Origin of the sequence: Kyrpidia sp. (assembly GCF_023512215.1) — a bacterium.
Lineage (GTDB): Bacteria > Bacillota > Bacilli > Kyrpidiales > Kyrpidiaceae > Kyrpidia > Kyrpidia spormannii.
Map to the genome: position 1 here is coordinate 1 of NZ_JAILZZ010000012.1, position 56,539 is coordinate 56,539.

Consider the following 56,539-nt stretch of genomic DNA (forward strand, 5'->3'; position numbering starts at 1 on the left):
GGAGCGGTGGGCGGCGGATGAGCGGCGCAGTGTCAATGCTCATATTGAGTATCTTCTGCGGCAGTCGGCCCGCCGGGCGGGCCGACTGGCCAAAAAAACCAAAAAACGGGGAGGCACCGTTGGTGTTGGAGATTGGGGCGTTGGAGGCGAGAGTCCTGGGGATGGAGGGATGACGGGAGCGCCCAGAGACAGCGAAGGGGACTGGGCGTGTGGGACCCGAGAGGGGCTCCGTGACCCCATTCATTCCCATGGCGCCGTCATCTGCTCCAACCCGTTGGCGGTGGTGGGGCCGATGACGTGTTGTCGGATGATGCCTTGCCGATCGATAATAAAAGTTTCCGGTTGGCCGGTGACGCCAAAGGCTTGAGAGGCCCGGTTGTCCGGATCCATGACGACGTGGGCGTCGATGCCATATTTCTGGATGAAGCGGCGGACCGGGCCCTCGGCTTCTCCCCGATCCACCATGACCAGGACAGTGCCCGGGCCTGCCGATCGCGCGAACCGGGCGAGCTCCGGGGCTTCCTGCTGACATGGCGGGCACCAGGATGTGAAAAAATTCAATACGATCACCCGTCCCCGGTAGTTGGACAGGTGGAAGGTTTGCCCGTCCAAATCCGCCAGGGTTAACTCAGGTGCCGATTGTCCCACCGTCGCCTTGGGGCCATCGCCGCGGGCCAGATGCCACGCCGCGTAGGCCAGGGCGGCCCCGAGCAGGAGGACCGGGATGAGCAGTGCCCATTTAAATGCTTGCCGCGGGGGCGAGCCGGAGCCACCCGATGTCGATGATCTTTCCCCCGCTCTGTTCATCAGCTTTCATCCTCCAGACTCTTTTGCAGTTGCTCAATCATTCGCAGGGTGCGGTTTTGGCGCCGCATCAGCGAAAGGACATAAAGCAACGTTCCGATCCACACCACTGCCGTCCCCAGAAACAGAAATTGCATGTTGGACATGGACTGTTCCTCCTTTCCTCTGGCTCTTCACTCCGGGCTCACCGACGAAGTGTGGCGGTCAGGCAGAGCGGTTTGAATACCTTCGTCATCCCGAGGCACCACGTCGCGACCATGGCGCCAAGACGGGACGAGCTCAAGAGATGTCCGCACCAGAACCCCCATGCTCTTCCACAGTTCTGTCGCTCGCCCGTTCATACACCCGGTGCTGCAGCCGGGCCACTTCCTCCCGGGCGGCCTCGAGCCGGGCCCGGAGCCATGTGAGAAGAACGTAGAGCAGGACGAAAGCGATGCCGTTCACCATGAGAGCCTGAGTCATCGCCGGGGCCATGTTGATGGTGCCACCCGTGATGACATTGGGATGGATCGAACGCCACCAAGTCACCGAAAAGTGCACAATGGGGACGTCCAAAAAGCCGATGATGCCGAAAATGGACGCCACCACTCGACGCCTCGTGTCATCGGAGATACTGCTCCGGAGCAATAAATAAGCAATGTAGATAAACCATAGGATGAGGGTCGTGGTCAACCGCGGATCCCAGGTCCACCACGTGTTCCACACCGGCCTCGCCCAAATCGGTCCGGTGATGAGGACCAACGTGGTGAAAAACACTCCCACTTCCGCTGACGCCAAGGCCAATCGGTCAAAAGAAGGCCGCCGGGTGAAGAGATACCCGACACCGTAAACGAATACCATAAAAAAAGCGAGCATCGCTGCCCAGGCGCTGCCGATATGAAAATACATCAATCGTTGCAAATCCCCCATGAAGCGTTCCGGGGGCGCATAGATGAACGCGGCATAAATCGCCGCCAGTCCGGCGATGAAAACGACTCCCGTTAGAACAGTGAGCCCTTTATCCCGCACCCGTCACACCTCCACCAGGAGCTCGAATAACAACCAGGGTAAAAGCCCGAACAAAACCAAGTATCCCCCGGCGATCGCATACCACACGAACAAATCGCCGCCTCCGCCCCACGCCCCGGCGGTCAATCGAGTGACCGCTAAAAGGAGCGGGATGGTGAGCGGGATCATGGAAACCGGGAACAAGATCTCCCGTCCTTCGCTGGAGGATGTGAGGAAAAGCAAAAACGTCCCCACGGCCGCAAGACCCAGGGCACCCGCCACAAGCCCCGCCAGCAGCGGGACCCAGGAATTTGGGGCTGGCACGCCCAAAATGAGCCAAAAGGATGGCGTCACCGCCAGCTCGACCAAAAAGAGAAACAAGATGTTTGCCACCAGCTTACCATAAAAGATGGCACTCCGGTCCACCGGTGCCATGAGAAGGGCGTACCAAGCCTTGCGCTCTTCCTCGAAGGAGCTCGTCCGCAGCAGGATGGTGACGCAGGAGAACAGGAGGACCATCCAAAGTGCTCCCGCCGCGGCGTCTGTGGGCAAGGGCTTGCCGTTATAGGCAATGCCCAGGACCACCACGAACAAAAATCCGAACAGAACCGCCGAGGCGAGCAGCCATCTTCGTCGGTATTCCAAAGTGACATCTTTTCTCACTATGGCCCAAATTGCGGTCCACAACGGTGTCCCGCCCCCTTCGATCCATTTCCCTGAGGCCGATCGGACAGACCCAAAAAAGTTCCCGGGTCGGCACGGTCGTCTGATCGCGCCCGGTGCGCCCATCTCAAGCACCGGTTGAGGGCCCGGATCACCGGGCTCGATCCCGCGAGGCCCTTGTCCCGGAGGAAACGACGGTCACCCGCCCCCGGTTGACAAGAATCTGCATATCCGCGTTCGGCATCAATTCCGGGTCATGGGTGACCACCACCACCGTGGTGCCTTCCGCCACCCGGAGGGCCAATACGTCTTTGACCAGTCCCCGTACGCCCGGATCGAGGCCATCAAAAGGCTCGTCCAAAAGGAGCAGCCGGGGGTTGGGGAGAAGGGCCCGGGCCAGGGTCACCCGTTGGGTGTAGCCCTTTGACAAGACAGATACGGGATCGCCCAGTCGCCGTTCAAAATGGAGTTCCTTCGCCAATTGCCGGATGCGATCGTCAAGATCCCTCACCCGGTACAGCCCTCCGAAAAAACGGAGGTTCTCCTGGACGGTGAGCCTTCCGTAGAGCATCGATTCCTGTAAAACCAGGCCGATCTGTCCCCGGTGTCGGACCGAAGGACGCTGCCCGTCGAAAAGGATCTCCCCTTCACTGGGCCGCCACAGTCCCGCCATCAGCCGGAGGAGGGTCGTTTTGCCCGCGCCGTTTGGCCCTGTCACCGTCGCCAGGACGCCGCATTCAAGGGTCAGGTTGACGGGATATAAAAGGATGCGGCCATTTCGAATGATCGAAGCCCGGCGAAGTTCAATCACTGTGTCCCATACTCCGTTTCTGGCGCTCGACGGCCAACAGCCGACGCAAAAGATTGCCCCTCCTGCGCCGGTATTCCTCCTCGGGCACCGCCCCGCGTCTGCGGTCGATTTCCAGACTGGCCCATTGGTCCACCAATTGTTTATGCATTTCCGAAAGGCGGCCGGCCAGGCGCTCCTGCCTTCGCCGCAGTCCGATCACCCCGAGAATGACGACAAACGCCACCAACAAAAGATTGATCAGTGCTTTAAATTCGGTGTACTTGTATCCGGCTCCGATCACCGGCAGCCCGGGCGGGACCGCAATACTGCCCGGAGCCACTTCCCCGGCCTGGGGGATGGCCTGGATGCTGGCGGTCCAAGGCACACCGGCAGGAAGATCCGGTTTTGTGAAGCGGCGAAACTTCATCCCCTGCAAATCCACCACCTGGGTGACGGGGTAAAGTCCCTGGGCGATAAGCGCCGCCCGACCCTGAGGAATGAGAAGCGACAGGTTATCCACGTTATAAGGCTGAGAAAATTCAATGTCCCCTTTACCGTTGTCAAAAGGCAGAGCATACGTGATCGCCAAGGACTGAACCCCCGGGGGCAGGCCCCCGGGCCAAGAGACCCCTTCCGGGGTCTTGGTGTAAGACGTGGCCGTGTCCGTGGCGACCTGGACGTCGCTGTGCCCCCGGGGAAGGTGGAGGTTGACCGGGGTTCCGGCCGACGCATCAAGGGTAAAGGAATCGAACACTTTCAACTGGTTGCCCACAGGGACGGCCACCACTTCTTCGGCTCGGATGTGCACCGGGCTGTCGGCCGCTTGGACGGGGGGCTCGGCGATGATGATCTCTCCGAGGAACCCTGCTGCAGCGATCCACATTGTCGCCGCGCCGAGGAGCGGGCGTAATCGACGCCGTCGCCCGGACCGCTCGTCAGGGCGTCCTCGCGTGACGAGGCCTTGCAGTGGTGGAATCCATCGGTCGATCAACATCGTTTCCCTCCTGTCCCCCGGACGTCCGGCTTGGCGATCGCCCTTCCCGGGCATCCAGCGCCTGTATTCGCTCCTGCAGCTCCTGCTCCAGCCGGCGGAGAAACCCCGTGTTCCCGTGATCTTCACCGAGTTGCCGAATATCCGCTTCCCACAGATCTGTCAACCGGCGGTATTCCTCGTAGGTCAATTTGCCCATCTGGTAATCGTACTCCAAATCCAGACGTTCAGCGAGCAACATTTCCTCGCGTTCCAACGTTTCGTCGGCGCCAGGGCGACTGTCCCCTGACTCCGGGGCCCGCTTGCGGAAGGGTGATACGACAAGAGCCAGTGCAGCTGCAATCAGGATGACGGGAATGAGAATCGTCACATCATCACCCCCCGACGGGCGGTCGGCGCCCGCGTACAATCAGAATGAAAATGCCGAGGCCCAAGATGATCACAACGGCGGGCACTGCCCACACGAGGGCTCCCACTCCTTGGGCGGGCGGTGCGGCCAAAATGTCGTTTCCGTATTCGGATACGAGAATCTGCCGAATTTCGGCCGGGGTCTTTCCCTGCTCAAGAAGGCGGAAAATCTCGATCCGGAGGTCATAAGCCTGCTTTTCTTGGCACGTGGCCCCGGTGAGGCTCGGGGGACAGCCTGGCGGATGGTACTGGGAGGCGATATCGAGCACGTCTTGCCATGTCACCGTCTGCCCCGCGGCCAAAACGGGGGTGGCCAGCAACAGGGTCGAAAGCAAAGCTGCGATGGCGATCAGCCGCTGAAACATGGTCACGGCCGAACCTCCACTCCGGGCATCTCCACCCGCCCCACTTCCTGAAACGCAGACCTCGCCGGCCATAGACTGATCAGTGTTCCGGCGACCAGGAGATATCCCCCGTACCAGATCCAACTCAGCATGGGGTTGCGATGAATTTCAAAGAGCACCTTGCCCTGGGTGGCGTCCATCCCGGCCATGACCACGTACAGGTCATCGATGGGTGTACTGCGGATGGCCACCTGGGGCGCAGGCTGGGAGCCGTTTAGAAAATACCAGTCCTCGGGTTGCAGGATACCCAGGGATTGGTCGCTTTTTTGCACCAAGAGTTGACTGTAGACCACCGCCCGTCCCGGCTCGTCCCGGGTGGCCGATCCGAGGAGTGTGAGCTGGTACGGGCCGATGGTCACCATATCCCCGGGCTTCATGACCACCTGTTTCTGCTCACTGTAGGAGCCCGAAACCACGATGCCCAGCACGATCAGTAAAACCGCCAAGTGGACGAGATAGCCGCCATAACGCCGACGCTGCTGCCCCACCAGGCGCACCAACGCCCTCAGGGCGTTTTCGCCGGTCAGCCTCATCCGCGCCGCGGTCCCGGAGGTGAACTCCCTGAGGGTAATGGCGCCGACAAATACGATACTCCCCAGAGCAGCGAGCACCGCGCCTTCTCGAATCCCCAGGGCGATGAAGACGGCCAGGGCGGGCAAGGTCAGGAAAAAAGGCGTCATCAGGCTCGCCGCCACCCGGCGCACCGTCGAATGGCGCCACGCCACCACGGTGCCGATGCCCATCAACAGCACCAGAGCCACCGCCAACGGAGCGGCCACGGTGTTGAAGAAGGGCGGCCCGACCACCATCTGCCGGCCGATCAACCCTTGGCTGATCACCGGAAACACGGTGCCCCATAACACCGCGAAGGTCAGGGAGACAAACAGGACGTTATTCAACACAAAACTACTTTCCTTCGACACCGGAGCGATGGGCGCAGCTGTGGATTTTAGCAGTGGCCACCGCCAGGCCAACAGTCCGAAAGCCGCCACGAGCACAAAGGCGATGAAGGTGAGAAATACCGCGCCGAGCGGGCCGTTGGAGAAGGCGTGCACCGACCAGAAAATGCCGCTCCGGGTCAGGAACGTCCCGAAAATCGTCAACGTGAAGGTGAGGATCACCAGGGCGACGTTCCAGATTTTGAGCGTGCCTTTGCGCTCTTGAACGATGCTCGAGTGGATGAACGCCGTGGCCGTCAACCACGGGAGCAACGAGGCATTTTCCACCGGGTCCCAACTCCAATAGCCTCCCCAGCCGAGAACCTCGTAAGCCCACCGGGCCCCGTACAGAATTCCCATACTGAGGAACAACCACGCCACCAAACTCCAGCGCCGCGTGACCCGCAGCCAGGCCGCGTCAGCCCGGCCGGTGAACACCGCGGCCATCCCGTAGGCGAAGGGCACCGAAAAGCCGATGTAGCCCAAGTACAGGGTGAGCGGGTGGATCGTCATGCCCGGGTTTTGCAACAAAGGATTGAGCCCGGCACCGTCGACGCTGGTGAAAGGCAGGAGTTGAAAGGGCTTGGCGACGGTGTTGAGCACCACGCTGAAAAAGAGGGACACGACGCCGAGAGTTGCCGTTACATAAGGCTGAAAATGCTCATGCCCTTCGGAACGGGCAAAAGTGACCACGACGGTGTATAGGGTGAGCACCCAGAGCCACAACAAGAGCGACCCCTGATTCCCCCCCCAAAAGGCTGAAATCCGATACAGAATCCCCAGATCCCGGCTGGTGTAATCGGCCACGTACTCGTAACGGAAATCTCCGGTGACCAAAAGTCCGATGAGGGACAGGGAAGCGAGGCTGGCCAGTCCCGCTGCGGCCACGGCAGCCCGCCGGCCGCTCATGATCCAGCGTCGATTCCCCTTCCAGGCCCCATAGGCACTGGCTGCGATCATGTACAATAAGACGACGGCGGACAGAAGGAGTGACCAGCGACCGAGTTCACCCATTGAGGCAGCCGCCCTTCATTGCGCCGGGATGCCGGCCGGATGCTGCCCCGCTGATCCCGGAGGGGTGCTCCCCGGCTGTTCCGGCTGCTGCGCTTCATATTTGGACGGACATTTCACCAACAGTTGATCGGCGTGGAGGACTCCGTCAGAGCCCAGTTTGCCCTCGGCCACCACGGGCCAACCGTTGGAGAAATCCGAAGGCTTTACGCCGTGATACACAACGGGCATGGTATGGCTCGGATCTGTGCCTTGAATGCGGAACGCCAAGGTGAGGGTATCCGGATTCCACTGGACGCTGTCCGGTGCGATGTTGCCGCTCACTTTGAGAGAACGGCCGATCAGTGACTGACCTTTTGCCGCCGCTTCATCCACGGTCAGGTAGTAACTGGCCGCCCGGGTCACCCCGACCCAGATCAGGCCCCCGATGACCGCAAGAACCACGATCAATGCCGCCACGGCTTTGGTGCGGGTGGACATATCGCAAACCTCCTTGCCTTGGCCGGGAAGATGATTTTTAACGTAAGAATTACATTATACTCATCGTACCATGTCGGCGGGAGATCTTCATCCCTCTTCACCGAATTGTCGGTTGTTGTCCACAGGCGCCACCGGGCCGCTTGGATCTGCGGGGTATCCCGGGCCGGGTCGTGGTACAATGCTCCAAGAGACGCTAAACGGGAGGGTCCGCCGGTGAACGCAAAAGGAAATGAAGGAAGCGCAAGTGGAATCGAGCAATTGGCTGTCAACACCATTCGCACCCTGGCCATCGATGCCGTGGAGCGGGCGAACTCCGGTCACCCCGGCATGCCCATGGGAGCTGCGCCGATGGCTTTTGTGCTGTGGACGCGTTTTTTGCGCCACAACCCGGACGATCCCCGGTGGCCCGACCGGGACCGATTCGTGCTTTCGGCCGGACATGGATCGATGCTATTATACAGCCTGTTGCATCTTTCGGGATATGATCTCACGTTGGAGGATCTGAAGCAGTTTCGACAATGGGGCAGTCGGACTCCCGGACACCCGGAGTACGGCGTGACTCCCGGGGTGGAGGTGACCACCGGCCCTTTGGGCCAGGGTCTGGCCACTGCGGTGGGCATGGCCATGGCCGAACGATTCTTGGCCGCGCGCTTCAACCGTCCCGAGCATGAGGTGGTGGACCACTACACCTATGTGTTGTGTGGGGACGGGGATCTCATGGAAGGGGTGTCGGCGGAGGCGGCCTCCTTGGCCGGACACCTCAAGCTCGGAAAATTGATCGTCCTGTACGACTCCAATGACATCTCCCTGGACGGGGAGACGAGTTTCGCCTTCACCGAAGATGTGAGGGGACGCTTTGCGGCTTATGGGTGGCAGGTCCTTCGTGTGGAGGATGGGAATGATTTGGTGCAGGTGGCCCAGGCAATCGCGACCGCCCGGGAGGAGGACAGCCGTCCCAGTTTGATTGAGGTGAAGACCACCATCGGCTACGGCAGTCCGGAGAAGGCGGGCTCGGCCAAAGCCCACGGGTCGCCCTTGGGAGCCCAGGAGGCTGCAGGGGCAAAACGGGCCTACGGCTGGCCTGAGGACGCCCAATTCTGGGTGCCTGGGGAAGTCCGGGAGTATTTTGCCAGGGCGAAGGAGAAGGGTGCGGCGGCCCAGCGGCGGTGGCTGGAAAGACTGGATGGGTACCGCAAGGCGTATCCCGAACTGGCCCGGGAGTTCGAGAAGGCCCTGGCCGGGGATCTGCCCGAAGGTTGGGATCGGGATCTTCCGGTGTTTCGGCCAGAAGAGGGGTCGCTGGCGACCCGGCAGGCCTCGGGCAAGGCCATTCAAGCCTTGGCTGGCCGGATCCCCTTTTTCCTCGGAGGGTCTGCGGATCTGGCGTCGTCTAACGAAACGGCGATTCAGGGGGAAGGGGCTTTTCAACCCGGCCGGTACGACGGGCGGAATCTCTGGTTCGGGGTGCGGGAGCACGCCATGGGGGCAGCGCTCAACGGGATGGCCCTGCACGGAGGTCTTCGGGTATATGGGGGCACGTTCCTGGTGTTTTCTGATTATATGCGGCCTGCGATCCGATTGGCGGCGCTGATGGAGCAACCGGTGGTCTACGTGTTCACCCATGATTCCATCGCCGTGGGAGAGGATGGGCCGACCCATCAGCCCATCGAACACATCCCAGCCCTCCGGCTGATTCCCGGACTGCGGGTGTACCGGCCGGCGGACGCCAACGAGACGGTGGCCGCGTGGCGGGATGTATTGGCCCGACCCGAGGGGCCGGCGGCCCTGGTGCTGACCCGGCAGAAGTTGCCGGTGCTGCCCGAGACCGGGCGTCTAGCTCCCGAGGGGGTGGCCCGGGGCGGGTATGTTCTCGCCGATGCCGAGAGGCCTCAGGCGATCATTATCGCCACAGGGTCTGAGGTGAGTTTGGCGATGGATGCAAAAAAACGGCTCGACGCCGACGGGATCCCCGTCCGGGTGGTGAGCATGCCCTGCCGGGAGTTGTTCGAACGTCAGCCCGCTGGATACAGAGATACCGTCCTTCCGCCCTCGATCAAGGCTCGGGTTGCCGTGGAGATGGCCCATCCCATGGGCTGGGACCGATATGTCGGCGACCGGGGCCGGGCGATCGGGATCGATCACTTTGGCGCCAGCGCTCCGGGAGCGCGAGTGCAACAGGAGTTCGGCTTTACTGTTGACCGGGTCTGCGAAGTGGTGCGGGAAGTGCTCGAGGGATAGTTCGGCGGGTGGGAATTGCTCCACGATGAGCACGTCAAAGCGGCGTATCTCGGAGTGTAGAGGCTGGCCTGGGAGCGCCCGGCTTTAGGCCCTGGCGCTCCCGGGTGGCAACGGGCAGCGGGTGTCCGCGCCCGCTCAGCCCCTCCCCAATACCCGGTCGAGATAAGCCCGGGCGGCATCGGGGTTGCCGAGGACGCCCTCTTCTCTCTCGCGGTCTTTTTCAAGTTTCTCCCTGGCCTTGATGAGAACCTCTTCCGCTTGATGGGCGGGGACGACCACCACGCCGTCCACGTCTCCCACGACGATATCCCCCGGGTGCACCGTGACCCCGGCGCAGGAGATGGGTACCCCGGCCTCCCCCGCTCCCGATTTGCCGCCGGCGGCCACGGTGGTGCCCCGGCAGAAAACGGGAAAATCGAGCTCTTGAATCCCCGAGACGTCTCGAACGGCGCCGTCCACCACAAACCCGGCGAGACCCAGGGTTTTCATGAGGCCGATGACAAAATCCCCGGCGACGGCGTTATACAGATACCCCTTGGCATCGGCGATGAGCACGTCGCCCGGCTGGGCGTCCCGGATGCCCTGCAAGAGCTTCAGGTTGTCTGCAGCCCGGAGTTTCACCGGATAGGCCCGGCCGCAGACCGTCCATTCTTTCTTCAACGGTTTGATGGCGGGGTCGAGGTTGGTGAGCCCTGCCAAAGCATCGGAGATGCAAGTCGTCGGCAATTCTGCGAATTGGGTGATGAGGGAATCAAGGTGAGATGAGCTCATGTACAGTCCGCCTGGCCCAAGGCCGGACGGGGTCGCCTCCTTTGCGTCGATTTCATCCAAAAAAGACCTGTTTCCACGGTGCTTCAAAACTGGGCAACAAATGATCCGGCCGATGAGCCGCCAGCTGCTCCGCCGTGAAGGGGCCGGTGGCCACCGAAACGGTCTGCACGCCGAGGTGACGCCCGGCCTCAATGTCCCGGGGCGTGTCGCCGATGACGTAGATGTCGTCCGCAGGCAAGCTGCCCAGACCGTGGTGATCCCGGGCGCGGTCGATGGCCGCCTGGATGACCTTCCACCTGGGCACCGGCTCATCTCCGAACCCCCCGGTGCGAAAATATCCGTCCAGTCCGTGCCGCCTCAGTTTAATCCAGGCCCCGGCTTCGATATTGCCCGTGCCCAAGACTTGCACCACATCCTGGCGCCCCGAGAGGGTATCCAGCGCTTCGACGATTCCCGGCGTCGGCCCCCCGGGGTGGGGGGCGGCCAACATCCGGTCCAGCACCTGCACATAATGGGCAAAATACTCCCCTCTCCGCTCTTGGGGGAGCCCGTGGCGCTCAAAGGCCTGCCGGACGATCTCCACATCCAGTCCACCGGCCATGTCGATTCCCTCCAAGGCGTCCCGGATGCCAAATTTTTCTTCGAAAGCCACCTCCATAGCCCTGCGTCCCACCCCCGGGGTGTAGGTTAAGGTCCCATCGATATCCCAGATCAAAAGTTTCACAGCCAAACCTCCTCGGTTGACGCCGCGGCGATTTACCCGTATGGTCGAAGTTGGTTCCATTATTCTCATCATACCACGGTTTGCCTGCGGGAGGCGCGACGGACCGGGCAATGAAGGCGGAGGAGTTGGCTTGAATGTCAGGTTACCTCAATACCATGGCGGAGGTGTCGCTACCGATTCTCTTGGCAGTACTGGGCGGGGCGTGGTTGGATCGACGCCGGCGTTTGGATACCCGGTCCTTGGCGGAAGTCAGTCTGTATCTTTTGGCACCGAGCCTGGTGTTGTTCGCCCTCCCGGAAGGGTCGGGGGGCGGCGGGGAGATCGGGGCGATCGCTGCTTTCACGTTCTTGAACACCGGGCTGATGTGGTTGGTGGGGGAGGGGGCGGGGCTGTGGCTCGGCCTGGGCCGGGCAGGGAGATCGGCGCTGTCGATGACGAGTGTTTTTGGGAATTCAAACAACTACGGGTTGCCGGTGGTGCTTCTCGCCTATGGGACGGCAGGGTTTTCCCGGGCGGCGGTTTATGTGGTGGGGCAGATTCTGCTCATGTACACCTTGGGGATTTATCTGGCCAGCCGGGCGACGGCCGGCGGGAAGGGGGCCTGGCAGGCGGTGTTCCGCATGCCGGTGTTGTACGCGGCGCTGGTGGGCGGCGCTGTAGCTTTTCTCGGTTTGGGGTGGCCCAAGGGTCTGAATGAAGCCCTTCACCTGCTCGGGAACGCCTACCCCGCCGTGGTGCTGTTGATTCTCGGGGTGCAATTGGGTCGGGCGAACTGGCGGGGGATCGGGGGGAAAGAGTTGTGGGCGGCGATTCTCATTCGCTTGCTCGGCGCCCCGGCGGTTGCTTTTTTTTGTTTGTGGATATTGCACATCCAAGGGCTGCTCGCGTCGGTGCTCTTCGTGGAGGCCAGCATGCCGGCGGCAGTGAATACCGCAGTTTTGGTGGAGCAGTTCGGAGGTGACCGGGAATTGGTGGCGAAGACGGTCGCCGTCACCACCGCCGCCAGCTTTGTATTACTCCCTCTTTTTGTGGTGATCGGCCGGACCCTTTAAGCGGGCCCGGCCTGCTCGCAGATCCTCCTTATGCCCCCTTATTCCCGCCCGGGGTCGATGGACTTCCTGGGGGCCGCCTTTTCATCATCCGGGGTGTTGATCATGTGGTGGGCGGTCATGGTGAGGCGCTCAAACAAAAAACCCCGTATGGGCTCCTCAATCCCCGCCTCTTCCAGGGCTTCGGACATGCAGGACAACCACGCCCTGGCCCGTTTCGGGGTGATGGGAAAGGGCATGTGACGTGCCCGGAGCATGGGAGGGCCGTATTCTTGAGAATACAAGGGGGGACCGCCGAAAAATTGCGTGAGGAATTTATACTGCCGCCTGGCCACGGGGGTGAGGTCTTCCGGGAAAATGGGCTTTAAGTCCGGGTGTTGTCCGACCCGTTTATAAAAAGCGTTCACCAGACGCTGAACGGTCTCGGCGCCGCCGATCAACTCATAAGGCGTTTGATCCGGGGCGAAGGGCTGTAACATCGTATATGCCTCCTCTCGAGGAATTGCCTGGGGATACCCGGTTTCGTACCGGGATGGATGATCCGATCTTCATTGTATCAAATTCCGGAGTAGATCCGGCATTTCCCGACCATTCCCACTGTTACCCTGTCGATGTTCAATTTTTTATGATTTCGAAACGGCGTTCCGTTTGGTATATTGGTAGTGCGAAACGAATGGTTGGTTGAAGTGCGATCATGAAGGTGTGAAGGAGCGTGAAGGACCGTGACAGAAACCTGGGTGCATCGGGCGAGAAGGCACACCATCGGAGATACCCTTCGCCGGAGCCGAATGCGCCATCCGGACAAACCGGCGCTCAAATGGAGAGACGAGGAGGTCACTTACAGGGAGTTGGACGAGCGGGCCAACCGGCTGGCCAACGGGCTTTTGGCCGCCGGGGTCAAAAAAGGCGACCGGATCGCCATGCTTTCGAAAAACTGTCTCGATTTTGCCGTGGTGTGGTTTGCCGTAGCCCGGGCCGGGGCGGTGTTTGTGCCCATCAATTTTATGCTGGGTGCCGCAGAAGTTCGATATATTCTCGAGCATAGCCAATCGGCGGGATTTTTTGTCGCTCCTGACCTGTTAGAAACTGCGGAAAAAGCGGTGGAAGGGCTGGATTTCGTCCGGTACCGGGGGCTGGTGGACACTCCGGAATCCCGGGGCCCGTGGCGGTCTGTGGCCGAGTGGTCTGCCGGCCAGCCGGAGACGGAGCCCGATGTGGATATTGACGACGGGGATGTGGTGAACATCCTGTATACCAGCGGCACCGAGTCCCGGCCCAAAGGGGCCATGCTCACCCACCGCAGCCTGATTGCCGAGTACGTGAGCGGCATTATTGACTGCGAGTTGACGGCGGAAGATCGGATCATCCACGCCCTGCCCCTTTTTCACAGCGCTCAATTTCACGTCCTGCTCGGCCCGCAGATTTATCTCGGCGCTTGGGGGGTGATCGTCGAGGGCCCGGCGCCGGAGTTGGTGATGGAAACGGTCAGCCGGGAACGAGTGACCCAGTTGTTTTGCCCGCCGACGGTCTGGATTTCTCTTTTGCGGCATCCGAAGTTCGACGAGTACGATCTGTCCTCTCTGCAAAAATGTTACTACGGCGCGGCGATTATGCCGGTGGAGGTCCTGAAGGAACTCACCCGCCGGCTGCCGGGTGCTCGGTTCTGGAACGCCTACGGTCAGACGGAGGTGGCGCCCCTGGCGATGATCCTGCGCCCGGAGGATCAGCTTCGCAAACCCGGGGCGGCGGGGAAGCCGTGCATCAACGTGGAGAGCAAGATCGTGGATGACGAGGGCCGGGAAGTGCCACCGGGGACGGTGGGAGAGATCGTCCACCGGACGCCCCACGCCATGATCGGGTACTACAACGATCCGGAAAAGACGGCGGCGGCTTTTGAGAACGGGTGGTTCCACAGCGGCGACCTCGGCGTGATGGACGAAGAAGGGTATGTCACCGTGGTGGACCGCAAGAAAGACATGATCAAGACCGGCGGGGAGAACGTGGCGAGCCGGGAAGTGGAAGAAGTGATCTACCAACATCCGGGGGTAGCGGAGGTGGCGGTGATCGGGGTGCCCCATCCGTACTGGATCGAGGCGGTTACGGCCGTGGTGGTCCCGAAAGCCGGATCCCAGCTCACGGAAGAGGAGCTGATCGCTTTCTGCCGGGAACGCCTGGCGGGATTCAAGGTTCCGAAATTCGTCGTCATCACCGACGCATTGCCGAAAAACCCGAGCGGGAAGATTTTGAAGCGGCAATTGCGGGATGTTTATCAACACCTCGGCGAGCGGCCGGTATCCTGATCCTGTGGCCACAGCAGGTTCAGGGCCGCCTGATCGGGCTCTCCCCGCGATGACGCCGGATATCCGGCTGGGCTTCGGGGGGGCCGTGGGGCGGCCCTTGCCCCGCCCGTTCGAAGGTCCCCCAGACGATGGGCTGGCCGTTCCGGACCATTTGGCGGCCCCGGGCAAAAACATGAGCGATGTTCAGGCCAGAATCCACGGCGATCAAATCCGCGTCGTACCCCGGGCGGATTCGCCCTTTGCCCTGAAGGCGGAGGACCCGGGCCACGTGGGCGGTGCACAGGGAGACGGCTTTTTCCGGAGCGAGGCCCTCTTTTTCGATCATGTCCCGAATTTCCTCCCACAAGGTGGTCGCCGAGCCGATGGACATGGCCACAAGGTGGCCCTTGTCGTCGAAAATCGGGGAGCTGCCGTTGCTGTCTGAACTCATGGTGATCTGCTCGATGCGCACCCCCTCCCCCAGGAGTTCCGCCACGGCTTTACTCGGTTTGACCGAAACTTTGTCGTGGGCTTCGGGGCGGATCCCCGACGTGATGTCCACCACCCCGCCCCGGGATGCGAACTGGACCGCGTCGTTCAAAAGCTCCGGCCGGCGATTGAGGTGGGTGGGGGTGAACTGGGTGGGCGGAAGGTAAGATTGATCCAAAGCTTCGAACAGAGGTTTCAGGCCGCTTGGGTCGTCGCCGATATGCAGGTGGACCACCCCGGCTTTTCCGGCCAGCATGCCGCCGACCCGGGCTTCACTGGCGAGATAAATCAGATCGTGTACCGTGGGGTGGGTGGACCGCTGGTCGGAGATGGCAATTTCCCCCACTCCGATCACTTTGTCGATGAGGACGATGTCCGAGCGGGGGTTGTCGGTGATGGTCCGGGTGGGAACCTGGTAGGCGCCGCTATAAATATATGTGGAGATGCCCTCCGCCTCCAAAGCCCGGGCTTTGGCCAAAAGCCCGGAGACCGTGCGGGTGGTGCCGTCGGTGCCGAGGACGCCCACCACCGTGGTGACTCCGGCGGTGGTCAGGTGGCTGAGGGCCACCTCCGGCGTGCGGTTTTGGAAACCCCCTTCTCCTCCACCGCCGGCGATGTGGACGTGCTGGTCGATTAACCCGGGAAACAAAATCAATCCCGACAGGTCCACCACCGCCGTCGGTAAACTGGAGGGCGGCTCGATGTGCTCGGCGATGTGGGCCACGGATTTGCCAAAAAGAAGCACGTCCCGGCGGCCGAGGGGTTCCGGGGCGTACACCTCGGCCCCCGTCAACAGAGTGAAGTGTGGATGTTTTTTGGAAGATGCTTCGGAAGTGCTCACGGGATCTCCCTCCCTGCCTCGTCAAGGCCGGCTAAGCCGGGCGGCCAGGGAAGCCGTCCATCCTCCGCCACCTGATCCAACTTCTGTCGGCCATGGATTAGCGTTGGGAGACGCTGGGGATTTTATGCGCCGGGCGCCAGTCGTCCAATTCCAGTTGCACCGTTTTCGCGCCATTCCATTCGTTGATCTGCACCCGGCCCACCAGGTGGACAGCCCGGACGCCCTGGGCCAAACAGCGAATATCGTCCCCCCTTCGCCAGGCCAAGGCCGTCAGGGGGTGTTCGGGGCTGCCGATCCGGAGTCTCAGATGGGCCGCCGAGGCTCCCAGGGTTCGGGACTCGAGGAGGGGGGCGGACCGGACAAATAGTTTGGGCGCCGGATTGCCGAGGCCGTGGGGCTCCAGGGCGGCCATGGACTCGGCCAGGCGGAGATCGATCTGGTCCAGGCGGATCTCTGCGTCGCACACAATCCGGGGGCGAAGGTCTTCGGGGGTGAGCCGGGAGGCGGCCACTTCGGCAAACCGGCGGCGCAAATCTTCCACCCGCCCGGCGGGCAGGGAGAATCCGGCGGCCATGGTGTGGCCCCCAAAGCGATCAAAAAGGTCGGCGATTTCTTTCAGACCGCTGTAAAGATCGAACCCCGGAATGCTTCGGGCGGATCCTTTGGCCGTATCCCCGTCCAGGGCGATGACGAGCGTAGGGCGATAGTGTTGTTCCACCATTCTCGAAGCCACGATCCCGATGACGCCGGGATTCCAGCCTTCGCCGGCCAGGACCAGGGAAGGCTGTGTCTGCCATTCCGGGTGCCGGTCGATTTCCTCCGAGGCGGCGGCGGCGATCTCGTCGCAAAGCTGCTGCCGTGCCCGATTAAGCGTTTCCAACTGCTCGGCCCACTTCCGGGCTTCTTCGGGGTCGGCGGTGATGAGAAGCCGGAAGGCGGCGTTCGCCGTCTCCAGGCGCCCGGCTGCGTTTAACCGGGGGCCGAGTTGAAAACCGAGGTGGCCGGAGGTCAGAGGACGCCCGTCAAGTCCCGCGGATTTTATCAGAGCAGCTACCCCCGGTCGGCGGGGATTTTGTAACTGTTTGAGGCCAAAGTGAACGAGGATGCGATTTTCCCCCATGAGTGGAACCAGGTCCGCCACCGTGGCGATGGCTGCGAGGTCCAGGAACTCCTCGGGAACCCGTCCGAGGAGACCCTGAACCATTTTAAACGCGATCCCCGCTCCGCAAAGGTTTTTGTCGGGGTACGGACACCCGGGTTGCTTCGGGTTGACCACCGCCAGGGCCCTGGGGAGTTCCGCCGGCGGTTGGTGATGGTCGGTGATGATCAGGTCCATCCCGAGGCTGCGGGCGGTCTCCGCCTGGCGGAGGGCCGTGATTCCCGTGTCCACGGTGATGATGAGCCGCACTCCCCGGGCGTACAGCTCCCGTATGGCTTCTTCATGAAGGCCGTATCCTTCTTGAAATCGGTCGGGTATGTAAGCCTGTACCCGGGCGCCGAGATCTCGGAGTGCCAGGTACAGGATGGAAGTCGCACAAACCCCGTCGCAATCGTAATCCCCGTACACGGCGATGGACTCCCGGTTCTCGAGGGCCTTTCGGATGCGGGCCAGGGCCGGGGCCATTCCTTTCATCATCACCGGGTCTTCGAGGTCTTCGAGGCGCGGGTTCAGGAACCGCTTGGCTTCCTCCCCGGTTCGGATGTTGCGCGCGGCGAGGATTCGCGCCATAAATGAAGAGAAGCCCTCCCGCTCTAAGGTGGCGACAGCGCCGGGGTCGGCGGGGGCCGCGATCCATCGTTTCAATGTCAACCCCTTCTCTCTGCGAGCCTATCGAGATTCCAAACCTACGGTAAAGGATTTGAGCACATCATGCAAGGGACGGGCATTGAATTTCCCCCGCTGGTGGAGGGGGTATTTTTATGTCGATTAAATCGCTTTGAAGCGGAAGTCGAGGTGGAGGGGGAGACGGTCCGGGTGCACGTGCCGAGCCCCGGCCGGTTGACCACCGCGGTTGACCCGGGAATGCCGTGTTTTCTGGCGCCGACGCCCGGCGCCGGGCGAAAGCTGCCTTATCGCCTGTTCATGACCCGGCCGGGGGGGCACTGGGTGGTCATCGACTCCCTGGTGGCCAATCGGATGATCAAGCAAATGCTGGACCGGGAGGGACTGCCCGGGCTGCCGGCCGGTCGAATCCGAGAGTGGCACTCTGAACCTCGATGGGGGCATGGACGGTTTGATTTTGAGGTGATCGATGAGGAAGGCATCCAGCATTTGATTGAAGTGAAGTCGGTGAATGACGCCGAGGATGGGGTGGCGCGGTTTCCGGATGCCCCCACGGTCCGGGGAGCCCGGCACCTTCGCGAACTGGCGGAGTTTCAACGCTGCGGGGATGGGCGGGGGTGGGTGTTGTTTGTGGTGTTGCGGGAGGATGCGGCCGTTTTTGCCCCTCATCGGGCGATCGATCCCGATTTTGCCGAGGCGCTGGGGGACGCCGCGAGGGCCGGGGTGGAGGTGTGGGCGATCTGGAGCGACATCGGGCCCAAAGGGATGTGGTTGAAAGGTTGGACGCCCTGGCGGCCCGGGTAGGGAGGGGGGGCTTGGGTTCGAAACGGTGCTGCGTTCCGGAGGGCCCCGTCCCCGGGGATCGCAACGGTCAGTGTGCGGCTGTCCGCCGGGTGAAGTTCCGGAGCACCGCTGCGGCAGCCAGGAGCAGGACGAGGCTGTAGGCGATCATCACGGCCAGCAGTCCCAGGTTGTCCGCCAGGGCGGTGGCCGCGGGCGGGCCCACGGCCAGGCCCAGGGAGTAGGCGGTGTTCACGATGCCGAAGGCCACCCCGTATCCGCCGGAGCCAAAAGTGCGGTCGGCCGCGGCGGTCATCATGGGCATGCAGGGGATCATCAGGATGCCCCCGGCGATGCTGAAGATGGTGAGTGCGGCCACAGTGGCGGATACCGTGGGGGCGAGGGCGACGGTGGGAGCGAGAACGGCGGCAAACAGGGCGCCGGTCAGGATCATGGCCCGGTGGTTCCGGCGGTCGGCCAGCCACCCCAGGACGGGTTGTACAGCGGTGTACACGGCGCTCATGATCCCGAAGACGATTCCCACCCCGGCCATGTCGAGCCCGAAACGGGCGTGGAGATCCCCGGGCAACAGTGGTTCCAGAATGCCGTAACCGAAGGCGGCCACGGTGATGATAACGGCTCCCAGGCGGATTTCGGGAACACTCAGGACCACCCGGGTGGGCGGCGCCTCTTTCCGGGCGATCCCTTTACCCTTTGGCAGGGCGAAAACGGCGAAAAAGAGGACGGTCGCCCCGGCGGCAATGACGTAAAAAGGGGCGGAACGGCCAAACCAGCTGGCCACGGTGCCCCCGAAGACCGGGCCGACGATGGTGCCGAGGTTCGTCCCCATCATGGCGAGGGAGAGGTACCGCCCCCGCCATTCCGGGGGTGCCACATCGGTCACCAGAGCCGGGCCCGCGCTCCAGATCGCCGCCGCAGCCAGTCCTTGAAGGAGTCGGCTGAGGATCAGCGGCCACACTGAGGCGCTCCAGGCGAAGGCCAGGGTGGTGACCACGAGTCCGGCGAGGCCGAGGAGGAGCACCGGACGCCGCCCCCAACGGTCGGCGAGAAGGCCGAAGGGCACTCCGCCGGCCAGCAGCCCGGCGGAATAGGTGGCGAACACGGCCCCCAGAGCCCAACCCGGGGCGCCGATTTCGGCCAGGTACAGGGGCACGATGGGGACGATGGCCCCGTAGACCACAGTGTCAAGGAACACGGAAGCCGCCACAATCAACAGGGCGGTCCATTTCATGGTATGACCTCCAAAAATGCAGAATTGGCGACTGGTGAACTGCGAAATCCGTTTGGGAGCCCCTGCGGCGGGGTGGGCCGCGCAGCCGTGCTGAAAAGGCCAGCACGATCATAATGGAGAAACGAGGTTTTTTGCAACGGCGGCGAATTGGCGGGAGAGGATAAGGGCTTGAAGTGGGGGGAATAGGTTATGGAGAAAGAGAGGAGTTCAGGTGTTGTCATAAGTTCGTGGGGGAATCTGCGCCATCGAGCAGGAAGCTTTCATCCGTGGCTGATTCAGGTCCTACCGGAACCTATCGTTCTGCTTTTGTACGCAGTGATCATCGGCATCGTCGGAGGGTATGGAGCGGTCGGTTTTCGGATGCTGATCGATGGGTTTACTCGATTGTTTTTTGAAGATGGCCGTCGTTGGCTCGCATGGCTAGGGGGCCCGGAGGTTTTCTTCTTTCCCGTTATCGGACTGGTGTTTGTGAGCGCGATCGTGAAATTTTTTGCACCCGAGGCCAAAGGACACGGCGTTCCGGAAGTCATGGCGGCCATCGCGGAACGGGGAGGCAAAATTCGACCCCGGGTGGTTCTTGTCAAAGCCGTGGCATCGGCGCTGTGCATTGGGTCCGGGGGCTCGGTGGGCCGGGAGGGGCCGATTGTCCAAATCGGCTCGGCCTTCGGTTCGACCTTTGGCCAACTTCTCGGCCTGCCCGAGCGGTATCTGCGGCTCCTGGTGGCCTGCGGCGCGGGCGCCGGCATTGCGGCGACCTTCAATGCCCCCGTTGGCGGGGTTATGTTCGCCACCGAGGTCATATTGGGCAGTTTTGCCCTCCAAAATTTTGCCGCCATCGTCATCGCCAGCGTGGTGAGCGCCGCCATTGGGCGCACGTATCTCGGGGATCATCCCTCCTTTCCCATGCCCCTTTATCAAGTTGGGCATTTTTCCGTATATTGGGTTTACGTGATCATCGGCCTGCTCGCCGGGTTTTGGGGGTATGCGTATATCCGGGTGTTGTATCGGATCGAGGATTGGTTTGATGACCGTTCGTGGCCGTTCTGGGGGAAAGCGCTTGTGGGCGGTGCGTTGATCGGGGCCATCGGAATCCGGTTTCCACAAATTTTTGGTGTCGGCTATGAATGGGTGAATCTCGCGCTCACGGATCAGTTGCCTTTGCACCTCTTGTTGATCCTGTTGATCCTTAAGCTCTTGGCGACATCGATCACCATCGCCGCCGGAGGTTCCGGCGGGGTGTTTTCCCCCGGTTTGTACCAGGGAGCGATGCTGGGCGGTGCCGCGGGGGTTCTTTTTTCCGCCCTCTTTCCGAATAGTGGGATTAGTCCTGGTGCATTGGCGGCGATGGCCATGGCCGGGGTATTCGCTGGCAGCGCCCGGGCTCCGGTCACGGCGATTATGATGTTGTTTGAAATGACGGGTGATTACAATTTGATCCTCCCCCTGATGATCTCCTCGGTGCTGGCTGCCACCATCACCGGCCTGTTGTCCAGGGAGTCCATCTATACCTTGAAGCTGGTGCGCCGAGGGTTGGACATCACGCGCCTGCGGCACCCGGATCGGTTGAAAGCAGTTTGTGTGGGGGAAGCGCTGCCGCAAAACCACCTCACACTTCCCGGCGATCTCACCATCGCTGAGGCGTGGGAACAGTTTGCGGGATCTCGGGAATGGTTTGCGTGGGTGCGGGACGCGTCCGGGAAACTCATCGGATCCGTGGCCCGGGCTCAGGTATTGGAAGCGCTCAATCAGCGGCGGTTTCTTGAACCTGTGGTCGTCCTGTTGCCAAAAACGGTGCACCGAATCGATGAACAGGAGACCCTCGCAGCGGCTGCCACCAAAATGAAAGCCCTCGGAGTCACTTATCTGCTCGTATGTCGTCGCGATGAGCCGGTGGGCGTGATCGGCAGTTCTGACATTGTTCGCGCTTACAGGAGCCTTGACTAAAGAGGGCCGGGAGAGGCCGACCGCGGCTTGAGGGGGTTGTTCATGAGCGATACCATCCGGGCGTTTCTCCTCATCTTGTCGGGATCTTTTTTCTTCAGCGTGGTGGTGAGTCGCATTCCAGCGCACAATCCTCCCCGTCAATGCGGCGAGCGCCGGGGCCTGGGAGGGAGGTCTTAAACGACCGACCGATCGCATATCATAAACCGGCGCCGGGGAGAAAACGGCGAGGTGAAGGGGACCCCGCCGGGCGCGGTAAGGCCGGGCGGACGGTGATGCGGCGCCACACATTGAGGAGGGCGAGGTTGACCGACTCGTTTTTTTGCGCGGCCTCCTCCTCTTGTCGGGTGGTGAGGCCGGGGAGGGCCGGGGACAACTCGCCGCACACATCGGCCCCTATGACGGAGCGCCGGAGGGCAACAGTTTCAAACAGGTGAATCAGCGATTGGGCGTCCAGCCCACCTTGGTCCCAATTGGTATGGGCAGCCCCGGTGTCGAGGACATCTTTATCGATGCTGACATACACGCCTGCAGTTGGGATCTGGGCCAGAAGGGGGGCTGGGTTGCCGGTGAGGGGGTGGGACAGTGGTATTTTTGTCCACAGGAACCTCTTTGGACTGGGTTCTGCGATCGACAGGCCTGCGCCGTCGGTGTAGACGATCCGCTTCAAGGACCGGTGCCGTTCGGTGAAGCGGACCCAGTTTCCACAGGTCAGCCACTCGTTTGTCGCGTCGGCGGCGTCATCGTGGTGATCGATCAAAACTAATGTGAAGGACCGGGAAATTTGACGGAGGAAAAAGTTCGTCAGGTAGTGGTAATCGCCACTCCCGATGAAGGTCAGTCTCCCGGGGGGTAGATGGGACAGATTTCGTTCCAGCGCCCGCCCGCGGTCGGGTGGGCACAGCCATTTCGGCGGCGAGGGCAAGGGGACCACCTGATCCACCGCCTGGCGCAGCCGGGGTTGAATTTCGAAAGCCGGATCGAAATCGAGCAAAATCGCGGGGCGCCGAGGTGATGCGGTTGGCCCTGGGGACATCCGCGGTCACATCCTAGCCGTGAGATTTTACAAAAATTTTACCATGGTACCCGGGGCAAGTCCAATGGTGGGAAAAGGACGACGTCCGGGGTGACCTCGTCGGCGTCCGATTGAGGTTGTTCTAATGTGCAATATTACTTGTCTACTTGAATTAGATCTCGAAATCTGGTAATTTGATTATGTAGTAATGTCTGGCATCTTGAGTTCGATCAATCCGGCAAAGGGGGAGCGGGCTTTTGCGCGTCGAATACCGGTATACATACGAAACAACGCCGGAGGAGTTGTGGCCGATTCTGAACGATCCGGATGTGCTGAAGCGTCGGCTCCCAGGATGTAAACGCCTGGAGGAAGTGGGAGAGGGGAAGTACACCTCGGAGTTGGGGCTCGACGTGGGGCCTGTCAAAGGCACGTTCACCGGAGAGGTGGAGGTCCTGGATCCCGATCCGCCGAAGGAGTACAAGCTGCATCTCAAAGGGAGCGGGAAGCCGGGGGAAATCGATGCCGTGGCCCAGATCCGCCTGGAGGAACAGGAGGGGAAAACCGTCCTGACGTGCTCCGCCGATGCCCATGTGACCGGAATCATGGCCTCGGTGGGCCAGCGCATCATGGGTGGGGTGGCCAAGTTGTTGCTGGGGCAATTTTTTAAAGGTGTCGATCAGGAGATGAAGCGGGCAAAGTCGTAGAATCATCAACGATGTGAGGAGGGGCCGGGATGGCGGCGACGAAAACGGTGGTGACTGTCAAGGTCAATGGCGTGGAACGGACGGCGGAAGTGGAGCCCCGGTTGTTGTTGGTGCATCTTCTCCGGGATGTGTTGGGGCTGACGGGGACTCACATCGGATGCGATACCAGCCAATGCGGGGCGTGCACGGTGCTGATGGATGGCCGAGCGGTCAAGTCCTGCACGGTGCTGGCAGTCCAGGCGGATGGGCACGAGATCACGACGGTGGAAGGCTTGGCCCAGAACGGTCAGCTTCACCCGGTGCAGGAAGGGTTTTGGGAAAAGCACGGTCTCCAGTGCGGGTATTGCACGCCCGGGGCCATGATGACGGCGGTGGAGATCCTGAGGCAAAACCCCAACCCCACCGATGAGGAGATTCGTGAAGGTCTGGAAGGGGTCATCTGTCGGTGCACGGGGTACGAGAACATCGTCCGCGCGGTCAAATATGCCGCTGAGCGGATGCGGGGTTAAGGAGGGGAAGAGCCTATGGCAAGCGTGTTCGGCACGGCCATCAAACGGCGGGAAGATCCCAGGCTCATTACCGGCAACGGCCGGTACACGGATGACGTACAGTTGCCCGGTATGTTGTATGCGGCGATCTTGCGCAGCCCCCATGCCCATGCGAGGATTCGCCGGTTGGATGTGGAGAAGGCCAAAAGGGCTCCCGGGGTGGTGGCGGTGTTCACCGGCCAGGATGTGGCCGGGAAAGTGGCGCCGATTCCCACGGCGTGGCTCCCCCCGGGTTCGGACATCAAGACCACGGCCCATCCGGCCCTGGCGGTGGAAAAGGTGCGTTATGTCGGGGACGGCGTGGCGATGGTGGTGGCGGAGAGCCGCTACGCGGCCCGGGATGCTCTGGAGTTGATCGAGGTCGATTATGAGGTTTTACCGGCGGTGGTGGATGCGGAGAAGGCGATGGAAGAAGGGGCGCCAGTGTTGCACGACGACGCGCCCGGGAACGTGGCGTTCCACTGGCAGGCCGGGGAGGATCCGGCGGCGGAATTCGAGGGGGCCGATGTGGTGGTGCGCCATCGGTTTCGCCAACAACGGCTGATTCCGAACGCTATGGAGCCGCGTTCGGCGGTGGCTCAATACAACGCCGGAAGCGGTGAGATGACCATGTGGCTCACTTCCCAAAACCCGCACATTCACCGTTTTCTTTTGTCGAATATTCTAGGGATTCCGGAACATAAACTCCGGGTTGTCGCGGTGGATGTAGGGGGGGGATTCGGCAGTAAGATTGCCTGTTATGCCGATGAGGCTTTAGTGGGTTTTGCCGCGCGAGAATTGGGGCGGCCGGTGAAATGGACCGAAGATCGCCGGGAGAATTTTCTCGTTACGACCCATGGCCGGGATGAGGTAATCTACGCCGAGTTGGCCGGCAAGCGGGATGGAACCATGGTGGGACTTCGGATTCGCATGGTGGCCAACATGGGGGCTTACCTGTCCACGGCAGCGCCGGGGGTGCCGACGATCCTCTTCGGGTTGATCACGGTGGGACCATACCGGATCCCCAAGGCGCATGTCGACGTGTTCGGGGTCTTCACGAACACCACGCCGACGGATGCGTACCGTGGGGCAGGGCGACCGGAGGCGACGTATGTAATCGAGCGGATGGCCGATCTGTTCGCCAAAGAGATCGGAAAAGATCCCGTGGAGATTCGGGAGAAGAATTTCATTCCGTCGGATGCGTTTCCCTACACGACGCCCCTGGGACTGCAATATGACAGCGGGAACTACGAGGGAACCCTGCGAAAAGCCATGGATATGCTGAATTACGAAGAGTTCCGGAAGGAGCAAGAGAGGCTCCGGGCCCAGGGCCGGTACGTCGGCATCGGGTGGTCGACCTATGTCGAGATTTGCGGACTCGGGCCGTCACAGGTGGCCGGTGCTGTGGGATTCCAGGGCGGCCTGTGGGAGAGCGCCACGGTGCGGGTGCACCCAGGCGGCAAAGTGACGGTGTTCACCGGCGCCTCGCCCCACGGTCAAGGGGAAGAGACCACCTTCGCCCAGATTGTGGCAGATCGGTTCGGGATTCCGGTGGAAGATGTGGAGGTGGTTCACGGCGACACCGATCGGATCTCCATGGGGTGGGGAACGTACGGATCCCGGACAACGCCGGTGGGTGGCAGTGCCATTGCCATGGCGGCCGATCGGGTGCTGGAAAAGGCCAGGAAGATCGCTGCCCATATGCTCGAGGTGTCCGAAGAGGATGTTGAATTCGCCGACGGAACTTTTCAGGTCAAAGGGGTGCCCAGCCGTCAGGCGAAATTCCAGGATGTGGTTCTTCAGGCCCACTTGGCGTGGAACCTCCCGCCCGGAGTGGAGCCGGGCCTTGAGGCCCAAGCGTTTTATGATCCGGTGAATTTCTGCTATCCCTTTGGCGCCCACGCCTGTGTAGTGGAAGTGGACCCGGAAACGGGGAAGATTGAGATTCTCCGCTACGTGGCGGTGGATGATTGCGGGCCGGTGATCAATCCGATGATCGTCGAAGGCCAGGTGCATGGCGGGATCGTACAGGGAGTGGGCCAGGCACTGTGGGAAGGGGCGGTGTACGACGAGCAGGGGCAGCTGGTGACGGGCTCTTTCATGGACTACGCAATGCCTAAAGCGAAATTCTTCCCGGCCTTTGAGACCGCCCACACCGTCACGCCCGCTCCGCACAATCCCCTCGGAGTCAAAGGGATCGGAGAAACGGGGACCATTGCCGCAACGCCTGCCGTGGTCAACGCGGTGGTCGATGCTCTGGCGCCTTTCGGAGTCACCGACCTCGAGATGCCGTTGACGCCGGAGAAGATCTGGAAGGTCATCCATGGGAGGGAAGCCTGATGATTCCAGCAGCTTTTGCGTACGAACGGGCGCGATCGGTTCAGGAGGCGGTGCAATTGCTCGAAGCTCATCAAGGGGAGGCGAAGGTCCTCTCCGGGGGGCACAGCCTGATTCCGCTGTTGAAACTGCGGCTCACCTCTCCCGGGGTGCTGGTTGATATCGGCGGTATCTCTGAGCTTCGGGGCATATCGGTGGAAGGGGATCGGGTGGTGGTCGGCGCCCTGACCACCCACGGCGAAGTGGCATCGAGCGATCTCGTTCGCGACAAGTTGCCAGTGCTGGCCGAAGCAGCGAAGCAGGTGGGAGATCTGCAGGTGCGCAACCGGGGCACAGTGGGGGGCAACATCGCCCATGCCGATCCGGCCTCGGATCTGCCTGCGGTGGCATTGGCCCTGGATGCGGTGGTGGCGGTGGAGGGGCCTAGCGGGCCAAGTGAGGTGCCGGTGGCGGACTTTATTCTCGGCCCCCTGCTCACGTCTCTCGGGGCAAGCGACGTGGTGGTGTCCGTGGCCTTCCCAATCCCACAAGGTTCTTGGAAGGGTGCGTATGAAAAATATCCTCACCCGGCCTCTGGCTATGCGGTGGCGGGGGTGGCAGCGGTTCTCGGAGTGGAGAACGGTATAATCCGCGATGCACGGGTAGGGATAACCGGAGTGGCGGATACTCCGTACCGGGCCCGGGAGGTGGAAGCAGCCTTGATCGGCCAGCCCGCCGGGGAGGAGGCGGTGCGCCGTGCCTCAGAACGGGCTGATGCCGAGGGCAGTTTTTCCGGGGATCTCTTTGCATCGGAGGATTACCGCCGGCATCTGAGCCGGGTCTACACCCGAAAGGCTTTGCTGCGGTGCCTCCCCTGATGTTGCCTCTTGAAAATCTCGCAAGAGGCCATTTCACGGGCGGGATAAACGTAGTATAATAGATCAAACTGTTCAATAAGTCGGTGGAAACAGAAGTGCGTGCGGGAAGGGAGGGATCCTGGTTACGTCTCAACTTGTAACCAGGGGATGATCTGCGCAGTCCATTTACCGATTTGGAGGCCGTCCGGTCGGCTCTTCGCCGGGAAGGGTATATTGCCGATCATTCCCTTGCCGTCGCGGTGTTTTTGACCTTGCGGTTAGAACGGCCTCTTTTTCTCGAGGGAGAACCGGGGGTGGGCAAGACGGAGGTGGCGAAGGTGATCGCCGCAGCCGTCGGCCGCCCCCTTGTCCGCCTTCAGTGCTACGAAGGAATCGACCGGGAGAGCGCCCTGTACGAGTGGGATTTTCCCCGCCAGATGCTGCACATCCGTCTGGCGGAGGCGGCTGGGATGCCCGGCGGTGGGCAGGGGGAAACGGAGAAAGTTTGGAGAGAACGACTCGAAGGGGAGCTGTTTTCCCGCCGCTTCTTGTTGCGGCGGCCGTTGCTCGCGGCCGTGGATCCCCAAGGGCCCGCACCGGTTTTGTTGATCGATGAGGTGGACCGGAGCGATGAGGAATTTGAGGCGTTTCTTTTGGAACTGCTCGGGGAGTTTCAAGTGACTATTCCGGAGATTGGCACTCTAAGGGCCGAGGAGAAGCCCGTGGTCATTCTCACGTCCAACCGAACCCGGGAAATTCACGATGCGTTGAAGCGTCGTTGCTTGTACCATTGGATCGATTATCCGGATTTTTCGAAGGAGTTGGAGATCCTGCGTCTCAAGGTGCCCGGGGTTCCCCGGGAGTTGGCGATACGGATCTGTCAATTCGTCCAGCGCCTGCGCCGGGAACCCCTTTATAAAAGGCCCGGGGTGGCGGAGACGATCCATTGGGCCGAGGCGCTCTCCGCCCTTGGAGCCCGGTCATTGGATCCCGATCTGGTGGAGGAAACCCTCGGGTGCTTGGTCAAGTACCGGGATGACGTGGAAGTTCTCACGGCGGTGCGGGAAGATCGGCCCTACTTTGCAGATCTGCTTGGCGAGATCGAGGCGATGCCGGGATGAGCACGGACAGGGGGGATCATCTGCTCTCGGAGCGGGCGCTTCTTGAGAGCGGGAATCGGATCCTGGCCAACTGCGCGGTGTTTTTTCGGGGGCTGCGGCGAATGGGGATCCCCGTGAGCGCAGAACAAGAGGCGCTTGCCCTTGAGGCCCTGGCCTGTCTCCCGCCGGGGGACGAAACGGCGATTCGGGAGGGCTGGCGGGCGATCTTGGCCCACAATCCGACGGAGCGGCAATGGTTTGACACCGCGTGGCGGCAGTTTGTCCTGATGCTGATCGGGGTCCGGGAACCCCTTGTTGCCACCCAGACGCTCATGGCGAGTGTCGCGAGGCTCCGGGCGTCTTGGCGGAATCCGCCGCAGGTGATCTGGCTGGGGGCCGGTCGTGACGACTCCGAACAATCACAGTCCGAGGCGCAGGTGCCCCTCGTGGTGCGGGGCGGCCGGACTGTCGAGGAAACGCTGCGCGATCGGGATGCCGCCCGGCTGACGCCTGAGGAACTCCGGCAATTGGAAAAGGTGGATGTGGCTCCTCTGTGGCGCTCCAGCCGAAGGGAGCGAACTGGGCGAAAGGGGCGGCACTGGGACCCGTCGGCTACCCTCCGGAGTGCCGCCCGGTGCGGGGAGTGTTTGGAACTCAAACGCCGCCGGCGGGTGGTGCGCAAGCGAAGAGCTGTCTGGGTTTGTGATGTCAGTGGCTCGATGGAGCCTTATAGCCGGATGGTGCTGCGGTTTGTGTACGCGGTGGCCAGAGCGGGAAACCCAGTGGAACTCTTTGTCTGCAGCACCCGCTTGACTCGGTTGACTCCGGCTTTAGCGTTGCGGGACGCGGATCGAGCCTTGGCGGAAATGATCGGCGGGGCGCCGGATTGGTCGGGAGGCACCCGGCTGGCGGCCGGCCTGCGGCGATTGCGCTTGGAATGGGGCCGGCGTCTCTTGCCGGGGGCCGCTCTGATTTTGGTCACCGATGGTCTTGAGGCGGAAGATCCGGAGGCGCTTGGCGCGGAGGTGCAGAAGCTACGGGGGCTCGCAAGCCGCACTATATGGCTCAACCCGGCCAGATCGGATCCCGACTATGAGCCTACAGCCCGAGGTGGGGTGAGGTTGGCGGGTGCGGTGGATCACCACTGGCCGGGCTACAGTTGGCGTAATTTTGAAGAGGCATGGGACCGCCTGGGCGACCTGGAGAAACCATCTACTGCGGGAGGAAAACGCGATGCGGGATCTCGAAGATATCTTTGAGGCCGGGTTGGCGGAATCTGAAGCCGGACGCCCGGTGGCCATGGCGTTGGTGGCCGGGGTGGAAGGGTCCGCCTATCGCCATGCCGGGGCGAGGATGTTGGTGCGATCCGGGGGTGCGGCAGAGGGGGCGGTGAGCGGAGGGTGTCTGGAAAATGAGTTGGTGCGGGCGGGTGTCGGTGTGGCGGCGACCGGAGAAGCCCAGTTGATGACCTACGATATGCGGACGGACGAAGATGCGTTGTGGGGATCGGGCAGCGGATGTGCTGGATTGGTGCGGGTGTTGGTGCATCGGCCGGAGCCGGAGATTCTGCGGGGCGTGCTCAATGAGTTGCGGGCGGGGCGCACGGTGTGCCTCGCGACGGTGGTGGATCCAGGGAAGTCAGGGATTCCGGCGGGCAGCCAGGCGTTCGGGACGCCATCCGGTGGCGGGGAAGAGGGTCCTATGGGTGAAAAAGCCGCCGGATACCCCGCCCTGGCCGACCTGTGGAACGTATTGCCCTGGCCCGAGGACGGGCGCAGGGCCGTGTATGGGCGCGTCGAAACCCCTTCCGGGGACATGGCGGTGCTGGTGGAACGGTTGACTCCGGCCCCCGTGATCCTAATTCTCGGTGCCGGCCACGACGCGCCAGCGATGGCCGATATCGCTCGAACGGCGGGTTTTCGGGTGCTCGTGGCGGACCACCGGCCGGGCTACGCGGCCGCTTCTCGGTTTCCTTCTGCGGACCATGTGTTTGCCGTGGCCCCGGAGAAGGCCCCGGACTCATTGTTCACTCCCAACACTTATGTGGTGGTGATGACTCACCAACTCGAATGGGATGCACGATGGTTAAAGCGTCTCCTGGTGGCCGACGTTCCCTACATCGGACTCTTGGGGCCCCGCGATCGAGCTCGGAGGCTATTGGCGCAGTTTTCCGATTGGACGGGTTCTCCACTTCCCCCTGCAGAAAAGTGGGAACACCGGTTGTACAACCCCGTGGGATTAGATCTGGGGGGTGAGGGACCCGGCCCGGTGGCGTTGTCCGCGGTGGCCCAAATCGCGGCGGTGGCCAACGGTCGGGACCCTCAACATTTATCCGCCCGATGGGGGGCACTTCAGGTGGGGGCCCCATGATCGGGCCGGGGGATTTAGAACGCCGGGTGGGCGCCGTGATCTTGGCGGCCGGGCTGTCCACCCGCATGGGGCGGCCGAAGTGTTGGCTGCCGGTGGGAGGAAGGCCGCTTTTTTTGTACAGCGTGGAAGCCGCGGTTCGGGCGCGTCTTCACCCGGTGATTCTCGTTGGGAGCGAAGACCCGCGGCCGTTCCGCGATGTGGTGAAAGATTGGGCTGTGGAGGTGGTGCCCAACCCGGAACGCCATCGAGGGATGTCTACGTCATTGATCCGAGGTCTGGCGAAGCTGCAGGGACGTGTGCAGGCCGTCATGATCCTACTCGCTGACCAACCGTTGGTGACGGAATCGCTGATTTTGGTGTTGCTTCAGGAATACCGGATGGGTTATAAGGCTGGGGTGCGCATTGTTCGCCCGACCTTTGAGGGATTGCCCGGTCACCCGGTTCTGATCGATGAAGAACTGTTTTCCGAGATGATGGCGATCACCGGGGACGAAGGCGGCCGGTCGGTTCTCGCTCGTCACCGCGACCGCATGAAGATGGTGCCTTGGGGGGATGAACGGGTGGGTTTGGATATTGATACGCCCCATGCCTATCAGCAACTGCTGAAAATGTTGCCGCTGGTCCAACAAGGTCGCGGCGTCCATTCCCGCTTGGAAGGAGAACGGGTCGGCCCCGAAGCGCCCTCGACCGGGGCCCTATAGATTGACTCCGGCGGTTTATCATAGAAAGAAAGTGGGGGAACACCCATGGAACCCTTGATTTGTCTGGATGATTCGGTAGGCACCGGCCGACTGGTGGACCGGTTCGGACGGGTTCACGATTATCTGCGCATTTCCGTGACCGACCGCTGCAATCTTCGCTGCCTGTACTGTATGCCGGCGCATGGGGTTCAATTCATGGACTCCCGGCGGTTGATGACTTATGACGAGATCGTCACCGTGGTTCGGGTGGCGGCCCGCCTCGGGGTCAAGCGCCTGCGGATCACCGGGGGGGAACCCTTAGTTCGGCCAGACATCGACAGCTTGATTGAAGCCCTCGGGGCGATCCCGGGGATTGAAGATATGGCCATGACCACCAATGCTCTTCTCTTGGCTGGCCGTGCCGAACGGCTGTTCCGGGCGGGCCTTCGGCGGATCAACATCAGCATCGATTCATTAAAACCCGATCGCTTTGCCAAAATTACCCGGGGTGGAGATCTCGCCAGGGTGTTGCGGGGGCTGGAGGAGGCGGAGCGGGTTGGCATGTCTCCCATCAAGATCAACGTGGTTCTGATGAAGGGGCTCAATGAGGAGGAGATCGACGATTTCCTGCGCCTTTCGGTGGAAAAACCGTATGTGGTGCGGTTTATCGAATATATGCCCATCGGGCACGAGGATGAGACGTGGAAACAAGCGTACCTGCCCTTGAACCGGGTGTTGGAACGGGCTGCGGAGCTGGGGTATGAGATCGAACCGACGGCGGTGCCAGGCAACGGCCCCGCGGAAAATTGGCGCATTCGGGGCGGGGCGGGGGCCTTTGGACTCATCCATCCAGTGAGTGCACATTTTTGCTCAGCCTGCAACCGACTACGCCTGACCGCGGACGGCTATCTAAAACCGTGCCTCTATTGGCAGGAAGAACTGAACGTCCGACGCTGTAATGGCGACGAAGCAGCCTTAGAAGCCATGTTTTACCGAGCTCTGGAGATTAAGCCAGAGCGTCACGAGATGGCGGAAGCCTTGGAAGGGAAAGAGCGGAGCCACCTGCCCACGATTCGCCGAATGTCTCAAATCGGCGGGTAACGACGGGGTGATTTTGTTGCGGGGTCCGGGACTCAATGCGTCGGTGCCCCGGCGGTTATAGTTTTCCATACATGAGCGGTCTGATGACGGGCGATCCTATGTGGTGCGCGGTTGGTTAAGACTTGACCCATCACAAGGGAGGGACCCGGCATGCAGGACCCACTGAGCACCGGCCGCCGAACGGATGCCGTGCGGTCGGATGTTCCGGTCCAACGCGAATCCGATCCAGCGAAAGAAGACATTGAGGAAGGCATGGACCGGATGATGAATGAGGGCGGGGGCGTGGTCGACCATTACCATGAACATGTGCCCGTCCTTCGCAACGACCTGGTAAACGTTGATGAGAACCCCGGTGCCGAATAATGCCGGGGTTTTATCTAAATTCTTCCTACAAGGGGGTCATTCGATGAGCTCATCGGCAACGCTTTCGATCGAACAACGGACTTCCAACAAAGTCCGCATTCGTATCCTCCCGTTCATGTTTGTGCTGTACATCATTTCGTTTCTCGACCGAGTGAACTTGGGGTACGCGGCTTTGGACATGAATAAAGCCTTAGCCATTACCAGCGAGCAATTCGGTTTGATTGCCGGAATTTTCTTTTTTGGATATTTTATTTTCGAAATTCCCAGCAATGTTTTGATGCATCGGATTGGCGCTCGGATCTGGATTGCGCGAATTCTGCTTAGCTGGGGTTCGGTGGCGATGTTGACCGCCGTAGCCCAAAACGCCGTGCATCTGTATATCCTTCGGTTTCTTCTCGGCGTGGCGGAAGCGGGTTTTTTCCCCGGCATGATTCTTTATCTGACGTACTGGTTTCGGGGTCGGGAATTGGCCCACGTCGTGGCCCTGTTCATGACGGCGGTGGCGGTATCTAACATTATCGGAGCCCCGGTTTCCGGGGTTATCCTTGACTATGTGGATTGGTTTGGGCTTCCCGGATGGCGGTGGCTCTTCATCCTGGAAGGAGCGCCGGCGGTGATTTTTGGTATTCTGACGTTCTTCGTTTTGCCGAACCGTCCCCGGGATGCGGCCTGGCTGACCGAAGAGGAGAAATCCTGGCTTCAGGGGGAGTTGGACCGGGAAGCGGCTCAAAAATTGCATCAGGAAAAAATGAGCTTGGGGCGGGTGTTCGCCAGTGGCCGGGTGTGGTTGCTCGCCTTGATTTATTTTGCCGACGTTGTCGGTTTATACGGGATTGGGTTCTGGATGCCCCAGATCATCAAAGGGTTGTCCCAGTATCTTTCCAACACGGCGGTGGGGCTGTTGGCGATGATCCCCTATCTGGTGGGCGTCGTGGCCATGGTATGGAGCGGCCGGGACTCGGACCGCAAAGGTGAGCGCCGATGGCACGTGGCGGTGCCTTTACTTATTGCCGGGGCGGGGATGGCGGTACTTGGTCCCGTGAGCAATCCATTTTGGGCGATCGTCTTGCTCAGCATCACCACCGCGGCGATTTACAGTGTCGTGGGGCCGTTTTGGGCACTGCCCAATCTGTTTCTCGCTGAATCGACGGCGGCGGTGGGGATTGCCATCATTAATTCCGTCGGTAACTTGGGTGGGTTTGTGGGGCCGTATATCATTGGCGCGCTCAAAGCCTCCACAGGTTCGGTGGCGAGTGGACTCTATTTTCTTGCCGCCTGTCTCTTGGCGGGAATGATCCTCGTCCTGCTTTTGCCCCTTCGCCGGTCTGTTTCCAGCCGTTCGGAATGAACGGGTTGGCCAAAGACGCGGGGCCGCCGGTTGCCTATGACCCTTTATAAAGCGATTGACAATTTTCTTGGGAAATTTGTATGATGAGAAGTGAAGTATGTATCGGAACAATGTTCCGTATTATAGAACACCGTCGGGCACGGACGGGAAGGGGGATGGCGGTGGACCAAAGTGGAAAGCAAGCGGCGACGGTCGACGCCCGGCGGGAGGAACTGCGGACCGCCTTCGGCCGGGACGCCGTGACGGTCAGAGCCTTTGCGGGAACACCCGACGGGCCGTCGGCGGATCTGGATGAATTGCGGCCCCGGGATGAACGGGAGGCGGCGGAGATCGTTCGGTGGGCGGCGGACAGAGGGGTGCAACTCTTGCCCCTTGGGGCGGGGACCCAGTGGATTCCGAGTCTGCAGGAGGGCGCGGAGCCGCTGGTCGTGTCTGCGACTGCCCTGTCCGGTGTTGTGGAGTACGATCCCGGAGACTTGGTCATGGTCGTCCGGTCCGGAACACCGCTGGCTGAAATAGAGCGGGTCGCCGGTGAACACGGGCAATGGCTGCCCGTCGATCCCCTGGTGAGCGAAAGGGCCACCTTGGGGGGCGTCATCGGTACCGCGGCGGCGGGGCCGCATCGCCTCGGTTACGGACCTCTGCGGGACTGGGTCATCGGGCTCCGAGCGGTGACCGCAGACGGACCGATCCGGGCAGGCGGCAAAGTAGTGAAGAATGTGGCCGGGTATGACGTGACGAAGCTTTTTATCGGATCCCAGGGCAGCCTCGGCCTGGTGACCGAGGCGGCGATCAAACTCCGCCCCATTCCGCCGGAGCGGCGGCTTCTCGCTTTCAAGGCCCCGGATGTCGAACCACTGCAATCTTTTGCCCGGGAGCTGATGGACCGCTCCTGGAGTCTATCGGCGGCGGAGTGGATCAACCCGGCCCTGGCGGAGGCTTGCGGTCTGCCCAAGGAGTGGATCGCCCTTCTTGGCACGGATGAGTTACCCAAGGCGGCCCAGGGCGCGGTGGAGGGGTGGCGCCGGCTGGCGAGGGAACACGGTTTGGAGGAGATTGGGGCATGGGCGGGCCGGGACGCGGACGACCTTTGGAGTCGCTATGGTAACGCTTTGGGCGGCACCCCGGCTTTGCGGTTGCGATGGGTGATGTGGCCAAGCCAGGTTCCCGGAACGGCGTTGCACCTTCACGCCGGGCGCGCTGGGGGAAAGGTGAAGGATGGCCCCGGAACGGCCGGCGAACTCGCGAGTTCTTTGCGCGAAGAATCGACCGATCGTTTGTTCGTGTCCGGAGGACTGGGTACCGGAGAGGTCCGGGCGGCCTGGATCTTGGGGGACGCTGTCCCTGAGGAGGCCGGCCATCACATCCTTGCCCGGATCGCGGCGGTGACTGAGGCGGTGCGATCAGACATGGGGCGGGTGCGGGTGGAACGCGTGCCTTTTGCGTGGAGAAAATCGCTCCTCGGGACCCTCGGATCCGCCGCGGAGTCCCCACTTAGCCGCCGGGTGAAGGAAGTCCTGGATCCTGGAAACGTCTTTGTCTCCGCAGATTTTGTGGGAGGTGTATGATCGATGCCGTCGGTAGGGGCAGAGTCGGCCCGGGAGGATTACTCCCCAGGGCCTGCGGCCGGGCAGCCCGGCTCCTTGGAGGGGACCACGGTTTTTCGATGGGACGATCCGCCGGACCCTGATAAATATTCCGTGTGCGTTCATTGTGGACTTTGTTTGGAAGCATGTCCAACGTATCAAGAGCTGGGCATTGAGAACCAATCTCCCCGGGGGCGGGTGTACCTCATCCGGGCGGCCTCTGAAGGGCGGCTTCCCTTGGACGAGGCATTGATCGACCCGGTTTTCCGGTGCCTCGACTGCCGGGCTTGCGAATCGGTCTGCCCATCGGGGGTTCAGGTCGGGACGCTGATCGAACAAGCCCGGGGACAGGTGTTCGCCGCCCGGCCGGCCCGGGGCTGGCAAGGTTTTGTTCAACGCTTGTTTTTGCAGCGGATTTTTCCGCGCCCAAAGCGCCTGCGCAGGTTGGCCCGGATTGGCCGATTTTATCAGCGAAGCGGCCTGGCCCGCCTCGCCCGCAGCACCGGGGTTCTGAATCTTTTTCCGTCCCACTTGAGGGAGATGGAGGCGGCCCTTCCGCAGATTCCCGCCACCAGCTCCAGAGAGCTGCTCCCGGCCCAGGTGCCCGCGCAGCGGCAACGCCGGGGGCGAGTTGCCCTGGTCACCGGCTGTGTGATGGACGTCCTGTTCACCGACACCAACTTGGCCACGGCCCGGGTGCTGGCCCGAAACGGCTACGAGGTGAGGGTGCCCGAGGGGCAGGTTTGCTGCGGCGCCCTGCAGGTGCACGCCGGGGATCGGGAGACGGCCAAAGCCATGGCCAGGCAGAACATCGATGCGTTTCTGGCCGAAGACGTCGATGCGGTGATCATCAATGCGGCGGGCTGCGGTGCGGCGATGAAAGAATACGGGGAACTTTTGCGGAACGACCCGGCCTACCGCGAGAAGGCGGAGCGGTTCAGCCGCAAAGTCAAAGATGTCGCGGAGTTTCTCGCCGAAGTGGGATTCGATCCTCCCAAGGGCAGGGTGGAAATGACGGTGACCTATCATGATGCATGCCATCTGAGCCACGCCCAGGGGGTTCGCCAGCAGCCCCGGGAAATTCTCGCCTCGATTCCGGGTCTGCGCGTCGTGGAGATGCCCGATTCGGACCGCTGCTGCGGGAGCGCGGGAATCTACAATCTCACCCACCCGGAGATCGCCAGCCCCTTGCTCGATCGGAAAATGGCCGACGTCCCCGAAGAGGCCGAGGCGATTGTCATGGGCAATCCCGGGTGCATGATGCAAATCCGGGCAGGCGTCCAGCGAACCGGGGCCACGCGCAAGGTGCTGCATACCGTGGATATCCTGGATGCGGCCTACCAGGCGGAGGAGGAAAATCGATGAGCGCGGCGCGGGAGAAGTTGGTGGAGGAACTGGCGCGGATCGTCGGCCCTAAGAATGTGATCTCAGACAGGCACCAGCTCATGGCCTATGAGTGCGATGGCTACACCATCCAGCGGGGCGTCCCCGCCGCAGTGGTATTCCCGGCGGACACCGATCAGGTGGCGGCGGTGGTGAAATATCTCCATCGGGAGAAGATCCCCTTTGTTCCGAGGGGGGCGGGCACCGGGCTGAGTGGCGGGGCTATCCCGCTGCATGGTGAGGTGGTGGTGAATCTGGTGCGGATGAATCGGATTCTTCACATTGATTATGAGAACCGCTACGCCGTGGTTCAGCCCGGGGTGGTGAACCGCCGGTTGTCCCAGGTGGTGGCGGGCCGGGGCTACTACTATGCCCCGGACCCGTCGAGCCAGCAGGCCTGTACTTTGGGAGGGAATGTCGGCGAAAACGCCGGGGGGCCCCATTGTCTCAAATACGGGGTGACGACCAACCATGTCCTTGCCCTGGAATGGGTGCTTCCGGACGGGCAGGTGGTGATGGTCGGCGGCCCGAATGGTGACGATGTCGGCTACGATCTTCGGGGGTTGTTCATCGGGACGGAGGGGACCCTCGGAATCGTGACCCGGATTTGGGTGAGGCTACTAAAAAAACAGATCGGGGTCAAGACGATCCTGGCCCTGTTTGACCGGGTGGAAGACGCAAGCCGGGCAGTCTCCGGAATCATCGCGAAAGGGATCCTGCCCGGGGCTTTGGAAATGATGGACCGGCTGGCCATGCGGGCGGTGGAGGCCGGAGCGTATCCGGTGGGGTATCCCGAGGACATCGAAGCCGTTTTGCTCCTCGAGTTGGACGGCTCGGCTGAAGGTCTGGAGGATCAGGCCGAAGATGCCGTGAAGGTGTGCAAAGAACACGGGGTGCGGGACGTCCGGGTGGCGGCCAGTGAACCCGAGCGAACCCTTTGGTGGAACAATCGGAAAACAGCTTTTGGGGCGATGGGGAACATCTCCCCGGATTATCTCGTGCAGGATGGAGTGATTCCCAGATCCACCCTTCCCGAGGTCCTCACCCGAATCGCCGAGATCAGTAAAGATTCTGGCCTGCGTATCGCCAACGTGTTTCACGCCGGGGACGGCAATCTGCATCCATTGGTGCTCTTTGACTCCGGGGTGCCGGGGGAAACCCAACGGGCGGTGGAGACGGGCTCCCGGGTCCTTCAGGTCTGCGCCGACGTGGGAGGGTCGATCACCGGCGAGCACGGGGTGGGGCTCGAAAAAATGTACGACATGGAGAAGATTTTCAGCCCTGCGGACATCGATTACCAACTCAAGATCCGGGGAATCTGGAATGCAGAAGAACTGTGTAACCCGGGGAAACTCTTTCCGCGGCCCGCCAAATGTATCGATGCCAAGGCCATGGCTGCGGCCGGGAGGGGGTGAGACAGGCACGGAGATCGGATCGACGGGGCCGGGCCGGCCCCGACTGCCCGCCTGCGGCTATTGCGGTGCGTGAAAGAGAGAGGAAACTGCTTATAAGGAGGGGTCTGGTTGAGTCCCTGGCATCAAGTGTATTATCCCGTAGGGGGAAGCCTTTGGTTGTCCGCCCTGGTGGCGGTCATCCCCATCGCCTTCTTCTTCTGGGCGCTGGCCGTGCGCCGGATGAAGGGCCATGTGGCGGGGCTGTTGACGCTCTTGCTCGCCGTGATTCTCGCCATCATTGTCAATGGCATGCCAATTCCCATGGCCGTCTCCACGGCGATCTACGGGATGTTGAGTGGACTGTGGCCGATCGGTTGGATCGTGTTTACTGCCGTATTTTTGTATAACATTACAGAAGAATCCGGTTATTTTCGCGTCATTCGCGACTCGATCACCGGGCTCACCGGAGACCGGCGGATGCAGGCCTTGTTGATCGCGTTCTCGTTCAGTGCATTCATGGAAGGTTCGGCGGGGTTTGGGACGCCGGTGGCTATCGCCGCCGCCATCCTGGCAGGTCTTGGGTTTAACCCGTTGTACGCTGCGGGGATATGCTTGGTCGCGAACAGTGCGCCAGTGGCCTTTGGCGCCATCGGGATTCCCATTACCACCGCCGCCCAGGTCACCGGGATGGATGCCCACACGATCAGCCAGGTGGTGGGACGTCAGCTTCCGATTCTTTCCCTGTTTCTACCCTTTTGGCTGGTGCTCATTATGAGCGGGTGGAAACGGACTATTGAGGTGTTGCCGGCGATTCTCATCTCCGGCGGTTCCTTTGCCATCACGCAATTTTTGGTCTCCAATTTCGTGGGACCGGAGCTACCGGACATCGCTTCCGCTTTTGTCAGCTTGATCGCTCTGGCCCTGTTCCTCCGGGTGTGGCGCCCGAAGGAAGAATTTCATTTTGCCGATGAAAAGGCCGATGCTATTGTCAACCAAGCGGCGGCGGCCCGGCAGCAGCACAGTTCCGGGGACATGGTTCGGGCCTGGGCGCCCTGGGTGATTCTCACCGTGATGATTATTATCTGGTCTTTGCCCGCCTTTAAATCGGCCATCGCCGGGACCACGATTGCGGTGAATTGGCCCTGGCTGAACAAACTGGTAGTCTCGGTTCCTCCTGTAGCTGCAAAAAACACCCCCATGGCGGCGGTGTGGAAGTTCGACTGGCTGGGAGCCACGGGGACGTCTATTCTGATCGCCTCGATTCTGTCGATGTTTGTGGTGGGCATGTCGGTGGGGACTTGGTTTAAGGTGCTCGTCCGCACCTTCCGGCAGTTGTTGTGGCCGTTGGTCACCATTGCCGCGGTGCTGGGGTTCGGCCACGTGACGAACTACTCCTCCATGAGCGCCACCATCGCTTTGGCCCTGGCCGGAACCGGCGTACTGTTTCCGCTTTTCTCGCCGATTCTCGGTTGGCTGGGCGTCTTTCTCACCGGTAGTGACACGTCGTCGAATGTGTTGTTTGGCAACCTGCAGAAAATTACCGCGCAGCAGTTGGGGCTCAATCCGTACCTGATGGTGGGGGCGAACAGTTCCGGGGGTGTGACCGGCAAAATGATCTCTCCCCAGTCCATCGCCGTGGGGGCTTCGGCGACGGGGTTGGCCGGCCGGGAAGGTGAGATTTATCGATTCACCCTTAAACATAGTATACTGTTTGTATTAATCGTTTCGGTGATTACCATGATTGAGGCTTATGTGTTCCCAGGATTGATCCCTAAGTAGGGCGCGTCTCGGCACCCGGGGGACATCCGGGCATTAGTCTAGCGAGGTATGGTGATGGAGATGGCCTCTTCGGGCGAGGATACGGTAAAATCGGTGGATCGGGCATTGGTGATCCTGGAGCGGGTGAGTCGATACAAAGAAGGGGTCGGCATTACCGAGTTGGCCGCCGAGGTGTCGATGTACAAAAGTACTGTGCACAGGTTGTTGACGACCCTAGCCCGTCGGGGATACGTGGAGCAGGATCCGGAGACCGGGAGGTACAAACTCGGGTATGCAATTCTGGATATGGCCTCCCGGTTGTTGGGCAGCCTTGATTTGCGCCGCGAAGCCCGGCCGTATCTCGAGGAGTTGGCCGATTACTCCCACGAAGTGGTCCATCTCGTGGTGCTCGACCATGGGGAAGTGGTCTATATTGAGAAGGTGGAGGGCGACGAAACGATCCGCATGCACTCCCGGGTTGGCGCCCGGGCGCCGGTGCATTGTACGGGTGTGGGGAAGGCCATTCTCGCGTATCTGCCAGAGGAGGACGTAAAGTCCATCGTCGAGCGGCACGGGCTTCCGGCCCATACGCCCTACACAATCACCCGGTGGCTGGACCTGCGGGACGAGCTGCAGCGGGTGAAAGAACGGGGTGTGGCGATGGACCTCGAAGAAAACGAACTCGGCATCATCTGTGTGGCTGCCCCGATCTGGGATCATACAGGCCGGGTGTGTGCTTCCCTGAGCATCTCCGCTCCGAAGATGCGCATGCCTGAGGAGAGAATCAAAGATTTGGCGGATCGGGTGCGCCGGGCGGGGCTCGCCATCTCCGCTCGGCTGGGTTTTCCCTCGGCGGTGGCGTCGCGATAATCTAGCGGATCCTCTATAATAGACGGTGGAATGCCGCGCGGCGCTCACTTATGAGGAAGAAGGGAATTCGAGGATGGATCGATTCACAGAAAGTATTTATACCTTGATTGTCGAGACGTCCACCAATCTGCCCGATGATGTGCGCCGGGCTATTGCCCGGGCCAAGCTGACGGAGGAGATGGGGACCCGGGCGTCTCTCGCTTTGTCCACCATCGGGGAGAACATCATCATGGCCCAGGATGACCAGGCGCCGATCTGCCAAGATACCGGGATGCCGACATTTTTCGTCCGCTGCCCGGTGGGAGCCAACCAGATCGAGATGGCTCGACAGATCCGGGAGGCGGTGGTGGCGGCCACGCGAGAGGGCAAACTTCGCCCGAATTCCGTGGACTCGGTCACGGGCAAGAATAGCGGGAACAACCTAGGCCCCGGAACTCCGGTGATTCATTTTGAGCAGTGGGAAAAGGATGAGATCGAGGTCAAACTGCTCCTGAAAGGCGGCGGCTGCGAAAACAAGAACATCCAATACAGCTTGCCGACGGAGTTGGAGGGCCTTGGCCGGGCGGGCCGAGATTTGGACGGGGTGCGAAAATGCATCCTCCATGCGGTGTACCAGGCCCAGGGGCAAGGGTGCAGCGCCGGGTTCCTCGGGGTGGCCATCGGCGGCGACCGCACCACGGGGTACGAGGCGGCAAAAGAGCAGCTCCTGCGCCGAGTGGATGACGTGAATCCCGACCCCCGCCTCGCCGAATTGGAAGCGTATATCATGGAGAATGCCAACCGTTTGGACATCGGCACCATGGGCTTCGGAGGTCGGGTGACGCTGCTCGGGTGCAAAATCGGCGCGATCAACCGTCTTCCGGCGAGCTTTTTCGTGTCTGTCGCCTACAACTGTTGGGCGTTCCGGCGCCTCGGGGTGATCATCGACCCGGCTACTGGCGGAATCACCCAGTGGCTGTACAGGGACGGAGGGGAGCTGCCGGAACTCGGGGCTGCGGAAGGAATCGCGGGCTCCGAAGGCAGTCGTCGGGTGGTTTTGCGGGCGCCGGTCAGTGAAGAACAGATTCGGGAGCTGAAGGTCGGCGATGTGGTGATTATTGACGGACTTATCCACACTGGCCGGGACGCCCTGCATAAATACCTGATGGACCACGACAGCCCGGTGGACCTGCGAGGCGGAATTCTTTACCACTGCGGCCCGGTGATGCTCCAGGATGAAAAGGGCGAATGGCATGTAAAAGCCGCCGGACCCACCACAAGCAGCCGGGAAGAGCCGTACCAGGCGGACATCATCAAGAAGTTTGGGATCCGGGCGGTGATCGGCAAAGGGGGCATGGGGCCGAAAACCCTTGCCGGTTTGAAGGAATTCGGGGCGGTGTACCTGAATGCCATCGGTGGGGCGGCCCAATACTATGCGAGATGCGTCAAAAAGGTCGAGGGGGTCGATTTCTTGGAATTCGGCATTCCCGAAGCGATGTGGCACCTCCAGGTGGAGGGATTCGCGGCCATCGTGACCATGGACGCCCACGGCAACAGCCTCCACGCCGAGGTGCAGCAACGGTCCCTGGCGAAGCTGGCGGAATTTGCCGATCCGGTATTCGTATGATGGAGGCCGGCGAGAGGCGATTTTCAGGGTCCGGACGGGTGCCGGGCCCTTTTTTGTGGGGGGACGAGGATGAGGGTGGCCAGGGCTTTGACCATCGCCGGTTCGGATAGCGGCGGCGGAGCGGGGATTCAAGCGGATCTAAAAACCTTTCAGATGCTCGGGGTATACGGGATGACGGCCATCACCGCGATCACGGTACAAAACACAAAAGGGGTGTTTGGATCCCATCTTGTGCCGCCTGAGTTGGTGGCCGCCCAGATCGATGCTGTGGTGCGGGACATCGGCACGGATGCGGCAAAGACCGGGATGTTGGCCACGGCGGAGATTATCGAGGCGGTGGCGGCCAAGATCCGGGAATTGGGCATCACTCCCCTGGTGGTGGACCCGGTCATGGTGGCCAAAGGTGGGGCGCCACTTTTGGAAGAGGACGCCCGTTCGACATTAATTCGCGAACTGTTCCCCTTGGCGGCGGTGGTGACCCCGAATATCTCCGAAGCCGAGGCGTTGACCGGGATGACAATTCGCACCCGGGATGAGATGGTGGAGGCGGCGAAGCGGATTGCGGCACTGGGTCCCGGGGCGGTGGTGGTCAAAGGCGGGCATTTAGCGGGAGATCCGCTGGACATTCTGTACGATGGGCAGGCTGTCGTGGAGTTTCCGGGAGTCCGGGTTCGCACCCCGCACACCCATGGGACGGGATGCACCTTTTCGGCGGCAATTACCGCCGAGTTGGCGAAAGGGGCCTCTCTGCTTGACGCCCTGGGTACGGCCAAAGCTTTCATCTCGGCGGCTATTCGGGAAGCGCCGGGGCTGGGGGAGGGTCATGGGCCTACGAATCATTGGGCTTACAGCCGCCAGCATGCGGGTTCCGATCAACCCCGGGATGCCGCCCAGGTGTCCGAGGATGCGGAGGGGGGCCGGGAAGCGCGGTAAACGCCTTCGTGCCCGGTTGACTATCGTACACGGCCAGAAACCTGGTATACTGAAAAGGAATCACTCCTCAGGGAAAGGCGGTGGGCGGGGTGAGATTCGTCGACGATCTTTACGCACTGTACAAAGACCAGTTGACCGGAGACGAGGACGATGCGGTGATCATCGTGTCCGGCGTTCTCCAGGAGCTGTCCCGCGCCGAACTGTTGGAGTTGGTCTCTCAATTGGATCGAGACGAACTGTTTCAGATGGTCGGCCGATACCTCATCGACCGGCTTCGGGAGAAGATTGATCGCGAAGGCACGGGCTCTCCCACGATTCCCGAATACGGCGGAGAGGTTCATTAAGGAGGTTTTTCCAAGATGATGGGGCAGCCGAGGGGCTGGCGACCTACCCGGGTACAGGCCCTTTGGATGATTGGGCTGGGGGCGTCCTGTTACGGGCTCATCTCTCCGGTCATGAAAACTGCATTCGCCCAGGGTTATACCATGGAAGGGGTAACGGCAGCTCAGTACTTCGTTGCCCTTCTTTTCTGGGCTGTGGCGGGTCTTGCGGTACGAACCGGAAATCGGCCCAAAGGGCGAGAAGTGATCCAGCTTTTCATTTTGGGTCTCATCGGTTCGGGGGGAACCACAGTTCTTTATTACCGATCTCTTATCCATCTTCCGGCTTCCCTTGCGATCGTACTTTTGTTTCAATTCACGTGGATTACGATTTTACTGGAAGTTGTGTTGGAGAGAAAACCTTTGACTGCCCGGCGGTGGCAGGCGCTGTTGATGATCCTTTTGGGGACCGGACTTGCGGTGGGGTTGTTGCACGACCAGTGGGAAGGCGGAATTTCGTGGGTTGCTGCGGCCATGGCCCTGGGAGGCGCGGTGACGTATTCCATCCTTTTGTACGGGACAGGTCGGATTGCCGTACAAACGTCCCCTGTGAGACGAAGCCTGTTTATGTCCTTGGGGTCAGGAGTTCCCATTCTTCTGACCACTCCGCTGACGGCTTATTATACAGCGCCATCGATGGCCGGGTTGTATGGCTGGGGTGTTCTTGTGGCGCTTCTCGCCCAGATTACGCCGCCACTTTTGTTTGCTGTGGCGATCCCGGCGGTGGGCGGGGGAGCTGCCGCGGTGCTGGGATCGATGGAGCTGCCCGTGGCTGTCGTGGCGGCTGCACTAATCTTGAAAGAGCCGGTGGGGTGGGATCGATGGCTTGGGGTGGCCCTGATCCTGGCGGGGGTCATCTGGTCTGAACGGGTAAACCGCAGAGGGCGAGAAAGCCCCGGAACATAGCGTCAAGAAGAATGTCCGGAGCTTTCTTGTTCGGCGCCCTCCGGCGCAACAGCGTGCAACACTTGATCGGCCAGCCGATCCAACTCCGCCCCGTCCCGGTCCACGGGTTTTTCCCCGGATTTCCGCATCCATTCCCATAGGGCGATGCCGACTCCGGCGCCCACTAGAGCGGCGGTCCAGGTATTGCGGTTTGAACGGCGGGGCCTGAGGTTGGTCCAGAGTCGAACCACGTCGCCCACCTCCCCGCTATAGTCTACGCATTTCCACCCGGATCATCCGGGGGATTCAGCTTGGGGTTGGACGGATTGTGACCTCCGGAATTGCGAAACACGATGGGGCTTCGTACATATTCAATATCTCCAGTGCCTGTTCGCGCATTGATCGCCCGGGCGGCGGCAAAGAAAAAATCGGACAACCGGTTGAGATATCGCAGGACTTCGGGGTTGATCTCCTCCCGGTGGCTGAGTGTCACCACCCGGCGTTCGGCCCGGCGGACTAGGACCCTGCACACATGAAGGGCGGCGGCGGCCGGGTGCCCCCCGGGGATGATGAATCGCTGGACAGGGAGGGCTTCCGCGAGATAGGAATCAATGAGCGGTTCCAACCGGTCGGTCATTTCAGCGTGCACCTTGTAGGGGCGTTTGCCCGGCAGGGCCGCGAGATCTGCCCCACAGTCGAACAATTCCTGCTGGATCTCCAGAAGGTGCGCGGCGAGGTCGCGATCTCGGATGGGATCCAGGCGACTGATGGCGTCACCGACAAAAGCGTTTGCCTCGTCCAAGGTGCCGTAGGCTTCGATGCGAATATCATCCTTGTCCCGGACACCTCCGACGAGGCGGGTGCGGCCTCGGTCGCCACCACGGGTGTAAATGGACATGGGCAAACCTCCTTTCCCATGTTGTATCATTGGGGATGAACTCCTGTAAATCTTTCCGGGGGCCGATGGGATGGAACGAGAACGCGAGTTGGCGGTGCGAGTGGGCCAGATCTTGGTGGAGTGGTACGAAAGGCAGCACAGGGACCTCCCCTGGAGAAAGACCCGCGATCCCTATCGAATTTGGGTCTCGGAGACGATGCTTCAGCAAACCCGGGTGGAGACGGTGATCCCTTATTACGAGAGATTTCTTGAGGAATTCCCCTCGGTGCGTGATTTGGCCCAGGCGGCCGAGGAGGAGGTCCTGAAACAGTGGGAGGGGCTGGGCTATTATTCTCGGGCGCAAAATCTCCTTCGGGGCGCCCAGGTGGTGATGGAGCGCTTTGGCGGCCGGGTACCCGACGATCCCGAGGTGATTCGAGAAATTCCCGGAGTGGGGCCGTACACCGCCGGGGCGATCCTGAGCATCGCTTACGGACGTGATGTACCAGCTGTTGACGGCAACGGATTGCGTGTGTTCGCGCGGATTTTTCTCGTGGACGAACCAGTGGACAAGCCGGCGGGGCGCCGAAAGATTTCCTCGTTGATGCAGGCGGCCATTCCGCCGGGCCACGGGGGTGCTCTCAATCAAGCGGTGATGGATCTCGGATCCGGTGTCTGCCTGCCGAGGGCTCCAAAATGTCACGACTGCCCTGTGCTTCGATGGTGTCGGGCGGCGGAGGAAGGCGTCTGGGCAGAATATCCGGTTAAAACGAAGAAAAAACCGCCTAGACCCACCCGGGTCGCGGCAGGCCTGGCGAGCTGGCAGGGGTATCTATTTGTCCGCCGACGTCCAGATCGAGGGCTTCTGGCAGGTCTCTGGGAATTTCCTTCTGTAGAGGTGCGCTCCGGGGAATCCTGGGAGGAGGCGGCCTCCCGGGCGATGGCGGAGGCTGGGCTGGCTGTTGAGGCGGCGGAGCCCCTGGCCCGGGCGGAACATGTCTTTAGCCATCTCAAATGGGATTTTCGGGTGTATCGGTGCACCGCTCGGCCGGAGCAAATGTCGCAGGATGTCTTGAAAGTGTTGTCGGTGGCGGAGAGGACTTCCGGGGGTGTCGGCAAAGATCAGGTGCCTTGGCCCGGCGATTCGGCTGCCGCCTGGGTGTCGGCACAGGCACTGGGGCACCTGCCTTTCCCGGCGGTCTACCGCAAAATTTGGCCCTTGCTCAAGGAGAAAGGGGTTTGGTGATGTGGAAGGTGTACATCGAATACCGGGTGGCCGTTGAACGGGAACGCGCCTTTCGGGCGGCTCTTCCATCCCTCAAGAAAGAGATGAAAGAGTTGCCCGGCGGCGCGGTCTCCAGCTGGAGTCTCTGGGAAGGGTGGGACCAACCGAATCTGTATGTCGAAGAGGTCTTGTGTGGTTCTTTACAGGTGGCCCAGGGTGTGGCGGCCACCGTCGATTCGCCGGCCCCGACCGGCGAAAGGGTTGAAATCGTGAGCCCCGCCGAAGGGCGCGGGGCGATGGCTGATGGTCATCACGAGGAGGGTGACAAAGAAAGGTTTTTGTTGCCATCGCAACTCAACCTGCTCAGGCAGTGGGCCGCCCGCCGAGCAGATCTGGGGGCTCACCGATTTCACGTGTGGATCTTTGAGGAGCGGTGACTGTTATCTCGGCTTACGGAGCCACCTGACCCGATGCGCAAGGTGAAAGGACCAGGCGGCGGTAGAGCTGCGCGTAACGGTCCCGCTCGACAACCGGCGAGAACTCCCGGGCTACTCGTGTGGCGGCCCGCTGCCCGAGGGATTCCCGCCACTCGGGATCCAGGGCCAACTGCCGGGCCGATGCCAGAAATTCCTCCGCATCTTCATACAGCAGGCCGTCTTCTCCGTGGCGGATCAAATCGCGGTTTCCCGGTACCCGGGAGGCCATCACCGCTCTCCCCGCAGCCATCGCTTCAAGGAGCGCGTGGGAGAGACCTTCCGAGGTGGAGGTGTTGAGGACCACATCGGCGCATCGATAGAGGTCCCCCACCTCCCGGTGGGGCACGGCGCCCAGCCACTGAAACCACGGCCTCATCTCCGCTTCTGTTTCCACCTGCCTTAACAGATCGAGGTCAAACACCGCCCCCGCCAAGCAAAAGCGAACGGGTAAGCCTTCCCGGTAAAGCCGGGCTAAAGGCTTCAAGGCGTATAAGGGCCTCTTGACCGGCCGCAGTCCAGCCGGGAGAAAAAACACCACTTCTTCTTCCCGCCATCCCCACCTAGACCTGTCGTACCCCCGGCCGGGCGGCACGTCGATCCCCAGGGGGATATGCACACAATGGTTCTTTAGTTCCGGGCATTGTATACAAAACCCTTGCAGGGCGTCGGCGGTGAGAAAAATGAGCTGCCGAGCCCGGCAGGCGACCTCTACAATCTTTCTGCGCTCCCGGGGTCGTTTCATCTCTTCATTGACATCCGTTCCGGTGAAGGTGATGACCATCGGTTTCTCCGGCACGCCGAACTTTTCGACAAACGGAACGGCGGTGCGGGATGCGTTGAAAATATGGACGATATCGCACTGCTCGATATCTTCGGTTGTCACCGAATCCAGGGTGGTCACGCGAACATGGAGGTTCACCTCGGCCAAATGCCGGCGCAGGCGATCGGAGAATACCCAGTTTCCGCCGGCCGGTGGAGACGGTACGGGCAGTACGATCAGAATACTCATTCTATCATGAAACTCCTTCCAACGTTCATGTTGTTCGAGGCTCCGCCGGGCGCCCTTTGAACCGGCGCCAGACTCTGCTATCATGGACGAGAAGCCAACCTTTGAGAGGAGACGGACGTCTTGACCCAGCCTTCGAATCACTCGTCTGACGGGGTCCCGCGGAAGTACCGGCCGATCTTCTTCGTCATGGCCTTGGTTGCAATCTTTTGCTTTGCCCTGGTGGGGCAAAGTTTGTCGGACGGCAACGTCCCAAGGGCCGTGGCGGCCCTCATTGCAGCCGTGGTCATTGTCGGGGCCGGTTTTATCTGGAGAGGTCGGTTACTCCGATAAGGCCAGTCGCACTTATTGTCCGGGATGTACTTACTTTTGTCAAGTGAGGGGATCCCATTGAGCCGATGGCGCCCGGGTTCTATGTGGCCGCCAGAGTTGCTGCGGTATTTTCGCAAGTTGGCCGAAACGGCCCTGTTGGTTCTGTTCATGATCGTCGTATCCTGGGCGTTCTTGCAGACGCTCCCCTACACGATGCCCTTTGTGATCGGCCTGGTCATCGCCGTCCTCCTGCAGCCGATCGTCCGCCTGCTGGAGAGGTGGCGGGTATCCCGAACTGCCGCGATCCTGACGGCCATGGTCGTGATACTGGGGGTGATCTCCCTCGGACTGGTTTATGTGATTGTCCAAATCGCCCAGGAAGTCGCGGTGTTATCGGGTCAGTTGCCGCAGATTTACGCGTCGGTGCGGGATTGGATCAGCTATCAGTTTCAACACGGCCGGGAGATCGTACCTCCGTCCATGAGCGCTGAGATGGAAGCGATGCTCCAACATTTTACGCAACTTGGTTCCACGGAGGTCTCCCGGCTCTTGGACTACGTCCTCAGCTGGCTCCACGGATTGACGGGGCTTCCTGAGTGGATTACGGTTTTGGTGCTCGCCATCATCAGCACGTATTTTTTTCTTAGAGACCGGGAGCGGATTGCCCGTGGGCTGGTTTCCGTGTTGCCGCCCAGCTGGGATCTGAAATTAACCGCTGTGTTTCGGGATGTGGCCCATGCGATGACCGGGATGGTGCGGGCCCAGCTGATCCTGACGCTGATAACCATGGTCATGTCGATCATCGGCCTTTTGGTTTTTCGCGTGGAATATGCGATCACCATCGGAACGCTGATCGGTTTGACGGGACTCGTGCCCATCGTGGGATCCTTGATTGTGACAATCCCGTGGGCCGGGTGGTGTCTGATCACCGGGCAATACACCCTGGGGCTGGAGATTCTGGCGCTGCAGGGGGTAATCTCCTTGGTGCGCCACATTATCGAACCAAAGATCCTCGCGGACAACATGGGGCTGGATACCTTTTCCGCGTTGATTGCCGTGTACGTGGGCTGGAAGATCCTTGGCGTGCTTGGGCTATTTGTCGGCCCCATCCTGTGGGTGGGGATCGAATCTTTGGTACGGGCGCAAATTTTCCAGGATTTTATACCCCATTCCCCAAGTGTCCCCCCGGACGGTGGTGCACGGGCGGAATCCTCGGGATCGGGCCCTCCGGAATCTGGGCCACCCCCATCCGGCAAAGGGGAAGGACGCCCGGATTCTCAGGAACGGGGCCGACGACCCGAGGGGCCGGGGGATGAATCCGGTTTATGATGCGGCGGTCATGGGCAGAGTACGCGGGTCTGAGGGGGGCGAAGGATGGGGTCGTGGGGGGATGTTCCGGAAGTCGCTCCTTATGGGCGGGTGTGTTTGGAGAGTGTGAAGCGCGGGGATTCCCCGGGGACATGGAAAGCACACCGGCGGTGGCCCGAAGCGCAGTGGCTCCAAGGCCGATCTCCAGTGTTGTGGTTTGCTCCCGGGACTCCGGTGGTGGAAGGGAACGGCCGGAGGTGGAGCAGTCCTTACCCGGTAATCTGTTGGCTGTGGGAGGACAAGTGGTTTCACGTGATGGCCCTGTGTCGCGAAGACGGGACGGGTTATTATTGCAATATAGCCAGTCCGCCCGTATGGTTGCCGGAACGAAAGACCCTGCGGGTGACCGATCTGGAGCTCGACGTGCGCATAGAACCCCGAGGTCGGCCCAAGGTGGTGGATCGGGATGAGTTCGAGATGGCGGTGAGGCGCGGCCGGATCACCCGGATAGAGGCGGCAGCAGCGGAGCGGGCCGTGGAAGAGTTGCTCGGGTGGATCAAGGACCGGACTGGACCGTTTGATCCCGCGGAAGTCATCCGTTGGCGGCGGGTCGGCGAAGGGCAGGTTCCTGAGTAAGCTTTCGAGGAGGCGCAGTAGTCATGGGCGATCGACCGTTGATGGGAAAAGTGGCCCTGGTGACCGGAGGTTCCCGGGGCTTGGGGAAAGCCGTATCCCGGCGGTTGGCCGAGGCCGGGGCGGATGTGGCGGTGAATTATTTCCGCAACCGTGAGGCGGCGGAACACACCTGCGCGGAGATTCGGGAGCTCGGCGTCAAAGCGGAGCCGGTCAAGGCCAATGTGGCGGATCCGCAGAAACTGCACTTGTTATTTGATGAAATCGCAGAGAAATTCGGAGGGTTGGATATTCTCATTGCCAATGCGGCCTCCGGGGTCATTCGACCGGCCATGGAGCTGGAGGTTAAGCATTGGGATTGGACCTTGAACGTCAATGCCCGGTCCCTGCTGCTGATGGCCCAGCTCGCCTTGCCCTTGATGCAAAAGCGGGGTGGCGGACGAATTGTGTCGATCTCCAGCCTCGGGTCGCATCGGGTCCTGGACAACTATACGGCGGTGGGGGTTTCCAAAGCGGCCCTGGAGGCGCTCACCCGGTACTTGGCGGTGGAGTTGGCGCCACACGACGTCGTGGTCAACGCCGTTTCTGCTGGGGCTATGGACACCGACGCCCTGCGTTTTTTTCCGAATCGCGAGGATATCCTCCAAACGGCCGAGCGCCGCAACCCGGCGGGACGGCTGGTCACGGTGGGGGATGTGGCCGAGGTGGTGGCTTTTCTCTGCAGTGACGCGTCCTGGATGATTCGCGGCCAGACCGTTGTGGTGGACGGCGGGCAGTCACTGCTGATTTGACCCGGGACGGCAATCAGTTGGATACTGCCCAGCACTGAGGTGGTGACATGATCCCCGGGTGATCCGTGGAGAAAAAGGGCACGCTATTGTCCAAGATTTGACACAGGCAGTGTCTACCTGTATCTTTTATGTGGAAACTCACTTATAGATAGTATCGACCAAGCTGGCGGGTACCGGAATGGCTCTTGTAGACCCATTGTCGATCAAACGGGTTCAAAAGGGGTTGATCAGGTTGATCCAAAAACTCGAACCGACCGCCACCACCGACGGAATGGGCGCTTCGGTAAAGCGGCTGATGCCCACCCGGGCGCTGTTCACGGTCGACCCATTCTTGCTGATGGATCACTTTGCCGTAAAGCCACCGGCTGGCTTTCCTCCCCATCCGCATCGCGGGTTTGAAATCATCACGTACATGCTGACCGGCGCTTTTCGCCATGAGGATGACGCCGGGAATCGAGGAATCATTCCCGCTGGAGGATTGCAGCGAATTACGGCCGGGGCGGGGATTGTCCACTCCGAGATGCCGGCCACGGAAGATGTGAACGAAGGGATTCAGCTCTGGATCAATTTGCCGCGAAGCGACAAAGGTGTGGTGCCGAGCTATCAGGATGTCGCCGGAGATCAATTGCCGACAAAACGCATCGACGGTGCCATCGTGAAAACGATTGTGGGAGACGGTTCACCGGTTGACATCCGCCGGCCGATGAGATATGAAGATGTCACAGTTTTTCCGGGCATACAGTTCCAACTTTCGGGAATTGAAGGCTTTCAAGGATTGGTCTACGTGTTGGAGGGCAGAGGCCGGTTTGTTTTCGACACCGATTCTTCAGGCCAGGCGCCGGTAGAAGCGGGCGCCGGGGAAGCGCTGGTGTTTTCTCAGGAAACCATCCGGTCGATCCGCATTGTTGCCCACGAAGACTCGGCATCATCCGCTCTGCGCCTGATTTGGTTTGCCGGAGAACCCATCGGCGAACGACCGATCTTCCGCGGCAGTTTTGTCGACTGAAGGTGGGTTAAGCGCTGAGTCCACTGCGGACTTCCACCACCGGATGATCCGAACTTACGTGGAAAGATTCGGAGATACACAATATCCGGAGATGATTATTTTTAGCGTGACGTTTAAGAAATTCTGGGATTGGTCGGTCCGGGCCAGTGGGACCGGTTTGCCCGGGGAATCGAGGAAGCGCTGTCGGCCTTGGCCGCGGCCTGAGCTGATTTCGGTGTCATCGCGGCGAATATACCGCATAGGCCCATTGACGGAGTGTCTCAAATCGCATATAATTTTCCAAAAAGGCGATGTTTACTGCGGCGATGAAGCCGGAACCGCATCGGGAGATGGTCATTCCCGGGTGCTCCGGCTTTTTGCGTTTCCAAGGGGAGGGGCGGAAGGATGTCTGAAGAGAAGAAGCGGTTTATTCAAGAGTTTGTGCCGGGTAAGCAAGTGACGTTGTCTCACCTCATCGCCAATCCCAATGCGGATCTGCACACGAAACTCGGACTGGCCGAGCGCGGTGCCCTCGGCATCATGACGCTGACCCCCAGTGAGACGGTGATCATCGCCGGCGATCTTGCCGCGAAGGCAGCAAATGTGACCATTGGATTTCTCGACCGGTTTACAGGAAGTTTGGTATTGGTCGGAGCCGTGTCTGAAGTGGAGATGGCCATGGAATCGATCAACCGTTTCTTGCGGGATCAACTCGGTTTTACTCCGGCAGCCATCACCCGTTCTTAGGTGGTGCGTATGGGGAAGGTCATGATCATCGGGGCGGTCGGCAGCGGGAAATCGACTCTGGCGGATGCTCTGCTGGGCGGCGGGGCTCAGGTGATGAAAACCCAGGCCATACAGTATCGCGACTGGATTGTCGACACACCGGGTGAATATATGGAGAACCCCTTGTATTACCGTGCCCTGATGGCCACTGCCCTGGAGGTGACGGACGTATTGCTCATTCAAGACGCCACCCGGGATCGGACCGTTTTCCCTCCGGGTTTTGCCACAGGACTTCCAAAACGGGCCATCGGGGTGGTAACCAAAGCGGATCATCCCCAGGCCGATACAGATCGGGCAAAAGCATTGTTGCGCTTGGCCATGCCATTTGGGCCCATTGTTGTGACATCGGCCGTTACCGGGGAGGGTCTCAAAGAGTTGCTGGAATTATTGTAGCTGAAAGTCCTATCAAAATTATAGCTTGACGTTGAGCACCCGACGTACTAAAATTTAAAACAAACAGGAGAGCCCGGGGCAACGGCGCCCGACAACAGTTGCATCGGCTGTTGCCATGGGCGCCTTTTCGTTTAGGGAGGCCCAGGTGAACGGAATGGATGCACTTGACCAAGTTTGTCGTTTGCGCACCGATCTCAGCGACGACGATGTCGCCCGAATCCGGGATGTTGCTCGTCATTTGCAATTAATTGCAGACCTGACGCAAGCGAATGTGTTCGTGGACTGCCCTCTGCCCAGTGGAGACGACGCAGTTGTGGTTGCCGAAGCGAGCCCGGTTTCGGGCCATTCGCTGTATAGTGAATCTGTGGTTGGCAAGATAGCTTTCGCCGCGTACGAACCCGCGGTGGCTCGGACACACCGAACCGGCGAAGTGACCACTTACAATCGAGCGATTACCCAAGAAGGAAAACACGTGAAACAAAGTGTGGTTCCGATCAAGAACGACAAGGGGGAAACGATCGGGTCATTGATATTGGAACAGGACATCAGTGAGTGGATTGATAATGCTGCTCGGGTTCGGGTTCTTAGTGAAGCCGTCGAACAACTCAGTCACGTATTTTTCGATATTCCCGGTCGTTCTCCATTATCGGATGTTATTCAGGATGCGCTATTCCTGACAGATGACCAAGGCCGGATCACCTATGTGAACGCCTGTGGAATTACATTGATTACCGAATTTCAACCCTCTACCCACTTGATCGGGGAACGACTTGATAAAGTCCTCCCTTTTATCCGGGGTCTGCAATTTTTAGAAGGTGAAGCAGTGCGTTACGAAACCGAGGTGGGCAAGCGCGTTTTCCAGGTGCACGCGGTGGGGTTGTGGGATCCATCGGGGACTCGCTCCGGCTTGGTCATGATTCGCGAGGTGAGCGAGCTGCGGGAAAAGGAGCGGCAACTTCAGATTCAATCCGCCATGATCAAGGAAATCCACCACCGGGTCAAGAACAACCTTCAAGCGGTGGCAAGTCTTTTGCGGCTGCAAATGCGGCGGTGTCCCGAAGACCAGCAGGCGCATTACCGGCAGACGCTCAATCGAATCATGAGCATCGCCGCAGTTCACGAGGTTCTGTCCGGATCCCGGGTGGAGATGGTGGATTTTCATGATGTGGTTCGTAAGATCGGTTGGATGCAGATTCACAGTATGACGGCGGATCCGCCCAGGATCCGATACGAGGTGCGGGGCGCGCGGTTGGTTCTGCCGTCCGGAAGGGCGGTTTCCTTGGCCCTGGTGGCCAATGAACTGATACAAAACAGTTTGGAACATGCGTATCGGGATCGAACGGAAGGGTTGCTCGCTGTAGAGATTGGCGATCAGGAGTCCTGGGCCTTGCTGCAGGTGGTGGACGATGGTTGTGGTTTTCAGGAAGGGCAGGTCCGCGAGAGTTTAGGATTGCAGATTGTCCGGACTCTGACAGAGTGCGACCTCGGCGGGGTTTTTCACATCCAGGTTCGACCGGAAGGCGGCACCGTGGCGACCGTGATGTTTCCGAAAGGGGAGACCAGTGATGAGCAGGGCCCGAATTATGATCGTGGATGATGAGTCGATCCTGAGGATGGACATCCGGGAGATATTGCAAGAGCACGGTTACGAGGTGGTGGCCGAGGCGGGGAACGGAGAATCGGCGGTCGAACTCGCCCATCGTCACCGTCCAGATCTCGTTCTCATGGATGTGAAGATGCCAAAGATTAACGGGGTCAAAGCCGGCCGAATCATTCACCAAAAACTCGGGATCCCCATTGTTCTGTTGACTGCGTACAGCGATGGGGCATTGATCGAAGAGGCCAAGAACTCCGGCGTGCTCGGTTATCTCGTGAAACCGGTCGGCGAGTCCGACCTCATCCCCGCCGTCGAGATCGCCTTGGCCCAAGGAGACCGTCTTCACCGACTCTCGTGCAATGTTCATCGGCTTGAGAAACAACTGGAAATCCGAAAGTTGGTCGAGCGGGCCAAGGGGATCCTGATGCAAGAACACGGACTATCGGAACAGAGTGCGTATCAAATGTTGCGATCGGAAAGCATGAATCAGCGGGTTTCCCTGGAGCGCATGGCCCAGGATGTGATCGCGGGACGACTGCGGTTCGACAGACGGTCGGCAAATCCCTGAACACCCGGATTTCTCGTTGGGCGGCGGTGAAGGGAAAGAACGGCAATACCAGGTGGATATTCGTTTGGGCAATGGCGCCCCGGAAGGTTCATCCGAACCGCTTGGGGCGCTTTTTGCTGTGTTGAGGAAGGGACGGCTTATGAAACGGAAAGATGCGATGACCACGGTGGGGATTGATTTGGGGACCAGCACGACGAAATTGGTCGTGAGCCGCCTGCGTCTCGCCAATACCGCCGGCCACTCCCGCATACCTCGAATCGAAATTGTCGACCGGGAGGTTGTATACCGCAGCCCTTTATACCGAACGCCTTTATTAAATGATTCCCTGATTGACATGGCAGGGGTGGGGGAGATCCTGAACGCGGAATATCGCCGGGCCGGCATCACTTTCGCGGACATCGACACCGGGGCGGTGATCATCACCGGAGAAACGGCTACCCGGGACAATGCCCGGGAAGTGGTCATGTCCCTGGCCGATCGGGCCGGAGATTTTGTGGTGGCCACCGCGGGGCCGGATCTCGAAGGGATTCTTGCCGGAAAAGGTTCCGGAGCCCTGGAATGGTCCAAACGAATGAACCGAACGGTCGCCAATGTTGATATCGGCGGTGGCACCGCGAACATTGCTTTGTTCTCCCGGGGAGAGGTGCGCGGGACCTGTACCCTGGCGATCGGCGGTCGAGTGATTGAATTTGAACGAGGAGTCGTGCGGAGGGTGTCGCCTGTGCTGAAAAAGTGGATGCAGGTAACGGACATGCGGCTTGAACCCGGGTGGAGGGTGGATCA

General features: G+C 60.8%; 58 protein-coding genes and 1 pseudogene (1 of these 59 cut by a window edge). 39 read left to right on the plus strand and 20 right to left on the minus strand.

The genetic code is table 11. The annotated features are described in order from the left end of the window. Window positions 1-97 (plus strand): annotated as a pseudogene (locus K6T64_RS17010) (type II toxin-antitoxin system antitoxin); the annotation flags it as partial. Window positions 98-240: 143 nt separating this feature from the next. Here the strand turns inward: K6T64_RS17010 and K6T64_RS06455 are convergent. From K6T64_RS06455 to K6T64_RS06500, 10 genes are all read right to left on the minus strand, one after another. Then, window positions 241-807, minus strand: a complete 567-nt coding sequence (locus tag K6T64_RS06455; RefSeq protein WP_170086300.1) for a TlpA family protein disulfide reductase — start codon at window positions 805-807, stop codon at window positions 241-243. After that, window positions 807-950 carry a CcmD family protein gene (locus tag K6T64_RS06460; RefSeq protein ID WP_100668541.1) on the minus strand — a complete coding sequence of 48 codons (144 nt, stop codon included), beginning with the start codon at window positions 948-950 and terminating at the stop codon, window positions 807-809. The genes K6T64_RS06455 and K6T64_RS06460 overlap by 1 nt, the downstream gene beginning before the upstream one ends. 133 nt (window positions 951-1,083) lie before the next feature. Beyond that, on the minus strand, window positions 1,084-1,812 hold the full coding sequence (gene ccsA, locus K6T64_RS06465) for a cytochrome c biogenesis protein CcsA (RefSeq protein WP_288009141.1): 729 nt from the start codon (window positions 1,810-1,812) through the stop codon (window positions 1,084-1,086). A gap of 3 nt (window positions 1,813-1,815) precedes the next feature. Beyond that, the gene (locus K6T64_RS06470; RefSeq protein WP_157935523.1) at window positions 1,816-2,478 is read right to left on the minus strand and encodes a heme exporter protein CcmB; all 663 of its coding nucleotides are present in this window, start codon (window positions 2,476-2,478) and stop codon (window positions 1,816-1,818) included. Between the two features lie 127 nt (window positions 2,479-2,605). After that, complete coding sequence (locus tag K6T64_RS06475; RefSeq protein WP_288009143.1) at window positions 2,606-3,265, minus strand: ABC transporter ATP-binding protein; 660 nt, start codon at window positions 3,263-3,265, stop codon at window positions 2,606-2,608. Next, window positions 3,258-4,238 (minus strand): hypothetical protein, encoded by a 981-nt coding sequence (locus K6T64_RS06480; RefSeq protein WP_288009144.1) that lies wholly within the window; start codon window positions 4,236-4,238, stop codon window positions 3,258-3,260. Before K6T64_RS06480 ends, K6T64_RS06475 begins: the two co-directional genes overlap by 8 nt. Beyond that, window positions 4,180-4,605, minus strand: a complete 426-nt coding sequence (locus tag K6T64_RS06485; RefSeq protein WP_288009145.1) for a hypothetical protein — start codon at window positions 4,603-4,605, stop codon at window positions 4,180-4,182. Before K6T64_RS06485 ends, K6T64_RS06480 begins: the two co-directional genes overlap by 59 nt. Window positions 4,606-4,609: 4 nt before the next feature. Then, on the minus strand, window positions 4,610-5,008 hold the full coding sequence (locus K6T64_RS06490; RefSeq protein ID WP_232059856.1) for a cytochrome c-type biogenesis protein: 399 nt from the start codon (window positions 5,006-5,008) through the stop codon (window positions 4,610-4,612). 2 nt (window positions 5,009-5,010) lie between these two features. Further along, on the minus strand, window positions 5,011-6,999 hold the full coding sequence (locus K6T64_RS06495) for a heme lyase CcmF/NrfE family subunit (RefSeq protein WP_288009146.1): 1,989 nt from the start codon (window positions 6,997-6,999) through the stop codon (window positions 5,011-5,013). Between the two features lie 15 nt (window positions 7,000-7,014). Then, the gene (locus tag K6T64_RS06500; protein WP_100668533.1) at window positions 7,015-7,476 is read right to left on the minus strand and encodes a cytochrome c maturation protein CcmE; all 462 of its coding nucleotides are present in this window, start codon (window positions 7,474-7,476) and stop codon (window positions 7,015-7,017) included. Between the two features lie 213 nt (window positions 7,477-7,689). On the opposite strand from K6T64_RS06500, the gene tkt reads away from it, so the two are divergent. Next, the gene (gene tkt, locus K6T64_RS06505; RefSeq protein WP_288009148.1) at window positions 7,690-9,714 is read left to right on the plus strand and encodes a transketolase; all 2,025 of its coding nucleotides are present in this window, start codon (window positions 7,690-7,692) and stop codon (window positions 9,712-9,714) included. Between the two features lie 135 nt (window positions 9,715-9,849). On the opposite strand, the gene K6T64_RS06510 is transcribed toward tkt, so the two are convergent. Both K6T64_RS06510 and K6T64_RS06515 read right to left on the minus strand, forming a co-directional pair. Beyond that, window positions 9,850-10,485 (minus strand): RraA family protein, encoded by a 636-nt coding sequence (locus K6T64_RS06510; RefSeq protein ID WP_170086294.1) that lies wholly within the window; start codon window positions 10,483-10,485, stop codon window positions 9,850-9,852. Between the two features lie 52 nt (window positions 10,486-10,537). Then, a complete protein-coding gene (locus K6T64_RS06515; protein WP_288009149.1) occupies window positions 10,538-11,209 on the minus strand; it encodes an HAD family hydrolase in 672 nt (223 codons plus the stop codon). A gap of 134 nt (window positions 11,210-11,343) precedes the next feature. Here K6T64_RS06515 and K6T64_RS06520 point away from each other — a divergent pair, with 134 nt between their 5' ends. Beyond that, window positions 11,344-12,261: an AEC family transporter gene (locus K6T64_RS06520; protein WP_288009150.1), complete on the plus strand. Its 918-nt coding sequence runs from the start codon at window positions 11,344-11,346 to the stop codon at window positions 12,259-12,261. A 38-nt stretch (window positions 12,262-12,299) separates the two neighbouring features. Here K6T64_RS06520 and K6T64_RS06525 read toward each other — a convergent pair whose 3' ends face one another. Then, window positions 12,300-12,737 carry a globin domain-containing protein gene (locus K6T64_RS06525; protein WP_288009151.1) on the minus strand — a complete coding sequence of 146 codons (438 nt, stop codon included), beginning with the start codon at window positions 12,735-12,737 and terminating at the stop codon, window positions 12,300-12,302. 243 nt (window positions 12,738-12,980) lie between these two features. Here K6T64_RS06525 and K6T64_RS06530 point away from each other — a divergent pair, with 243 nt between their 5' ends. Then, the gene (locus tag K6T64_RS06530; protein WP_170099738.1) at window positions 12,981-14,558 is read left to right on the plus strand and encodes an acyl-CoA synthetase; all 1,578 of its coding nucleotides are present in this window, start codon (window positions 12,981-12,983) and stop codon (window positions 14,556-14,558) included. Window positions 14,559-14,577: 19 nt separating this feature from the next. Here the strand turns inward: K6T64_RS06530 and iadA are convergent, their stop codons facing one another. Continuing rightward, window positions 14,578-15,867, minus strand: a complete 1,290-nt coding sequence (gene iadA, locus K6T64_RS06535) for a beta-aspartyl-peptidase (protein WP_288009154.1) — start codon at window positions 15,865-15,867, stop codon at window positions 14,578-14,580. 97 nt (window positions 15,868-15,964) lie between these two features. Next, the gene (gene recJ / locus K6T64_RS06540; protein WP_288009155.1) at window positions 15,965-17,671 is read right to left on the minus strand and encodes a single-stranded-DNA-specific exonuclease RecJ; all 1,707 of its coding nucleotides are present in this window, start codon (window positions 17,669-17,671) and stop codon (window positions 15,965-15,967) included. A 66-nt stretch (window positions 17,672-17,737) separates the two neighbouring features. On the opposite strand from recJ, the gene sfsA reads away from it, so the two are divergent. Beyond that, on the plus strand, window positions 17,738-18,454 hold the full coding sequence (gene sfsA, locus K6T64_RS06545) for a DNA/RNA nuclease SfsA (protein ID WP_288009157.1): 717 nt from the start codon (window positions 17,738-17,740) through the stop codon (window positions 18,452-18,454). Window positions 18,455-18,521: 67 nt separating this feature from the next. Here the strand turns inward: sfsA and K6T64_RS06550 are convergent, their stop codons facing one another. Continuing rightward, window positions 18,522-19,682 carry an MFS transporter gene (locus K6T64_RS06550; RefSeq protein WP_288009158.1) on the minus strand — a complete coding sequence of 387 codons (1,161 nt, stop codon included), beginning with the start codon at window positions 19,680-19,682 and terminating at the stop codon, window positions 18,522-18,524. Between the two features lie 189 nt (window positions 19,683-19,871). Here K6T64_RS06550 and K6T64_RS06555 point away from each other — a divergent pair, with 189 nt between their 5' ends. Together K6T64_RS06555 and K6T64_RS06560 are read left to right on the plus strand one after the other, a co-directional pair. Then, window positions 19,872-21,626 carry a chloride channel protein gene (locus K6T64_RS06555; protein WP_288009160.1) on the plus strand — a complete coding sequence of 585 codons (1,755 nt, stop codon included), beginning with the start codon at window positions 19,872-19,874 and terminating at the stop codon, window positions 21,624-21,626. A gap of 42 nt (window positions 21,627-21,668) precedes the next feature. Further along, complete coding sequence (locus tag K6T64_RS06560; protein ID WP_288009161.1) at window positions 21,669-21,803, plus strand: hypothetical protein; 135 nt, start codon at window positions 21,669-21,671, stop codon at window positions 21,801-21,803. Window positions 21,804-21,822: 19 nt separating this feature from the next. Here the strand turns inward: K6T64_RS06560 and K6T64_RS06565 are convergent, their stop codons facing one another. Further along, window positions 21,823-22,659, minus strand: a complete 837-nt coding sequence (locus tag K6T64_RS06565) for an arginase family protein (protein WP_288009164.1) — start codon at window positions 22,657-22,659, stop codon at window positions 21,823-21,825. 236 nt (window positions 22,660-22,895) lie between these two features. Between K6T64_RS06565 and K6T64_RS06570 the strand changes: the two genes are divergently transcribed. From K6T64_RS06570 to K6T64_RS06665, 20 genes are all read left to right on the plus strand, one after another. Further along, the gene (locus K6T64_RS06570; protein ID WP_288009165.1) at window positions 22,896-23,342 is read left to right on the plus strand and encodes an SRPBCC family protein; all 447 of its coding nucleotides are present in this window, start codon (window positions 22,896-22,898) and stop codon (window positions 23,340-23,342) included. Window positions 23,343-23,371: 29 nt separating this feature from the next. Next, entirely contained in the window at window positions 23,372-23,851 is a 480-nt protein-coding gene (locus tag K6T64_RS06575) for a (2Fe-2S)-binding protein (protein WP_100668520.1), read from the plus strand. A gap of 15 nt (window positions 23,852-23,866) precedes the next feature. Continuing rightward, window positions 23,867-26,209, plus strand: coding sequence for a xanthine dehydrogenase family protein molybdopterin-binding subunit (locus K6T64_RS06580; protein ID WP_100668519.1), 2,343 nt, complete (start codon window positions 23,867-23,869; stop codon window positions 26,207-26,209). After that, the gene (locus tag K6T64_RS06585) at window positions 26,209-27,063 is read left to right on the plus strand and encodes an FAD binding domain-containing protein (protein ID WP_100668518.1); all 855 of its coding nucleotides are present in this window, start codon (window positions 26,209-26,211) and stop codon (window positions 27,061-27,063) included. Before K6T64_RS06580 ends, K6T64_RS06585 begins: the two co-directional genes overlap by 1 nt. A gap of 173 nt (window positions 27,064-27,236) precedes the next feature. Beyond that, on the plus strand, window positions 27,237-28,163 hold the full coding sequence (locus K6T64_RS06590; protein ID WP_100668517.1) for an AAA family ATPase: 927 nt from the start codon (window positions 27,237-27,239) through the stop codon (window positions 28,161-28,163). Then, window positions 28,160-29,401, plus strand: a complete 1,242-nt coding sequence (locus K6T64_RS06595) for a vWA domain-containing protein (RefSeq protein WP_288009167.1) — start codon at window positions 28,160-28,162, stop codon at window positions 29,399-29,401. Before K6T64_RS06590 ends, K6T64_RS06595 begins: the two co-directional genes overlap by 4 nt. Then, window positions 29,376-30,512, plus strand: a complete 1,137-nt coding sequence (locus K6T64_RS06600) for an XdhC family protein (RefSeq protein ID WP_288009168.1) — start codon at window positions 29,376-29,378, stop codon at window positions 30,510-30,512. The genes K6T64_RS06595 and K6T64_RS06600 overlap by 26 nt, the downstream gene beginning before the upstream one ends. After that, window positions 30,509-31,213 (plus strand): nucleotidyltransferase family protein, encoded by a 705-nt coding sequence (locus K6T64_RS06605; RefSeq protein ID WP_170086282.1) that lies wholly within the window; start codon window positions 30,509-30,511, stop codon window positions 31,211-31,213. Before K6T64_RS06600 ends, K6T64_RS06605 begins: the two co-directional genes overlap by 4 nt. A 45-nt stretch (window positions 31,214-31,258) precedes the next feature. Further along, on the plus strand, window positions 31,259-32,293 hold the full coding sequence (gene moaA, locus K6T64_RS06610) for a GTP 3',8-cyclase MoaA (protein WP_288009170.1): 1,035 nt from the start codon (window positions 31,259-31,261) through the stop codon (window positions 32,291-32,293). 150 nt (window positions 32,294-32,443) lie between these two features. Further along, window positions 32,444-32,656: a hypothetical protein gene (locus K6T64_RS06615; protein ID WP_170086280.1), complete on the plus strand. Its 213-nt coding sequence runs from the start codon at window positions 32,444-32,446 to the stop codon at window positions 32,654-32,656. Window positions 32,657-32,699: 43 nt separating this feature from the next. Then, the gene (locus tag K6T64_RS06620; protein WP_170086279.1) at window positions 32,700-34,004 is read left to right on the plus strand and encodes an MFS transporter; all 1,305 of its coding nucleotides are present in this window, start codon (window positions 32,700-32,702) and stop codon (window positions 34,002-34,004) included. 155 nt (window positions 34,005-34,159) lie between these two features. Further along, entirely contained in the window at window positions 34,160-35,572 is a 1,413-nt protein-coding gene (locus K6T64_RS06625) for an FAD-binding oxidoreductase (RefSeq protein ID WP_288009172.1), read from the plus strand. Window positions 35,573-35,575: 3 nt separating this feature from the next. Further along, entirely contained in the window at window positions 35,576-36,955 is a 1,380-nt protein-coding gene (locus K6T64_RS06630; protein ID WP_232059732.1) for a (Fe-S)-binding protein, read from the plus strand. Further along, window positions 36,952-38,388, plus strand: a complete 1,437-nt coding sequence (locus K6T64_RS06635; protein ID WP_288009173.1) for an FAD-binding oxidoreductase — start codon at window positions 36,952-36,954, stop codon at window positions 38,386-38,388. Before K6T64_RS06630 ends, K6T64_RS06635 begins: the two co-directional genes overlap by 4 nt. A 108-nt stretch (window positions 38,389-38,496) precedes the next feature. Continuing rightward, a complete protein-coding gene (locus tag K6T64_RS06640) occupies window positions 38,497-40,146 on the plus strand; it encodes an L-lactate permease (protein ID WP_288009174.1) in 1,650 nt (549 codons plus the stop codon). Between the two features lie 54 nt (window positions 40,147-40,200). After that, window positions 40,201-40,995 carry an IclR family transcriptional regulator gene (locus tag K6T64_RS06645; protein WP_170086277.1) on the plus strand — a complete coding sequence of 265 codons (795 nt, stop codon included), beginning with the start codon at window positions 40,201-40,203 and terminating at the stop codon, window positions 40,993-40,995. 73 nt (window positions 40,996-41,068) lie between these two features. Continuing rightward, window positions 41,069-42,601 (plus strand): fumarate hydratase, encoded by a 1,533-nt coding sequence (locus K6T64_RS06650; RefSeq protein WP_288009176.1) that lies wholly within the window; start codon window positions 41,069-41,071, stop codon window positions 42,599-42,601. A 69-nt stretch (window positions 42,602-42,670) separates the two neighbouring features. Then, window positions 42,671-43,534, plus strand: a complete 864-nt coding sequence (gene thiD / locus K6T64_RS06655) for a bifunctional hydroxymethylpyrimidine kinase/phosphomethylpyrimidine kinase (RefSeq protein ID WP_288009178.1) — start codon at window positions 42,671-42,673, stop codon at window positions 43,532-43,534. 89 nt (window positions 43,535-43,623) lie between these two features. Beyond that, window positions 43,624-43,878, plus strand: a complete 255-nt coding sequence (locus K6T64_RS06660) for a DUF6154 family protein (protein ID WP_100669522.1) — start codon at window positions 43,624-43,626, stop codon at window positions 43,876-43,878. A gap of 15 nt (window positions 43,879-43,893) precedes the next feature. Beyond that, window positions 43,894-44,820 (plus strand): DMT family transporter, encoded by a 927-nt coding sequence (locus tag K6T64_RS06665; RefSeq protein ID WP_288009179.1) that lies wholly within the window; start codon window positions 43,894-43,896, stop codon window positions 44,818-44,820. A 2-nt stretch (window positions 44,821-44,822) separates the two neighbouring features. Here the strand turns inward: K6T64_RS06665 and K6T64_RS06670 are convergent, their stop codons facing one another. Both K6T64_RS06670 and K6T64_RS06675 read right to left on the minus strand, forming a co-directional pair. Next, window positions 44,823-45,050, minus strand: coding sequence for a hypothetical protein (locus K6T64_RS06670; protein ID WP_100668503.1), 228 nt, complete (start codon window positions 45,048-45,050; stop codon window positions 44,823-44,825). Between the two features lie 23 nt (window positions 45,051-45,073). Then, entirely contained in the window at window positions 45,074-45,697 is a 624-nt protein-coding gene (locus K6T64_RS06675) for a cob(I)yrinic acid a,c-diamide adenosyltransferase (protein WP_100668502.1), read from the minus strand. A gap of 70 nt (window positions 45,698-45,767) precedes the next feature. Between K6T64_RS06675 and mutY the strand changes: the two genes are divergently transcribed. After that, entirely contained in the window at window positions 45,768-46,922 is a 1,155-nt protein-coding gene (mutY, locus tag K6T64_RS06680) for an A/G-specific adenine glycosylase (RefSeq protein WP_288009181.1), read from the plus strand. Continuing rightward, the gene (locus K6T64_RS06685; protein ID WP_288009183.1) at window positions 46,916-47,338 is read left to right on the plus strand and encodes a hypothetical protein; all 423 of its coding nucleotides are present in this window, start codon (window positions 46,916-46,918) and stop codon (window positions 47,336-47,338) included. Before mutY ends, K6T64_RS06685 begins: the two co-directional genes overlap by 7 nt. A gap of 13 nt (window positions 47,339-47,351) precedes the next feature. Here K6T64_RS06685 and K6T64_RS06690 read toward each other — a convergent pair whose 3' ends face one another. Continuing rightward, complete coding sequence (locus K6T64_RS06690) at window positions 47,352-48,386, minus strand: glycosyltransferase (RefSeq protein ID WP_288009184.1); 1,035 nt, start codon at window positions 48,384-48,386, stop codon at window positions 47,352-47,354. 120 nt (window positions 48,387-48,506) lie between these two features. On the opposite strand from K6T64_RS06690, the gene K6T64_RS06695 reads away from it, so the two are divergent. From K6T64_RS06695 to K6T64_RS06740, 10 genes are all read left to right on the plus strand, one after another. Beyond that, window positions 48,507-48,716, plus strand: a complete 210-nt coding sequence (locus K6T64_RS06695; protein WP_170099731.1) for a DUF5325 family protein — start codon at window positions 48,507-48,509, stop codon at window positions 48,714-48,716. 57 nt (window positions 48,717-48,773) lie between these two features. Beyond that, entirely contained in the window at window positions 48,774-50,024 is a 1,251-nt protein-coding gene (gene ytvI, locus K6T64_RS06700) for a sporulation integral membrane protein YtvI (RefSeq protein WP_288009186.1), read from the plus strand. A gap of 45 nt (window positions 50,025-50,069) precedes the next feature. Continuing rightward, complete coding sequence (locus K6T64_RS06705; protein ID WP_288009187.1) at window positions 50,070-50,639, plus strand: DUF402 domain-containing protein; 570 nt, start codon at window positions 50,070-50,072, stop codon at window positions 50,637-50,639. 23 nt (window positions 50,640-50,662) lie between these two features. Continuing rightward, the gene (gene fabL, locus K6T64_RS06710) at window positions 50,663-51,427 is read left to right on the plus strand and encodes an enoyl-[acyl-carrier-protein] reductase FabL (RefSeq protein WP_100668495.1); all 765 of its coding nucleotides are present in this window, start codon (window positions 50,663-50,665) and stop codon (window positions 51,425-51,427) included. A 178-nt stretch (window positions 51,428-51,605) separates the two neighbouring features. After that, window positions 51,606-52,433 (plus strand): pirin family protein, encoded by an 828-nt coding sequence (locus K6T64_RS06715; protein ID WP_100668494.1) that lies wholly within the window; start codon window positions 51,606-51,608, stop codon window positions 52,431-52,433. A 384-nt stretch (window positions 52,434-52,817) separates the two neighbouring features. Continuing rightward, window positions 52,818-53,159 (plus strand): ethanolamine utilization microcompartment protein EutS, encoded by a 342-nt coding sequence (eutS, locus tag K6T64_RS06720; RefSeq protein ID WP_288009190.1) that lies wholly within the window; start codon window positions 52,818-52,820, stop codon window positions 53,157-53,159. Between the two features lie 9 nt (window positions 53,160-53,168). Then, window positions 53,169-53,591, plus strand: a complete 423-nt coding sequence (locus K6T64_RS06725; RefSeq protein WP_288009191.1) for a EutP/PduV family microcompartment system protein — start codon at window positions 53,169-53,171, stop codon at window positions 53,589-53,591. 154 nt (window positions 53,592-53,745) lie between these two features. Then, the gene (locus tag K6T64_RS06730; protein ID WP_232059855.1) at window positions 53,746-55,188 is read left to right on the plus strand and encodes a sensor histidine kinase; all 1,443 of its coding nucleotides are present in this window, start codon (window positions 53,746-53,748) and stop codon (window positions 55,186-55,188) included. Next, a complete protein-coding gene (locus K6T64_RS06735; protein ID WP_100668489.1) occupies window positions 55,157-55,756 on the plus strand; it encodes an ANTAR domain-containing response regulator in 600 nt (199 codons plus the stop codon). Before K6T64_RS06730 ends, K6T64_RS06735 begins: the two co-directional genes overlap by 32 nt. Before the next feature lie 139 nt (window positions 55,757-55,895). Continuing rightward, window positions 55,896-56,539, plus strand: partial view of an ethanolamine ammonia-lyase reactivating factor EutA gene (locus tag K6T64_RS06740; protein WP_288009193.1) — the beginning only. Its footprint extends 856 nt past the window's final position; only the first 644 of its 1,500 coding nucleotides appear in the window; it begins with the start codon at window positions 55,896-55,898; its stop codon lies beyond the right edge, outside the window.

Bases quoted from the DNA above. Each gene is read 5' to 3' on its own strand.
- sfsA (WP_288009157.1), top strand. From the start codon at position 17,738: ATGCAAGGGACGGGCATTGAATTTCCCCCGCTGGTGGAGGGGGTATTT.
- mutY (WP_288009181.1), top strand. From the start codon at position 45,768: ATGGAACGAGAACGCGAGTTGGCGGTGCGAGTGGGCCAGATCTTGGTG.
- K6T64_RS06625 (WP_288009172.1), top strand. From the start codon at position 34,160: ATGGCGGTGGACCAAAGTGGAAAGCAAGCGGCGACGGTCGACGCCCGG.
- K6T64_RS06650 (WP_288009176.1), top strand. From the start codon at position 41,069: ATGGATCGATTCACAGAAAGTATTTATACCTTGATTGTCGAGACGTCC.
- K6T64_RS06635 (WP_288009173.1), top strand. From the start codon at position 36,952: ATGAGCGCGGCGCGGGAGAAGTTGGTGGAGGAACTGGCGCGGATCGTC.
- K6T64_RS06525 (WP_288009151.1), bottom strand. From the start codon at position 12,737: ATGTTACAGCCCTTCGCCCCGGATCAAACGCCTTATGAGTTGATCGGC.
- K6T64_RS06490 (WP_232059856.1), bottom strand. From the start codon at position 5,008: ATGTTTCAGCGGCTGATCGCCATCGCAGCTTTGCTTTCGACCCTGTTG.
- thiD (WP_288009178.1), top strand. From the start codon at position 42,671: ATGAGGGTGGCCAGGGCTTTGACCATCGCCGGTTCGGATAGCGGCGGC.
- K6T64_RS06510 (WP_170086294.1), bottom strand. From the start codon at position 10,485: ATGAGCTCATCTCACCTTGATTCCCTCATCACCCAATTCGCAGAATTG.
- K6T64_RS06715 (WP_100668494.1), top strand. From the start codon at position 51,606: ATGGCTCTTGTAGACCCATTGTCGATCAAACGGGTTCAAAAGGGGTTG.
- K6T64_RS06675 (WP_100668502.1), bottom strand. From the start codon at position 45,697: ATGTCCATTTACACCCGTGGTGGCGACCGAGGCCGCACCCGCCTCGTC.
- K6T64_RS06630 (WP_232059732.1), top strand. From the start codon at position 35,576: ATGCCGTCGGTAGGGGCAGAGTCGGCCCGGGAGGATTACTCCCCAGGG.
- K6T64_RS06705 (WP_288009187.1), top strand. From the start codon at position 50,070: ATGGGGTCGTGGGGGGATGTTCCGGAAGTCGCTCCTTATGGGCGGGTG.
- K6T64_RS06560 (WP_288009161.1), top strand. From the start codon at position 21,669: ATGAGCGATACCATCCGGGCGTTTCTCCTCATCTTGTCGGGATCTTTT.
- K6T64_RS06585 (WP_100668518.1), top strand. From the start codon at position 26,209: ATGATTCCAGCAGCTTTTGCGTACGAACGGGCGCGATCGGTTCAGGAG.
- K6T64_RS06520 (WP_288009150.1), top strand. From the start codon at position 11,344: ATGTCAGGTTACCTCAATACCATGGCGGAGGTGTCGCTACCGATTCTC.
- eutS (WP_288009190.1), top strand. From the start codon at position 52,818: ATGTCTGAAGAGAAGAAGCGGTTTATTCAAGAGTTTGTGCCGGGTAAG.
- K6T64_RS06460 (WP_100668541.1), bottom strand. From the start codon at position 950: ATGTCCAACATGCAATTTCTGTTTCTGGGGACGGCAGTGGTGTGGATC.
- K6T64_RS06555 (WP_288009160.1), top strand. From the start codon at position 19,872: ATGGAGAAAGAGAGGAGTTCAGGTGTTGTCATAAGTTCGTGGGGGAAT.
- K6T64_RS06575 (WP_100668520.1), top strand. From the start codon at position 23,372: ATGGCGGCGACGAAAACGGTGGTGACTGTCAAGGTCAATGGCGTGGAA.
- K6T64_RS06730 (WP_232059855.1), top strand. From the start codon at position 53,746: ATGGATGCACTTGACCAAGTTTGTCGTTTGCGCACCGATCTCAGCGAC.
- K6T64_RS06495 (WP_288009146.1), bottom strand. From the start codon at position 6,999: ATGGGTGAACTCGGTCGCTGGTCACTCCTTCTGTCCGCCGTCGTCTTA.
- K6T64_RS06725 (WP_288009191.1), top strand. From the start codon at position 53,169: ATGGGGAAGGTCATGATCATCGGGGCGGTCGGCAGCGGGAAATCGACT.
- K6T64_RS06690 (WP_288009184.1), bottom strand. From the start codon at position 48,386: ATGAGTATTCTGATCGTACTGCCCGTACCGTCTCCACCGGCCGGCGGA.
- K6T64_RS06735 (WP_100668489.1), top strand. From the start codon at position 55,157: ATGAGCAGGGCCCGAATTATGATCGTGGATGATGAGTCGATCCTGAGG.
- K6T64_RS06615 (WP_170086280.1), top strand. From the start codon at position 32,444: ATGCAGGACCCACTGAGCACCGGCCGCCGAACGGATGCCGTGCGGTCG.
- K6T64_RS06565 (WP_288009164.1), bottom strand. From the start codon at position 22,659: ATGTCCCCAGGGCCAACCGCATCACCTCGGCGCCCCGCGATTTTGCTC.
- K6T64_RS06665 (WP_288009179.1), top strand. From the start codon at position 43,894: ATGATGGGGCAGCCGAGGGGCTGGCGACCTACCCGGGTACAGGCCCTT.
- moaA (WP_288009170.1), top strand. From the start codon at position 31,259: ATGGAACCCTTGATTTGTCTGGATGATTCGGTAGGCACCGGCCGACTG.
- K6T64_RS06595 (WP_288009167.1), top strand. From the start codon at position 28,160: ATGAGCACGGACAGGGGGGATCATCTGCTCTCGGAGCGGGCGCTTCTT.
- K6T64_RS06480 (WP_288009144.1), bottom strand. From the start codon at position 4,238: ATGTTGATCGACCGATGGATTCCACCACTGCAAGGCCTCGTCACGCGA.
- K6T64_RS06620 (WP_170086279.1), top strand. From the start codon at position 32,700: ATGAGCTCATCGGCAACGCTTTCGATCGAACAACGGACTTCCAACAAA.
- K6T64_RS06580 (WP_100668519.1), top strand. From the start codon at position 23,867: ATGGCAAGCGTGTTCGGCACGGCCATCAAACGGCGGGAAGATCCCAGG.
- K6T64_RS06550 (WP_288009158.1), bottom strand. From the start codon at position 19,682: ATGAAATGGACCGCCCTGTTGATTGTGGCGGCTTCCGTGTTCCTTGAC.
- K6T64_RS06500 (WP_100668533.1), bottom strand. From the start codon at position 7,476: ATGTCCACCCGCACCAAAGCCGTGGCGGCATTGATCGTGGTTCTTGCG.
- K6T64_RS06455 (WP_170086300.1), bottom strand. From the start codon at position 807: ATGAACAGAGCGGGGGAAAGATCATCGACATCGGGTGGCTCCGGCTCG.
- K6T64_RS06645 (WP_170086277.1), top strand. From the start codon at position 40,201: ATGGAGATGGCCTCTTCGGGCGAGGATACGGTAAAATCGGTGGATCGG.
- K6T64_RS06600 (WP_288009168.1), top strand. From the start codon at position 29,376: ATGCGGGATCTCGAAGATATCTTTGAGGCCGGGTTGGCGGAATCTGAA.
- fabL (WP_100668495.1), top strand. From the start codon at position 50,663: ATGGGCGATCGACCGTTGATGGGAAAAGTGGCCCTGGTGACCGGAGGT.
- K6T64_RS06605 (WP_170086282.1), top strand. From the start codon at position 30,509: ATGATCGGGCCGGGGGATTTAGAACGCCGGGTGGGCGCCGTGATCTTG.